Below are 55,819 nucleotides of genomic sequence, written 5' to 3' on the forward strand. Positions count from 1 at the left end.
GGGAGCGGGCCCGCGAGCTCATCGACGTGTTCGACCTGTCCGAGGCGGGCGACCGACCGGTGAAGGGGTTCTCCGGTGGCATGCGTCGGCGGATCGACCTCGCCGGGGCACTCGTGATGAACCCGCGCGTGCTGTTCCTCGACGAGCCCACGACGGGCCTCGACCCCCGCAGCCGACTGGCGCTGTGGGGCATCATCGAGGGGCTCGTCGACGCGGGCACCACCGTGCTGCTCACCACCCAGTACCTCGAGGAAGCGGACCAGCTGGCCGACGACATCGCGGTGATCGACGGCGGCACGGTCATCGCCGAGGGCACCTCCGACGAGCTCAAGGCGCAGGTCGGTGGGCACCGGGTCGTCGTGACCCTGGTCGACCAGGCCGACGGTGACGCCGCCACGACGGTGCTGCGGCGGCACGGGGTCGGCGAGGTCGAGACCTCGGGGGACGGGCGCACGCGGTCCGTCGCGGTCGAGGCCGGGCCGGCGGCACTGCAGCGCGTGCTCGCCGACCTCGGCGAGGCGGGCATCGCACTGCACGACGCGGGGATGCGGCGGCCGACGCTGGACGACGTGTTCCTGCGGTTGACCGGGCACGCGGCGTCGGCGGACGAGGACGACAGCGCGGCCGGTGCCGGTGGGTCCGGCGCGTCCGGTGGCCCTCGCGGCGCGTCGGGCGGAGCCGGCACCGAGGCTCGGCACGAGGAGGTGTCGTCGCGATGACCACCACCACGCCGACCGCTGCCGGCTCGGCGCTCGGCCGGGAACTGCCCGTCGTCGTCACCTCGCCGCTCGCGGTCTGGTTCGAGGACGGCTGGACGGTCACCAAGCGCAACCTCACGAAGATCAAGCGGTCACCCGACATGCTCGTGTTCGCGGTCCTGCAGCCGATCATGTTCGTCCTGCTGTTCAGCCAGGTGTACGGCGGCGCGATCCAGGTGCGCGGGACCGACTACACGCAGTTCCTGATGGCCGGGATCTTCGCGCAGACGGTCGTGTTCGGCGCGACCTTCTCCGGGTCGGCCATGGCGCAGGACCTGAAGGAGGGACTCATCGACCGGTTCCGCACGCTGCCGATGTCGGCGTCCGCGGTGCTCATCGGCCGGACGAACTCCGACCTCGTCCTCAACGGGATCTCGATGGCGATCATGATGGGGACGGGGCTCGTCGTCGGCTGGCGGGTGAACGCCTCGCCGCTCGAGTTCCTCGGCGGGGTCGCACTGCTCCTGCTGTTCAGCTACGCGTTCAGCTGGGTGATGGCGCTGCTCGGCATGAGCGTGAAGACACCCGAGGTGATCAACAACGCCTCGTTCATGATCCTGTTCCCGCTGACCTTCGTCTCGAACGCGTTCGTGCCGAGCGACACCCTGCCGCTCGTGCTCCGGGTCTTCGCCGAGTGGAACCCGGTGTCGTCGCTCGTGCAGGCCGCGCGCGAGCTGTTCGGCAACGTCGGGACCGCACCGGTCCCGGACATCTGGACGATGCAGCACCCGGTCGTGACGGTGCTCGTCGGCATCGCCGTGATGCTCGTGGTGTTCGTGCCGTGGGCGGTCCGGAAGTACACCCGGATCAGCGCGGGGTGAACGGGGTGTCCACCGGTCGCCGTGATCGGCGCCGGTGGACACCGGGACCGCTTACCATCGTGTCTCGTGACCGCGACCGATGCCGAGCGCGCCGCCCAGCGCGACGCCACCGAGCGACCCGCCGACCGCAGCACCCGCCTGCGCCGGTGGATGCTCGAGGGCAGCGACCAGGGCGCCAACCACCAGGGACCGCACCAGGTCGAGGTGGAGAAGACGCACCCGTGGTGGCGGGTCATGTGCCTGACGGGCGTCGACTACTTCTCGACCCTCGGCTACCAGCCCGCCATCGCCGCGCTGGCCGCCGGGCTGCTCTCGCCGATCGCCACCATCGTCCTCGTGCTCGTCACGCTGTTCGGTGCGCTCCCGGTGTACCGGCGCGTGGCGCAGGACAGCTTCAAGGGCGCCGGGTCGATCATGATGCTCGAGAAGCTCCTGCCGTGGTGGGCCGGCAAGCTCTTCGTGCTCGTGCTGCTCGGCTTCGCGGTGACCGACTTCATGATCACGATGACGCTCTCGGCGGCGGACGCCACGGCGCACATCGCCGAGAACCCGTTCACGCCGCACTGGTTCACCGAGATCCCCGTGCCGCTGACCCTGGCGCTGCTGCTCCTGCTCGGCATCGTCTTCCTGCGCGGCTTCAAGGAGGCGATCGGCATCGCGGTCGGCCTCGTCGCCGTCTACCTGGTGCTCAACGCGGTCGTCGTCTCGGTCGCGCTCTGGCACGTGTTCGAGCACCCGATGGTCGCGAGCGACTGGTGGAGCGGGCTCACCGCGCAGCACAGCAACCCGCTCGTGATGATCGGCATCGCGCTCGTGGTGTTCCCGAAGCTCGCGCTCGGCCTGTCCGGGTTCGAGACCGGCGTGGCCGTCATGCCGCAGGTGCGTGGTGACGCGTCGGACGCCGGTGCGGCGCGGCCGGAGGGCCGGATCCGCGGGACGAAGCGCCTGTTGACGGTCGCGGCGATCATCATGAGCTCGTTCCTCATCACGTCGTCGATCGTCACCACGTTCCTCATCCCGCAGCGCGAGTTCCAGGCGGGCGGCCAGGCGAACGGTCGTGCGCTCGCCTACCTCGCGCACGAGTACCTCGGCGGCGTGTTCGGGTCGGTGTACGACTTCTCCACCGTCGCGATCCTCTGGTTCGCCGGCGCGAGCGCGATGGCCGGTCTGCTCAACCTCGTGCCGCGCTTCCTGCCCCGGTACGGCATGGCCCCGCAGTGGGCCCGCGCCACCCGGCCGCTCGTCGTCATCTTCACGCTCATCGCCTTCGTGATCACGGTCATCTTCGAGGCGAACGTCGACGCGCAGGGCGGCGCCTACGCCACCGGCGTGCTCGTGCTCATCACGAGCGCCGCCGTCGCCGTGACCCTGTCGGCCCGGCGGAAGCAGCAGAAGAAGCGCACGATCGGCTTCGGCGTGATCGCCGTGGTGTTCGTCTACACGACCGTCGCGAACGTCATCGAGCGGCCGGACGGCGTCCGCATCGCGGCGGTGTTCATCATCGCCATCGTCGTCGTCTCGCTCGTCTCCCGCGTGCGCCGGTCGTTCGAGCTCCGCGCGTCGTCGATCGAGCTGGACGCCGTCGCCCGGCAGTTCGTCGAGGCCGACGCCGACCAGTTCTCGTCGGTGTGCATCATCGCGAACGAGCCCGGCGCCGGCACCGCCGAGGCCTACCGCTCGAAGGGGCGCGAGGAACGCCGCGACTCCGGGATCCCGGCCCGGGTGCCGACGATGTTCCTCGAGGTCCTGCCCGCCGACTCGTCCGACTTCGAGGAGGACCTCGTCGTCGAGGGGCACGTCATCGGTGGGCACCGCGTGCTCAAGGTCCGGTCGGGCAACGTGCCGAACACCATCGCGTCGACGCTCCTCGCCATCCGCGACATCGCCGGCGTCGTGCCGAGCATCTACTTCGAGTGGAACGAGGGGAGCCCGATCCGGAACGCCCTGCGCTTCGTGTTCACCGGCGTCGGCGACGTCGCCCCCGTGACACGCGAGGTCCTGCGCGAGGCCGAGCCGGACGTGGCGCGCCGCCCGACCGTCCACGTGTCGTGACGGACGGGGCGGACGCGGGCCGCGCCTCCCGTCCGCTCGGTGGTGTCGTGGCCGTCGTCCTCGCCGCGGCGCTCTGGGGCACGACGGGCACGGCGACGCACTTCGCACCCGGTGTCCCCGCGTTCGTGTTCGGCGCCGTGACGTTCGGCCTCGGCGGTCTGGTGCTCGCGGTCGTCGCCGGACGGGCGTCGCTGCGAGCGGTCCTCGAACCGCGGACCCGGCCGTGGGTCCTCGTCGGCGCTGGGTCGCTCGTCGTGTACGCCGTCGCGTTCTACGCGGCACTCGACCAGGCCGGGGTCGCACTCGGCACGACGGTCGCCATCGGCTCGTCGCCGCTGTTCGCAGGGCTCGTCGAGCGGGTGGTGGACGGGCGCCGGGTGCCCGGCCGATGGGGCACGGCGGCGGTCGTGAGCGTCGCCGGGATGGTCGCGGTGACCCTGGCGCGGGCGGCGTCGGCCACGCAGCCGGGCACCGCATCGGCGGCGGGGTCCAGAACCGGCGACCTGGTGCTCGTCGCGGGGCTCGGATGGGCGCTGCTCGCGGGGCTGACGTACGCGACGTACTCGTGGGCGGTGGCGAGGGGGCTCGGCGCCGAGCCTCGGGCGATGGTGCCCGGTGCGGGCGCCGCGACCCCGGGCGGCCGGGGTCGGGGCGTCGTCGGCGCGGTGTTCGGGCTCGCCGCGGTGCCCCTCGTGGTGCTCGCGGCCGTCGGCGGTGGCGGAGACCTGGCCGAGGCACGGAACTGGCCGGTGTTCCTCTACCTGGCGCTCGTCCCGACCGTGCTCGGGCACTCGTTGTACGCTGCCGGCCTGCGCAGCGTGCGTGCCTCGGTCGGGACCCTCGTGTCGCTCCTCGAGCCCGTCGTCGCCGCGGTGCTCGCGGTGCTCGTCGTGGGGGAGCACCTCGGCGCACTCGGTTCGGCGGGCGTGCTGCTCGTCGTCGCCGGGCTCGCGGTGCTCGGCGTGCCGGGGCGGCGCGGGCGCTCGTCGCGGGCGCGCTGACACCGTTGCCGGCTTGCCGCCGAGGATCCGGTCCCGCTGACGCCGGGGGCGGCTACCCGCCGAGGATCTGGTCGCGCACCTTCCGCCGCAGCACCTTGCCGATCATCGAGCGCGGCAGGTCCTCGACCACGACCACGCGACGCGGCACCTTGTACGCCGTCAGGTGCTCGCGGGACCAGGCCCGCAGCGCCTCCGGGTCGAACGAGGACGGGTCCTTCGGCACGACCGCGGCGACGACCTGCTCGTTGCCGCCCTGCGTGATGCCGACGACGGCGACCTCGCGCACGCTCGGGTGCTTGAGGAGGGCGTCCTCGACCTCGGAGGGCGAGACGTTGAACCCGCCGGTGATGATGAGCTCCTTGAGCCGGTCGACGATCCGGACGTACCCGTCGGCGTCGATCGCCACGATGTCGCCGGTGCGGAACCAGCCGTCCGGCGTGAACACCTCGTCGGTCGCCTCGGCCTTGCCCCAGTAGCCGCGGAACACCTGCGGGCCGCGCACCTGCAGTTCGCCGGCCTCGCCGGTGCCGAGCACCTTCGTCGGCTCGTCCGGATCGGCCACCCGGGCCTCGGTGGACGACAGCGGTAGGCCGATCGACCCGAGGCGACGCTCGGGCGAGACCGGGTTGGCCATCAGCACGGGGGAGCACTCGGACAGGCCGTAGCCCTCGACGAGGTACCCGCCGGTGCGGGCCTCCCACGGCTCGACGACGTCCTGTGACAGCGGCATCGCACCGGAGATGCCGATCTCGATGCCCTGGAGCGAGACCTTCGCCGAGTCCGCCGCGTGCTGGAGCCGGGCGTAGATCGGCGGCACGGCCGGGAGGAACGTCGGCGGGTGCTTCTTCATCGCCTTGAGGACGAGCGCGGGATCGAACGCCGGGAAGAGCACGAGCCGCGAGGCCATGCTCATCGCGAAGGTCAGGCAGAGCGTCAGGCCGTACGCGTGGAACATCGGCAGGACCGCGTACACGACGTTGTCGCCGCGCCGGATCGTCGGCACCCACGCCCGCGACTGTGCCGCGTTGGCGAGGAGGTTCCGGTGGCTGAGCACGGCGCCCTTCGGCGTCCCCGTCGTGCCGGAGGTGTACTGGATCAGAGCGACGTCGTCGGTGCCCGGGCGCGCGTGCCGCTTCGAGAGCTTCCGGTTCGACACCAGGTCGTCCCACGTCGTCGTGCCGCGCACCGAGGTCGTCAGCTTCGCGCGGGACTCGCGGGCCTTCGCGACCGGCAGCGACAGCGCCAGGCGGGTCGTGCGGGGCATCGCCCGGGTCAGGTCCACCGAGACGATCGCGTCGACGGCGACGTCCGTGGGGAAGTCCTGCAGCGTGGCGACCGACTTGTCCCAGGCGATCGCGACCTTCGCGCCGTGGTCCTCGAACTGGTGCCGGAGCTCCCGCGGCGTGTAGAGCGGGTTGTGCTCCACGACGATCGCCCCGAGCCGGAGCACCGCGTAGAAGGCCACGACGTGCTGCGGGCAGTTCGGCAGCACGATCGCCACGCGGTCGCCCGCCGTCACGCCGAGCTTCCGGAGGCCGTTCGCGGCGCGGAGGACCTGCTCCTCGAGGTCGGCGTACGTCGTCGTCCGGCCGAAGAACTCGAGCGCCACCCGCTTCGGGAAGCGCGCCGCGGACTGCTCCACGAGGTCGTACAGCGAGCCGGTGGGCTCGTCGATGTCGTGCGGGACCCCCGGGGCGTACGAGGCAAGCCAGGGACGAGGCGTGTCGATGCTCACGCGGCCAACCTATCGGCAGGTCGCGGCTCGTTGTCAGGGGCACGACGCACGATGGCCCCATGCCATCCGTCGCCGACGCGTTCCGCTCCCGCCTCAACGACACGTTCACCGGTGGCGCCACCGAGCGCCCCGCGTGGATCGACGAGCTCGAACAGGGCTCCGACGCCGGGTTCTTCGGGCCCGGCTCCGCCACGTGGGCCGTGCACGGCGGCCAGCAGACGGTCCTCGCCGGGGTCCGGGCGCTGCTCGTGCAGGCGCTGCACCCCGGCGCCCTCGCCGGCGTCGCCGACCACTCCCGCTACCGCGAGGACCCGTTCGGCCGACTCGCCGGCACCATCCGCTGGATCTACACGGTCTCGCACGGCGACACCGAGCAGGCCACGCACGCCAGCCAGTGGGTCCGGAAGCTGCACGAGCGCGTCCGCGGCGAGTACGTCGACGGGCACGGCGTCACGCGACCGTACGCCGCGAACGACCCCGACCTCGCCCGGTGGGTGCACCTCGCCTTCACCGACGCCTTCCTGCGGAGCGCGCAGCTCTGGGGCGGTCCGATCCCCGGCGGTCCGGACGCCTACGTGCGCGAGTGGGCGGTTGCCGGGCGGCTCATGGGCGTCGAGGACGCCCCCGAGTCCGACGCCGAGCTCCGCGCGCAGATGAACGGCTACCTGGACCGCGGGGAGCTCAAGGCCGACGCCCGCACGCACGAGGTCGTCCGCTTCATCAAGGACCCGCCGGTCGCCAAGCTGCTGCGCCCGGGCTACCGCGCGCTGTTCGACGGCGCCGTCACGTCGCTCGACCCCCGGCACCGTTCGATGCTCGGGCTGCGGACGCCGTCCGTCGGCCCGGTCACGTTCCCGGTGAAGACGACCGCGGGGCTCGTGCTCGGCGGCATCGGCGCGGTGCTCGGCCACCAGCCGGGGACGGAGCGCGCAGCGCTCGTGCGCATCGCGCGGCTGGAACGTGAGCAGGGGCGGGTGGCGGTCGACGGGCTGGACGCGACCGCCTGAGGGACGGGCGCGCCCCGCTCAGCGGTGACGCGCCAGCGTCACGCGGGGCGCGCCGACCGAGCCTGCGAGGGAGGACGGTGACAGCCGGCACCGCGCCTCCAGACCGTCCGGTGGTGCGTCAGAAACCGGACGGCACCCGGGGTGTGTACGCGGACCCGAGTCGCGCGACCTCGTCGTCCGAGAGCTCGAGCGAGGCGGCCGCGACCGCGTCGTCGATGTGGTGCTCCTTCGTCGCGCCCACGATCGGTGCGGACACCGCGTCCTTGCCCGCGACCCAAGCGAGGGCGATCTGGGCCATGCTGACGCCCCGCTCGGACGCGACCTGCTCGACCGCATCGACGATCGCGTGGTTCGCGTCCTCGTCCTGTCGGTAGAGGGTCTTGCCGAACTCGTCGGTGTCGCCGCGCGAACCGGAGCTCGCGCCGTCCCAGGGGCGGGTGACCTTGCCGCGGGCGAGCGGGCTCCACGGCAGCACACCGACGCCGGTGTGGGCGCAGTACGGGTGCATCTCGCGCTCCTCCTCGCGTTCGAGGAGGTTGTACTGGTCCTGCATGCTGACGAACCGCGTCCAACCGTGCAGGTCGGCGACGTGCTGCATCTCGGCGAACTGCCACGCCCACATGCTGCTCGCCCCGATGTACCGCGCCTTGCCCGCCTTGACGACGTCGTGCAGGGCCTCCATCGTCTCCTCGATCGGCGTGACCGGGTCGAAGCGGTGGATCTGGTACAGGTCGACGTAGTCCGTGCCGAGTCGGGTCAGCGAGGCGTCGATCTCGTGCATGATCGACGCGCGGGACAGGCCGGCACCGTTGCGGCCCGGGCGCATGCGGTTGAAGACCTTCGTGAGGACCTGGACGTCCTCGCGCGGGGCGAGCTCCTTGAGGAGCGTGCCGGTGATCTCCTCGCTGCTGCCCGCGGAGTACACGTTCGCCGTGTCGAAGGTGGTGATGCCCGCCTCGAACGCCCGACGGACGAAGGGCCTGGCGTCGTCGATGCCGACGCTCCAGGCGTGTGCACCGCTGTCCGGGTCGCCGTAGGACATCATCCCGAGGACGACGTCGCTGATCTCGAGTCCGCTGGCGCCGAGGCGCACCGTTCCGATCGTCATACCGCCACCCTGGCATCGCGGCCTGTGATCGCGAGCAGGCGGACCTGGAGCGGGGCATCGTCGCCGACCTCGACCGGGGCGGCGTAGAGGCCGGTGCCCGCGAGGCCCTCGACCTTGGGTTCGAAGTACTCCCACACGGCGCGCACGAGCTCGTCCGGGAGGGTCTCCTCGCTGCCGGTCGCCCGAGCGAGGTCCCACGTGTGGATCGTGATGTCGCTCGTCTGCTCGGTGAGGTACTCGGCAGCGGGGACGACGTCGGTGCTCAGGTGCACGGGCGTGTCAGCGGGCGCACTCCGCCACGCCTCGCTCGCCCGCGTGGCGAACTTCGCCCACTCGGTGACGAGGTCGTCGCCGATCGCCTCGAGGTCCGCCTCGGCCTGGGCGTAGTCGCACCCGGTGAGGAGGAGGGGGATCCAGCGCTGCTCATCGACGACGTGGGCGACGAGGTCGCGCGTGGTCCACTCGGAGTCGGGAGTGGGGGCGTCCCAGTCGGTGACGGCGGCGACGCGGCGGCCGAACTCGGCTGCCGCGAGGGCCTGCAGCGCGATCCAGTCGGTGGCCATGGTGGTGCTCCTGTTCGTGGGCGGGGCGGGTGGGGGTGGGGCGGGTGGTTCTGTGCGGTGGGGGCTGTGCGAGCGGGCGTTTCGTGCGCGGGTGCCTTGCGCGAGCGGGCGTTTCGTGCGCGGATCGCCTGGGTCATGGCGAACCAGGATCACGAGCGGGCGATTCCCGTACACTCGGGCGCTCTCAACCTACGCCCACGAGCGCACCTGTCGGAGGCTGGTGGCTCGGGCGTCACCGTGGATGCCGTGCTCTGGCGTGCACGGGGTTCGCGGGTGCGCGATCGGGCGGATTGCGTCCATCGATGAAGCGATCCCAGGCCGATTCCGCCCGCTCGCATCGCGTCCAGCTCGAGTCCGCGCCCTCGCCCCTGCGCGTTGCCCGCCAGCGAGTTGCGTCCGCTCGGGGTGCTCCGCTCGTGACGCCGGCGCCGTGGGCGAGCGGGCGGGATCGGCACGTAAGGGAGCGACGCCTCTCCCGATTCCGCCCGCTCGAGTCCGCGCCCGGCGTGCCGCGCGCAGGCAGTCCAGTGCTCTCGAGGTCCGGCCGGTCGACGAACGGGCGGAATCGGCACGCCGCCAGCCCTGCAACTTCCCATTCCGCCCGCTCGCGCACAGCCGAGCTGGCCCGCACCCCGCCCGCGGCGGCCCGCCCCGCACCCCTCACGCGCCCCACGCACGACGAACGGCCCGGCTCCGCGTGGGAGCCGGGCCGTTCGCCTCGGGTGGTGCAATGCTTCGTTCGGTGCCCTCAGGCGGCGGAAGCTCCCGCCGTCGTCAGGTCGAAGCCCGTGCGCAGGGGGACTCAGGCCGCCTGGAGCACGAACTGGACGTCGAGGTTGATCGTGACGTCGTTGCCGAGCGTGAAGCCACCGGCCTCGAGCGCGGCGTTCCAGTTCACGCCGAACTCGGTGCGGTCGATCTTCGTCGTCGCCTCGGCACCGAGCTTGACCTGGCCGTAGCCGTCGGTGGTGACGCCACCGAACTCGGTCTTGAGGGTGACGTTCTTGGTCACGCCGCGCAGCGAGAGCTCGCCGTCGATGAGCATGTCGTCGCCGTCCTCACGGATACCGGTCGACTTGAAGGTCATCTGCGGGTGCTCCTCGGTGAGGAAGAAGTCACCGGTGGCGAGGTGCTGGTCGCGCTGCGCCTGCTTGGTGTTGATGCTGGCGACGTCGATCGAGGCCTCGAGCGTCGTGTCGAGCGGGTTCTCGGCGGTGACGAGCGTGGCGTCGAAGCGCTCGAAGGAGCCCTTGACCTTGCTGATCGCGAGGTGGCGGACCGAGAAGGTGACCTCCGAGTGGGTCGGGTCGATCTTCCAGGTGCCGGTCTGGTAGCCGGGAATGGCGGAAGCGGTGAGCGTCATGGTGACTCCTTCGAAGCGTGTGGTCTGCGTTCCCGAGCAGGCGTCCGACGGAACCGAGTTCCATGCGCCTGCATCGAAGCTGATGCTAGCCCATTGTGCACCCGTTTGGTTGAAGCGTCAACCAATGTTCATCTCGGCGCGGTGAGACGACGTTGCAGACGGGGGTCGTGCCTCCCGGTCGTCCCCACCTCGAGCAGGCGACGGACCCGCGCGACGAAGTGTTCCACTGACCGGCCGACGTCATCGGCCGTCGCTCTGATCAGCCACCAGTCGACGTCCTTGAGGTGCTCGCCACGGGACAGGTCCTTCCGGAAGGTCGCTGGGTCTGTGCGGTGGAGGTCGCTCTCGTACTCGATCGCCAGCCGCGCCGCAGGGTAGGCCAGGTCGACGCATGCGACCCACCGCCCGTCGACGACGACGTCGTGGTTCCGCTCCGGCTCGGGGAGGCCTCGGCGAGTGAGTGCGAGCCGCAGACGAGTCTCGCCCGGCGACCGCGAGCCCGGCCGCACCTCGGCGAGCGCAGCTCGGGCCTTCCTGATCCCGCGCGCGCCCCGGTGCCGGCGCATCGCGGCCCGGAGGTCGTCGAGGTCGCACCACCCGAGCCAGCCGACGAGTGCGTCCCCGGCGACGACGAGTTCGTCGAGGGAGAGCATCCGGGCGAGCGCGACGAAGGTGTCCGCGGGTGAGGTCAGCGCCGCCGTGCCCGAGTACACGACACGGAGTCGTCCGGCACGACTGCGATGCCCGACGGTGCCGCGGACCCGGAGTGCCTGATCCGTGCCGATCGTCGTGACGTGGATGCGCCGGTCTTGCTCGAGTCGGCGCGGCAACGGAACCCCGAGCAGCACTGCCGCCGTGGTGTGGCTGAACACCTGGTCACGGCGGAGTCGGGGCAGGACGGCGCGCGCCAGGTCGTCGTGTGTCGCGGGCGCTTTCCAGCAACGGATGCCGTGGAAGGGCTTCAGCAGGGCGCGGGAGCGGAGTGCGCCGGCTGACACGCCTCGGCGCAGTGCTTCCCGCACGCGGAACGGACGGTCGCGCAGTGCGAAGGGGAGTGCCGGTGACGAGGTCATGGAGGGAGTCTCAGGAGGCGCCTCCCGCCGGTGGGGCAGGTCGGCTCCCCTTGTGGACGGGGGCGGGCGTTCGTCGCTTGTGCAGGAGGAGGGGCGGAAGGACTGAGCCGTGGACCCGCGGCGAGCGGGCGGAACCGGTACCGATCGGCAGGCGCGTGGTGCGGGTTCCGCCCGCTCGCGCGCCACACGCGCTCACCGAAGCACCCCCCCCCCCGCCCCACACGCCCGCGGCTGTCCACAGGTACTCGCACACCCCCTCACGAGAGCGCTCACTCCAGTAGCGTCGAGACCATGGAATTCAGGTACCTGGGCAACTCCGGACTCAAGATCTCCGAGATCACCTACGGCAACTGGCTGACGCACGGCTCGCAGGTCGAGAACGACGTCGCCACCCAGTGCGTGCGGGCAGCGCTCGAGGCCGGCATCACCACCTTCGACACTGCAGACACGTACGCCAACACCGCCGCCGAGACCGTCCTCGGCGAGGCGCTCAAGGGCGAGCGGCGGCAGTCGCTCGAGGTCTTCACGAAGGTCTACTGGCCGACCGGGCCGAAGGGGCACAATGACGTCGGCCTCTCCCGCAAGCACATCATGGAGTCGATCAACGGCTCGCTCGAGCGCCTCCAGACCGACTACGTCGACCTCTACCAGGCGCACCGCTACGACTATGAGACCCCCCTCGAGGAGACGATGCAGGCGTTCGCCGACGTCGTCCGTCAGGGCAAGGCGCTCTACATCGGCGTCAGCGAGTGGACCGCCGAGCAGATCCGCGCCGGTGCCGCCCTCGCGAAGGAGCTCGGCTTCCAGCTCATCTCGAACCAGCCGCAGTACTCGATGCTGTGGCGTGTGATCGAGGGCGAGGTCGTCCCTGCCTCGAAGCAGCTCGGGCTCAGCCAGATCGTCTGGTCGCCTATCGCCCAGGGCGTCCTCACGGGCAAGTACAAGCCCGGTCAGCCGCTGCCCGAGGGCTCCCGCGCCACGGACGAGAAGGGCGGCGCCGACATGATCAAGCGGTTCATGCGCGACGAGGTCCTCGAGGCCGTGCAGCGTCTGCAGCCCGTCGCCGACCAGGCCGGTCTCACGCTGGCGCAGTTGGCGATCGCGTGGACGCTCCAGAACGAGAACGTGGCGTCGGCGATCGTCGGTGCCTCGCGGCCCGAGCAGGTCACGGACAACGTGAAGGCCGCCGGCGTGAAGCTCGACTCGGACGCCCTCGCGGCGATCGACGAGGCGCTCGGGGACATTCCCGAGCGTGACGCGTCCAAGAGCGTCTCGCCGACCTCGCGCCCCGCCTGAGGACGGCGCGACGCGACGAGCGGGAAGCGCGACGCGGACGACAAGCAAGCGCGACGCGGACGAGCGCGACCCGGACGACCGGGAAGCGCGACGCACACCACCCGCGGACGTAGCGTGAGCGCTCGAGACGCGACGCCCTGACGGACGGAGGCGCGGTGCCAGCTGGCACCGCGCCTCCCGTCCGTCGTTGTGTCACGATCTGACGTGCCGTCCAGACGGACTGTCGATCCGCCCGCTGATCAGCCGAAATCGTGACCACTCGTCACCTGTGAACAGCAGGTGTCGAGGGCCTGGCAGCCTCCTGGCAACCCCTGTACCCCACCCAAACCACCCCCGAAGTGCCCCCGAAGAGGGGGCATGACCCGAACCAGTACCCCCGTTCTGGTGCCACCCAGCACCAGCCCGGTGCCGACCGTGCCACCCGGCACGTTCGCGCGCCTGCTGACCCTCATGCGGCAGCTCGCAGCCTTCGGCACCATCGGCGCGATCTGCTTCGTCATCGACCTGGCCGTCTACAACCTCCTGCGCGCGACCGTCATGACCGACGGTCCGATCGCCGCGAAGGTCGTGTCCGCCGTCGTCTCCACCGCGGTCGCCTGGCTGGCGAACCGCTCCATCACGTTCCGCGCCGAGCGTCGCTCCGGCCGCCGCGAGACCCTCCGCGAGGGGCTGCTCTTCGCCGCCACGAACGTGATCGGGCTCGGCATCGCCGCGCTCTGCCTCTTCGTCTCGCACTACGTCCTCGGTCTCACGTCCACCCTCGCCGACAACGTCGCCGGCAACGGGGTCGGTCTCGTCCTCGGCACAGCGTTCCGCTTTGCCGCGTACAAGGCCCTCGTCTTCCGTTCCACCGACGCTCACGCGAAGGAGCACGCCGCATGACCATCACCGCCACGCTGCTGACGGCCGCCGGGCCGCTGCTGCAGCCGAACGAGGGGACGGGCCCGGCAGGGACCGTCCCGAACCGCGGGACCACCGACGTCCCGACGGGAGGCTCGGGCCAAGCCCCACAGGTCGCCTGGACGCTGGGCGAGTGGATCGGCTACTCGGCCCTCATCGCCGTGTCCGTGCTGCTCACGGTCATCGCACTGACGACGCTCTGGTGGATGCTGCACGCGTGGCGTTCGCGGGACGCGCTGAAGTCGACGAGCTTCAGCCAGGAGCCCCGTCCGGCCGCGCACCGCTTCACGCTCCTCGTGCCCGGGCGGCACGAGCAGGACGTGATGGGGCAGACGCTCGACATGCTCGCCACGCAGGACCACCCCGACTTCGAGATCATCGCGATCGTCGGCGAGGACGACCCAGAGACGGACGCCGTCGTGCGTGCCGCCGCAGCGCGTCACCCCGAGTTGATCAAGGTGGTCGTCGACGACACGGCGCCGAAGAACAAGCCCAAGGCGATGAACCTCGCGCTGCAGTACGCGACGGGTGACATCGTCGGCGTGTTCGACGCAGAGGACGAGGTCTACCCGCACCTGCTCACCCTCGTCGACTCGCGCTTCCAGGAGACGGACGCCGACGTGGTGCAGGGCGGTGTGCAGCTGATGAACTTCAAGTCGAGCTGGTGGTCGCTCCGGAACGTCCTTGAGTACTACTTCTGGTTCCGCTCGCGCCTGCACTTCCACGCCGGGTCGAAGTTCATCCCGCTCGGCGGCAACACCGTCTTCGTGACGAAGGAACGCCTCGAGTGGTCGAACGGCTGGGACGCGCACTGCCTCGCCGAGGACTGCGAGCTCGGCGTGCGGCTGTCCGCCGACGGCGCGAAGGTCGTCGTGGCGTACAGCCCTGAGGCGGTCACCCGCGAGGAGACCCCGCCGACCTTCGCGTCCTTGCTCAAGCAGCGGACCCGCTGGAACCAGGGCTTCCTGCAGGTGCTCGGCAAGGGGGAGTGGAAGAAGCTGCCCTCGTTCCGCCAGCGCTTCTTCGCCCGCTACATGCTGACCATGCCGTTCATCCAGGCGGCGACCGGTCTGCTCATCCCGCTCAGCGTCCTGATGATCCTGTTCGTGAAGGTGCCGACCGCGATCGCCCTCGTCTCGTTCATCCCGGTGGCGCCCACGCTCATGCTGCTGGCCGTCGAGGTCGTCGGACTCAACGAGTTCGGCCGCATCTACAAGGAGAAGGTCCGCATCCGCGACTACGTGAAGCTCGTCCTCGGCCTCGTGCCGTACCAGGTGTTCCTCGCCGCAGCGGCGGTCCGTGCCGTCGTCCGCCACGTGAAGGGACAGAACGGATGGGAGAAGACCGAGCACACCGGTCAGCACCGCACGGCGCAGCCGGCCGAGGTCGTCGGGTTCGCTTCCGCGGTGAGCGCATCCGCGACCGCATCATCGGGAACCGAGCGTGAGCTCGCCGGCTCGACCGCGGGAGGTGCCCGATGACCGCCAGCATCACCCACACCACCGGTATCCCCGTCCGGGGCGCCGAGTCGCTCTCCGGCGTCCGCGGTTGGTTCCGCGTGCACGCCGCGAGCCTCGGCTGGCTGCTGCCCGTCCTCGCCGTCACCGTCATGGTGCAGGCGTGGAACATGGCGGGCACGCCGCAGCGCATCGACGACGAGGGCACGTACACGGCGCAGGCGTGGGCGATCACCCACCTCGGCGAGATCACCCACTACACGTACTGGTACGACCACCCGCCGCTGGGCTGGGTGCAGATCGCGGCCTACACCGGGCTGACCGGGGCGTTCGGGCGTTACCCGTTCGCCGTCGAGGCCGGCCGTGAGGCGATGGTCTTCTTCGCCGCCGTCTCGAGCATCCTGCTGTTCGTGCTCGCCCGCCGTCTCGGCGCCGGTCGTGCCACCGCAGCAGCGGCCGGTCTCGTGTTCGCCCTGTCGCCGCTGGCGCTGCAGTACCACCGCACCGTCTACATCGACAACGTCGCGACGCCGTGGCTCCTCGCCGCCTTCGTGCTCGTCCTCAGCCGTCGCCAGCAGCTCGCCGGGTTCGCCGGTTCCGCCGCCTGCCTCGGGATCGCCGTGCTCTCGAAGGAGACGTACCTCCTCGCATTGCCGTTCCTCATCTGGATCGCGGTGCGTCGCGCCGACAGGAGCACGCGCCGCTACACCCTGAGCGTCGCCGGGGCCGTCCTGATCGTGATCGGCGGCGGGTACCTGCTGCTCGCCGCGGTGAAGGGCGAGCTCCTGCCCGGAGCCGGCCGGGTCAGCCTGCTGCAGGGCATCACGTACCAGCTCGGGTCGCGTGCGGCCTCCGGCTCGGTGTTCGACGGTGGGAGCCTCGCCAACGAGGCCGCCTCGCAGTGGTGGGCGCTCGACCCGGTGTTCATCGTGCTCGGCTCGGTCGCCGCGGTCGTGGGGCTGTTCCTGCGACGGGTCCGGCCGATCGCCGCGATGCTCGTCTTCCTGCTCGCGATGATGTTCCGCCCGAACGGCTACCTGCCCGTGCCGTACGTCATCATGCTCGTCCCGTTCGCCGCGCTCCTCGTGGCGTACACGGCGGAGCGTGCGGTGCTCGCCCTCACCGGACGGACGCGCTCCCTCGCCCGCACCCGGGTCCGCGGTGCCGCTCGTCGGGGCCTCGGCGTCACCTGGGCCGCCGTCACCGCGGTCGCCCTCGTCGTCGCAGTCCCGCTCTGGGGCACCCAGCTGCGCGGGTTCCTGCTCGGGAACCTCGACCTGCCGATGCAGCAGGCCGAACAGTGGGTCGGCGACAACGTCCCGAAGTCCTCGCGGCTGCTCGTGGACGACGCCATGTGGGTCGACCTCGTGCAGGACGGCTTCGCCCGGAACAACGTCGTCTGGTACTACAAGCTCGACACCGACGCCGCCGTGCAGCGTCAGTCGCCGAACGGCTGGAAGGACTCGGACTTCGTCGTCACGACCGACTCCATGCGGACGGGAGGCAACTCCTCGCCCGACGTCCGCCAGGCGATCGAGAACTCGACGACCGTCGCCGCGTTCGGCACCGGGAACCAGCGGGTCGACGTGCGCCGGATCCACGCCGAGGGCACCACGGCCGCGGACTCCGCGATCACGAAGGCCACCGACCAGCGCAAGACCCTCGGGACCGAGCTCGCCGCGAACCCGGGGCTCCGTGCGGACGACGGCACGAAGTCGCAGTTCCGCGCCGGACAGGTCGACGCGCGGGCGATGCTGTCGCTCGGGCAGGTCCTCGCCGACCAGTCCGTCCGGGTCAGCCGGTTCACGCCGCTGGCCGGGGAGACCGGGCAGCCGTTCCGCCGGGTGGTCCTGCACACGGACACGACGACGGACGCGAAGCAGGTCGTGGCCACCCTCGGGGCGATGTCCTCCGGGTTCCGGGCCGCGTCGGTCGAGCGGGACGGGGAGCGGATCACGGTGACGTACTCCGCCGAGGACCCGACCAGCACGCCCCTGACGTCCTGACCCGGGCGGGCGCGGCGGGCGGGGCGGGCGGGCAACGTCCGCCCCGCCGCGAGCGGGAGCCGTCCGCCCCGGCGCGAGCGGGCGGAACCGGTTCGCCTCCGCCCCGTGGTCGGGCAGGATCCCCCCGCTCGCGTGGACGGATCGGCCCCCGCGGACACCCCACCCGGGAGGCGCGGCGCGAGCGGGCGGAACCGGTCCGCTTCCGCCTCGTGGCCGGGCAGGATCCGCCCGCTCGCGTGGACGGATCGGCCCCCGCGGACACGCCGCCCGGGAGGCGCGGCGCGAGCGGGCGGAACCGGTCCGCCTCCGCCTCGTGGCCGGGCAGGATCCGCCCGCTCGCGCAACCGGGACCGGGACCGGACACCCGCCCCAGCACCCGCCCCAGCACCCGCACCCACCCGCACCCGCACCCGCCCCAGCACGTACCCACCAGCACCAGCAGCACTCGACCCGAAGGAGCTCCACCATGACCGCACCACGTCGCACCCTCGCCGTCGGCGCCATCGCCGCCGCACTCGTCGCCGCGAGCGTCGGGCTCACCGCGCAGACCGCCTCCGCCGCCCCCGCCGACGAGGGCTGGCTCCGCGTCGGCCACCTCTCGCCCGACACGAAGGGCGTCGATGTCGAGCTCTCGAGCCTCGCCGGCGGCAAGAAGGTCTTCGAGCTCGACGACGTCACCTACGGCCAGGTCAGCCCGTACCAGGAGCTCCCGGTCGGCACGTACGTCCTGTCGATGCGCGCCGCCGGCCAGCCGGACTCGACGCCGGTGATCTCCACCGACGTCACGGTCGCCGAGGGCAACGCGAGCACGGTCGTCGCCTACGGCAAGAACAGCGACCTCAAGACCACCGCCTTCCGCGACGACCTCGCCCAGCCCGGTGACGGCAAGGCGAAGCTCCGCCTCGTGCAGGCCGCCACCACCGCGAAGCGCGTCGACGTCAGCACCTCCGAGGGCACCGCCGTCGCCGAGGACGCCGCCTTCGGCACCGCCACGAAGTACGCGACGGTCGCCGCCGGCAAGTGGACGCTCGACGTGTCGGGCAGCGGCCAGCGCGGTACCGCGAAGGTCGACCTGGCCGGCAACACCGTCTCGACGCTGTTCGTCCTGGACGACAGCAAGGGCGACCTCACGGTCGTGCCCGTCACGGACGCCGCAGCCACGGCGGCCACGCCGTCCGGCGGCGTCCAGACCGGCGGCGGCGGCGCCGCCAGCCCGCTGACGCAGGCCACCCACGAGCTCATCGCGGTGCTGCGCTCCGTCCTCCGCTGATCCGACCCCGACTGGAGGCGCGGATCACCGCAGCCGATCCGCTCGCGTGATCCGCGCCTCCAGACCGAACCGACGCTCCCACAGGAAGCAGGCCACCATGACCCGCAGGACCTGGATCCCCCTCACCGCCGTCGCGGCGGTGCTCGTCGCCCTCGTGGTCGCGCTCCTCGCGGTCCGCCCGTGGAACGGCGCCACGCCGCAGGCGGGGAGCCCGTCGACGCCGCGCACCTCGGCGGCTCCGGACGTGGACCGCTCGCCGGAACAGCTCCGCGAGGCCTTCCTCGACCGCTACGTGCGCGACGGCCGGGTGGTGCGGACCGACCAGGGCGGGGACACCGTGAGCGAGGGGCAGGCGTACGGCCTGCTGATCGCGTACGCGCAGGGCGACCAGGAGCGCTTCGGCGACATCTGGTCGTGGACGAAGCGGCACCTGCTCACCGACGACGACCTGCTCGCCTGGCGCTGGACGCCGGACGGGGGCGTCGCCGACGAGCAGTCGGCGAGCGACGCCGACCTCGACGCCGCGCGCGCCCTCGTGCTCGCCGGCAAGGAGTGGGGCGACGAGCGGTACACGGCCGCGGGGAAGCGCATGGCGGCTGCGATCCTCGAGCACGAGACCGCGACGACCGACCTCGGCACGATCCTCCTGCCCGGGCCGTGGGCGGACCGCGAGCCGTACCGGTACGACGCCTCCTACGCCTCGCCGGCCGCCTTCCGGGTGCTGGCGCAGGCGACCGGGGACGAGCGGTGGACGGCGCTCGACCAGGGCTCCCGCGCGGTCACCGCGGCCGTGCTCGAGAAGTCCGACCTGCCGAGCGACTGGTCCCAGGTGCACGCCGACGGATCGGTCGACCCGATGCCGACCTCGGCGAGCGACAGCCGCGTGCTGTACGGCTGGGACGCGATGCGGATGCCGCTCCGGTACGCCGAGGGCTGCTCGGCCGACGACCGCGCCCTGGCCGGCTCGATCGCACCGACGCTCCGGCGGAGCACGCAGCTCGCGGCGCAGCTCGACCTCGGCGGCACGGCCGTGACCGGTGACACGAGCGCCCTGGCCTACACGGCGCGGGCGGCGGCGGAGCAGGCGTCGGGGTCGTCCTCGGCGGCTGCGGCCGACCTGCGACGCGCGGACCGGACAGCGGCCACGACCCCGACCTACTACGGGGACGCGTGGGCGGCGCTCGGCGCGACGATGCTCACCTCCGACGTGCTCGGCGGGTGCGCGACGGCCGGGGGAGGCGCCTCGTGACCGGCGAGCGGGCGCGGCGTGCCGACGGGGCTGGCGGGGACGGCGGGGCCGGCGGGGCTGGTGGGGCTGGCGGCGCCGGCGGGGCCGGCGGGGCCGAGACTCGGGGTGGGCGACATTCCTCGGGATCGGCGCCGCGAGGGACGTCGCCGGGCGCGAGACTCGGGGCCGGCTCGGCGTCCGGCCGTCGCGGTCTCGTGGTCGGGGCCGTCGTCGCGGCGGTCGTGCTCGCCGCCGGGGTGACCGGGGTCGCGGTCGCCACGACCGGCAACGGCGACGCCGGCGGCGACCGGGCGGGATCGGCCGCGAGCCGCACGCCGACCCCCGACACGAGCGCCGGCACCGACGGCTCGGGGACCGCCGGGTTCCAGGACCCCGCGGCGCCCGAGGAAGCGTCCACCGCCACCCCGGTCTCGGTCGCGATCCCGGCGATCGGCGTCTCTTCGGGGCTCGAGGACCTGCACCGCGGCGCCGCCGGGGAGCTGGACCCGCCGAAGGACTGGGACAGCGCCGGCTGGTTCAGCGACGGCATCGTCCCCGGTCAGGTCGGCCCTGCCGTCATCGCTGGTCACGTCGACAGCCCGACGTCGGCCGCGGTGTTCTTCCGGCTCGACGAGCTCGTGTCCGGCGACCAGATCCGCGTCGGGATGTCCGACGGCACCACCCGCACCTTCACGGTGGACCGGTCGGAGCGTGCCGCCAAGTCAGCCTTCCCGACGAGCGACGTCTACGGCAGCGCCCCCACGCCGCAGCTGCGGCTCATCACCTGCGACGGCACGTTCGACACGGCGACCGGCCACTACACGGACAATCTGATCGTGTTCGCAGACCTCTCGTCGGACTGACGCAGCGCCGACCGATATCTTGACGACAAGCGCAAGGAGCACCATGAGCACGACCCTGGTCATCATCCCGACCTACGACGAGGCCGAGAACGTCCGCCCGATCGTCGAGCGGACCCTGGCCGCGACCGACGACACGGTGCACGTGCTCGTCGTCGACGACAACTCCCCGGACGGCACCGGCGACATCGCGGACGCGATCGCACGGGAGACCGACCGGGTCCACGTCATGCACCGCACCGTCAAGGACGGCCTCGGCGGCGCGTACCTCGCGGGCTTCGCCTGGGGTCTCGAGCACGGCTACGACAAGCTCGTGGAGATGGACGCGGACGGCTCGCACCACCCGGAGTACCTCCCGTGGATGCTCGAGCTGGCGGACACGAACGACCTCGTCCTCGGGTCCCGCTGGATCAAGGGCGGCGAGGTGGAGAACTGGCCGTGGTACCGCGAGATGCTCTCCCGCGGCGGCAACCTCTACACGCGCCTGGCCCTCGGCATCGACGTGCGCGACGCGACCGGCGGCTTCCGGGTGTTCACCTCCCGGGCGTTCGAGCGCATCGACCTCGCCGGTGTCGCCTCGAAGGGCTACTGCTTCCAGGTCGACCTGTGCTGGCGTGCCCTCGAGGCCGGGCTCCGGATCGTGGAGACGCCGATCACCTTCACCGAGCGCGAGTTCGGCGTCTCGAAGATGAGCGGCAACATCGTCCGCGAGAGCCTGACCCTCGTCACGAAGTGGGGCATCGACCGCCGCCTGCGCGAGGCCCGCTCCATCGTCAAGGACCACCGCCGGCTGCCCTCGGTGCGGGCGAACGCCCACGCCGTGGCCGACCACACGGCCTGATCCCGCGGGGCGCGTCCCCCACGGCTCGACACGGAAGAACCCCCGGGGGCCCTGCCCGCGGGGGTTCTTCCGTGCGACCGACGGGCTAGCGGACCACGACGAGCCCGCGCCCGCCGAAGCGGACGCCGTCGGTGTCGAACTCGGCGTCACCGAACGCGTAGAGCACCTCGCCGGTCGTCCCCGGCACCGGGACCTCGACCGCGTCGTCGGCGAAGTGGACGACGACGTGCACGGGGGCGGTGTCCGGGCCGAGCAGCCCGCGGGTGAGCACGAGCCAGCGCTCGTCCTCGCTGAAGCGGACGGCGTTCGCCTCGTAGCGCGGGTCGACGAACGCCTCCTCCGTGCGTCGGAGCGCGACGAGCACCCGGTAGGCCCGCAGCACGGCTGCGCCGCGTTCGCTCGTCACGTCGGACCAGTCGAGCTTCGAGTTGGTGAACGTCGTCGGGTCCTGCGGGTCCGGCACGGTCGACTCGTCCCAGCCGTGCTCCGCGAACTCCTTGATGCGGCCCTCGGCGGTGACCTTGCCGAGCTCCGGCTCCGGGTGCGAGGTGAAGAACTGCCACGGCGTGCTGGCCGCGAACTCCTCGCCCATGAACAGCATCGGCGTGAACGGCCCGAGCAGCGTCAGTGCGGCTGCGATGACGAGGCCCTCGTCGTCGAGCGTCGCAGCGAGCCGGTCGCCCGCCGCGCGGTTGCCGATCTGGTCGTGGTTCTGGTTCGCCACCACGAGCGCGGTCGCGGGGGAGGTGCCGCGGTCGATCGGTCGCCCGTGCCGCGCGCCGCGGAAGGACGACCAGGTGCCGTCGTGGAAGAACCCGTGGTCGAGGACCTTCGCGAGCGCCGACAGCGGGGCGAAGTCGGCGTAGTAGCCGTTCGTCTCGCCGGTGAGCGCGACGTGCACCGCGTGGTGGAAGTCGTCCGACCACTGGCCGGCGAGCCCGTATCCAGCGGCCTCGCGCGGGCGGAACATGATCGGGTCGTTGAGGTCCGACTCCGCGATGAGCGACAGCGGACGGCCGGTGAAGGCGCTGTACGCGTCCGTCTCCGATGCCATGTCGGCGAGGACGTGCGGGCGGGAGGTGTCCCGGATGGCGTGCACGGCGTCGAGTCGGAGCCCGTCGACGTGGTGGTCGCGGAACCACATCCGCACGTTGTCGAGCACGTACCGGCGGACCTCGGGGTGCTCCACGTTGACGGAGTCGCCCCAGGTGTTCGCCAGACCCTGCACGAGGTACGGCCCGTACAGCGGCAGGTAGTTGCCGCTGGGACCGAGGTGGTTGTAGACGACGTCCTGGATCACGCCGAGACCGAGCGCGTGCGCGCGGTCGACGAAGCGGTCGTAGGCGTCCGGTCCGCCGTACGGTGCGTGCACCGCGAACCAGCCGACGCCGTCGTAGCCCCAGTTCCACTCGCCGTTCACGGCGTTGACCGGCAGCAGTTCGACGAACTCGACGCCGAGCTCGACCAGGTGGTCCAGCTTGTCGGCGGCCGCGTCGAGGGTGCCCTCGGGCGTGTACGTCCCGACGTGCAGCTCGTAGATCACGGCGCCGCGGGCGGGGCGGCCCGTCCAGGCGTCGTCCGTCCACGAGAACCGCGCGGGGTCGACGACCTCGGACGGGCCGTGCACCCCCTCAGGCTGGAAACGGCTGCGCGGGTCGGGGCGCACCGCGTCGTCGTCGTCGATGCGGAAGCCGTACCGGGCGCCCACGACGGGGACGATCGCGTCGGTCGTCCACCAGTCGTCGTCGCCGCGGGTCAGCGGGTACTCGGTCCCGTCGACGACGAGGCGGACGCGCTCCGGCTCGGGCGCCCAGACGGCGTATCGGTCGGGTGCGGTCATGCGTGGCCCTCCAGGATGTCGATCTCGGCCTGCGCGTCGCTCTCGGACGGCGTGCTCGGTGCGGATGTGGTCGGCGTCGAGCCCGACGGCGTGGCGCCCGCCGGTGTGGAGCCGGTGGCCGACGTCGTGCCGTCCGTCCCGTGGTCCGGTGCTGCCGACAGGTCGGCGGGCACGAGCAGCGCGACCGGCAGGTCGGCGAGCAGTTCGGACACCGCGATGCCCCGGGACGCGGGGAACCGGCGGCCGGTCAGCAGGTCGACGCGGTCGAGCGGGACGGGGTGCACGAGCGTGTCGCCCCAGCCGCCCACGCGCTCGAGACCGATCGGCAGCCGCGTCGCGACCGTGACGGCCCCGCCGCGGTCGAACGCGAGCACGTGGTCCGCGGCGCTCCCGGTGGCCTCGAGCGCCAGGTAGCGGGTGAAGAGCTCCGGGTGGTCGCGGCGCAGACGGAGCGCACGGCTCGTCACGAGGATCTTGACGGCGCCGTCGAGGCCGACGGCGGGCAGGTGCTCGGGGCCGTCGTCGTCCGGGCCGTCGAGCGACGCCAGCACCCGGCGGTGCTCGGCGTAGTCCACAGGGCGACGGTTGTCCGGGTCGACCAGGGAGCGGTCCCACGACTCGGTGCCCTGGTAGACGTCGGGCACGCCGGGCGCGGTGAGCTGTACGAGCTTCTGCCCGAGGCCGTTCGACCAGCCGGCGGCGTCGATGCGCTCGTCGAGGGCGTCGAGCACGGCGACCACCGCCGGGTCGTCGAAGGCGGCGTCGACCAGGGCGTGCATGCGCTCCTCGAAGTCCTCGTCGGGCTCGGTCCACGTCGTGCTGTCGCCGGCCTCGCGCGAGGCCTTCTCGGCGTAGGCGTGCAGACGCTCACGACTCGCGGGCCGTGCGCCGACGATCGCCTGCCAGAGCAGGTCGGCGAGCACGGCGTCCTCGAGCGGCGCGAGGGACTGCAGGCGCTCGAAGATCGACGCCCACTCGGTGCCGAGTTCGGCGAGCACCGCGATCCGGGCCCGGGTGTCTTCGCTGCGCTTCGTGTCGTGGGTCGTGAGGGTCGTCATGGTGTGCGGCCAGCTGCCGAGGCGGTCGCGCTGGGCCCGGTGGAAGTCGGCGACCGACACCGAGAACACGCTCGGGTCGCTGCCGACCTCGCTCAGGGACGACAGGCGGGAGGTCCGGTAGAACGCGGTGTCCTCGACGCCCTTGGCCATCACCATGCCGCTGGTCTGCTGCAGCCGGACGGCCGCTGCGTTGGACGGGTCGACGAGTGCCGGGGCGATGCGGTCGATGACGTCCGCGAGCTCCGGGCGGGCCTCGGCCGAGCCCTCGAGCGCGTCGATGAGGTGGTGCGAGCCCTCGGGCAGGTACGTGCGGTACACGTCGAACGACGCCACGATCTCGGCCACCGCGTCGACGATGCGGTCGTGGGGCACCGGTCCAGCACCGGGCGTCGCGGTGCCGGGACCGAGCAGGCGCGCGAGCCGCTGGACCTCGCTGCCGAGGATCCCGTCGGCGATGCCGCGCCGGGTGTCGTGCGTCAGCTGCGGCCAGTCGGTCGGCTCGGAACCCGAGACCGCGGTCAGGGCCGGCTCGCCGGCGGGGTCGACGAACACCCGGTCGACGACGCCGAGCGCGTCGTACCCGGTCGTGCCGTCCACCGGCCACGAGCTCGGCAGTTCCTCGCCCGGCTCGAGGATCTTCTCGACGAGGGTGTACGCCCCGCCGGTCAGGGCGGCGAGGTCCTCGAGGTAGCCGGCCGGGTCGTAGAGGCCGTCCGGGTGGTCGATGCGGAGTCCGTCCACGAGTCCGTCCTCGAACCACCCGCCGATCGTGGTGTGCGAGGCCGCGAACACCTCGGGCTCCTCGACGCGGATCGCGGCGAGGGTGTTCACGGCGAAGAAGCGCCGGTAGTTGAGGTCGCGGTCGGCGCGCTTCCAGTGCACGAACTCGTAGTGCTGGCGCGCGTGCACGGCCTCGACGGTGTCGCCGTCCTGCACGGTGCCGGGCGCGGTCGGGTACGCGGTCGCACCGACGTACAGCCGGCCGTCGCGGAGTTCGACTGCGTCGAGCAGGCGGTCGTCGAGGACGGGGATGCGGATCCGGCCCGCGCCGGCCTCCCAGTCGACGTCGAAGGCCCACGCCACCGGGGAGCCCTGCCCCTGCTCGAGGAGCGACCACCACCAGGGGTTCACCTCGGGGGTGGCGACGCCGACGTGGTTCGGCACGATGTCGACGAGCACGCCGAGGCCGGCGGCGTGCGCGGTCTCGGTGAGCACGCGGAACGCCTCGTCGCCGCCGCGCTCGGTGTCGACGTGGGTGTGGTCGACCACGTCGTAGCCGTGCTGCGAGCCCGGCTCGGCCTGCAGGACGGGGGAGAGGTAGATCCAGTCGGCGCCGAGGTCGCGGACGTACTCGACGACGTCGGCCGCGGCCGCCAGGTCGAAGTCGGCGGTGAGCTGGAGTCGGTAGGTGGACGCGGGGATCCGTCGCGGGGTCATCGGGGTTCCTCGGAGGTGTCGGGGGTGGTGTCGTCGGGAGCGGTGGTGTCGGAGCCGGTCGCGCCGAGTGCGGCGGGGTCCGGCGCGGTCGTGCCGGACGGGGCGGGTGCGCCGGCCGGGTTCTCCGGGCTCACCTCGGCGGCGACCGGATCGGTCGCGGTGGCGTCGTCGGCTCCGGCCGCGGCACCGGCCGGATCACCGGCAGCGTCACCGGAGGCAGGCGCGGGGGCGGCACCGTCGGACGCGGTGGCACCGTGCGCCGCCGCCGTGGCGCTCGTGGCCGGGACGGCGTCCGTCGTGTCCACCGGCGTCGTCGTGACCTCGTGGTCGGGCTCGGCGCGGAGCACGATCATCGAACGTGCCGCGACGTCGAGCGGCGTCCCGGCGTCGAGGACCTCGTCCCGCGCCCGCGGGTCGGCCGTGTCGACCAGCACGGTCCAGCCGGGGGAGTACTCCTCCGGCGGCAGCGTGAAGGTCACGACGCCGTCGTGCGCGTTGTAGTACGTCAGGAAGGCCACGTCGGTGACGCGCTCGCCACGGTGGTCGCGGCCGCGGATGCCCTCGCCGTTCAGGTACATGCCGACGCTCTTGCCGAAGCCGGAGTCCCAGTCCTCGGGGTCCATCGCCTCGCCGGAGGGGGTGAGCCACACCACGTCGGGCAGTGGTTCGCCCTCGCCTCGTCGGACCGGACGGCCGTTGAAGTAGCGCGTGCGACGGAAGGTGGGGTGGTCGTGCCGCAGCTTGACGACGTCGGCGGTGAACTGGATGAGCTCGTCGTCGGCGTGCTCCCAGTCGATCCAGCTGATCGCCGAGTCCTGTGCGTACACGTTGTTGTTGCCGGACTGGGTGCGGCCGAGTTCGTCGCCGTGCGCGATCATCGGCACGCCCTGGCTGAGCAGGAGCGTCGCCAGGAAGTTCCGGCGCCGCTGGAGCCGCAGCTCGTTGACGGTCGCGTCGTCGGTCGGCCCCTCGACCCCGGAGTTCCACGACCGGTTGTGGCTCTCGCCGTCGTTGTTGTCCTCGCCGTTGGCCTCGTTGTGCTTCTCGTTGTAGGCGACGAGGTCGTACAGCGTGAAGCCGTCGTGCGCGGTGATGAAGTTGATGCTGGCCTTGGGCGTGCGGCCGTCGTGCTCGTACAGGTCGGCGGAGCCGGAGATCCGCGACGCGAACTCGCCGAGCGTCGAGGGCTCGCCGCGCCAGAAGTCGCGCACGGTGTCGCGGTACTTGCCGTTCCACTCGGACCACTGCGGCGGGAAGTTGCCGACCTGGTAGCCGCCGGGGCCGACGTCCCACGGCTCGGCGATGAGCTTCACCTGGGACACGATCGGGTCCTGCTGGACCAGTTCGAAGAACGCCGCGAGCCGGTCGACCTCGTAGAACTCGCGCGCGAGCGCCGCAGCGAGGTCGAAGCGGAAGCCGTCGACGTGCATCTCGGTCACCCAGTACCGCAGCGAGTCCATGATCAGCTGCAGGGAGTGCGGGTGCCCGACGTTCAGCGAGTTGCCGGTGCCGGTGGTGTCCATGTAGTACCGCTTGTCGTCGTCGACCAGGCGGTAGTAGGCCGCGTTGTCGATGCCGCGGAAGGACAGGGTCGGGCCGAGGTGGTTGCCCTCGGCGGTGTGGTTGTACACCACGTCGAGCACGACCTCGATGCCCGCGCGGTGGAGCTCGCGGACCATCGCCTTGAACTCCTGCACCTGCTGCCCGTGGTCGCCCGAGGACGAGTAGTGCGAGTGCGGCGCGAAGAACCCGATGGTGTTGTAGCCCCAGTAGTTCGACAGCCCCTTCTCCTGCAGGGTCGAGTCGTTCACGAACTGGTGCACGGGCATGAGCTCGAGCGTCGTGACGCCGAGGCGCTGCAGGTGCCCGATCACGGCCGGGTGTGCGACGCCGGCGTACGTGCCGCGCTGGTCTTCCGGCACGTCGGGGTGGGTCTGCGTCAGGCCCTTGACGTGCGCCTCGTAGATGACGGTCTCGCCGTAGGGGATCCGCGGTGCGCGGTCGCCCTGCCAGTCGAAGAACGGGTTGATGACGACGCCCTTGACCATGTGCGACGCCGAGTCCTCGTCGTTGGTCGAGTCCGGGTCGCCGAACGTGTACGAGAACAGTGCCTGGTCCCAGTCGATGTCGCCGCTCGTCGCCTTGGCGTACGGGTCGAGCAGGAGCTTGTTCGGGTTCGCGCGCAGCCCCGCTGCCGGGTCGTACTGACCGTGCACGCGGAAGCCGTACTGCTGGCCAGGTCCGATGTTCGGCAGGTACGCGTGCCACACGTAGGCGTCGACCTCGACCAGGTCGACGCACTCCTCGTTCCCGTCCGCGTCGAAGAGGCAGAGCTGGACGCGTTCGGCGACTTCGCTGAAGATGGCGAAGTTCGTGCCGCTTCCGTCGTAGGTCGCCCCGAGCGGGTACGGGTTGCCGGGCCAGGTGTGCAAACGGTCCTCCAGTTGTGGGTGGCGCCAAACTATCGGCGCGGCGCTGCGGCGTCCGCAGACAAGCCCCAGCTGTGGACGTCGCCGATGCGGTAAACGCTGTGGAGGGACAGCCGAGTAGCGTCGCGCGCATGGCCAACATCGTCACGCAGATCGCAGAGAAGGTGCGCCCGGTGGGCGTGTCCACCAACTACGGGGAGCCGGTCGAGGTCGGCGACCAGACCCTCATCCCGGTGTCCGTCGCCTGGTTCGGCTTCGGCGGCGGCGGGGACGACGACGAGAACGGTGGCGGTGGCGGCGGCGGCCTCTCCGCCCCCGTCGGCGCCTACGTGCGTCGACCCGGCAAGGACCTCGAGTTCGAGCCGAACCTCATCTCGCTCATCGTCGTGTCCATCCCGCTGGTCTGGGTGACCGGACGCGTCCTGCGCAAGCTGGTCCGCGCCCTGAAGAAGTAGCGCGCGGTCTGGAGGCGCGTGGCGGCCCCGCCCCGCGCCTCCAGACCGGTGCCACGCGGCCACGGCCGCGGGTAGGATGCAGGCACACACACGGGAGTCCGGGACCGCCGGGCTGAGAGGGAGCGAGTGGCGCTCCGACCGTCGAACCTGATCCGGGTCATGCCGGCGCAGGGAGGAGTCAGCACCATGCCTGCAACCATGCAGTCCGCCGTACCGTCCACCGCGACGAAGCGCTCGCTGCGGTGGCGCGTCGTCGACATCGTCGTGGCGAGCGTCCTCGCCGTCGCGATCGGCGTCGTCTTCAAGCTCTGGGAGTTCGGCTACGAGCCGCTCAGCACCGTCGCCGGCCTCGTGCTCCCCGGCACGCAGTCGCTCTTCGGCGGCGTCTGGCTGCTCGCCGGCCCCGTCGTCGCGATCGTCGTGCGGAAGCCCGGCGCCGCGCTCTACGCCGAGATGGTCGCCGCCAGCGTCGAGGCGCTGCTCGGCACGCAGTGGGGCTGGCTGACGCTCGAGGCCGGGCTCGTCCAGGGTCTCGGCGCCGAGCTCGTGCTCGCCCTCTTCCTCTACCGCGCGTACCGGCTGCCGGTCGTGGTGCTCGCCGGGGCCGCCGCAGGCCTCGCCCTCGGCATCAACGACACGGTGCTCTGGTACCCCGGCTACGACGGGGCGTTCAAGACCGTGTACGTGGTCTGCGCCGTGGTCTCGGGCGCCGTCATCGCCGGCATCGGCTCGTGGCTGCTCGTCCGGGCGCTCGCTGCGACGGGCGTGCTGTCCTCCTTCGCCGCCGGCCGTGAGCACGCTGGGCGCGAGCGTGCCGGCCGTGAGCACGCGAGCCGTGAGCACGCGAGCCGCTCCGACGGCGAGCACGACGAGCGCGGACCCCGCGTCGACGCGTGACCGGCTCGCCCGCGACGGGTGCCGCCGCGATCACCTTCCGCGACTGGGGCTGGCGTTACGCCGGCCGTGACGCGTGGGCGGTCCGCGGCCTCGACCTCGCGATCGCCCCGGGGGAGCGCGTCGCGGTCGTCGGGCCGTCCGGCGCGGGCAAGTCGACGCTCCTCCGGGCCGTCGCCGCCGTGCTGGCCGACGAGCCCGACCCCGACGACGACACCGCGGCCGCGGTGCAGGGCTCGGTCCTCGTCGACGGAGCCGACCCCCGCGCGGTCCGCGGGCGCGTCGGCCTCGTCATGCAGGACCCCGAGGCCCACACCGTGATGTCGCGCATCGGCGACGACGTCGCCTTCGGCTGCGAGAACGCGGGTGTGCCACGGGCCGAGACCTGGGAACGCGTGCGCGCCGCCCTCGAGGTCGTCGGCCTCGACCTGCCGCTCGACCGCTCCACGAGCCGGCTCTCCGGCGGCCAACGGCAGCGCCTCGCGCTCGCCGGCGTGCTCGCGATGCGGCCCGGGGCGCTCGTGCTCGACGAGCCGTGCGCGAACCTCGACCCGGACGGCGTCCGGCAGGTGCACGACGCCGTCCGGGCGCTCCTGGAGGAGACCGGTGCGACGCTGCTCGTCGTCGAGCACCGGATCGGCACGTGGCTCGACCTCGTCGACCGGCTGGTGCTGCTCGAACCCGCGGGCGGCGTGGTCGCCGACGGCCCGCCCGAGCGTGTGCTCGCCGAGCACGGCCCCGCACTCACCGCCGCCGGCGTCTGGGTGCCGGGTGCGGAACCAGCGCGCGGATCCTCCCGCCGCCGCCCTGCGCACGACCGAGCGGGCGGAACCCGCACTGGAGGCACGGTGCACGTCGACGGGATCCGCCCGCTCGACGGCGTGGCGGCCCCTGATCCCGCCCCCGCCGCGCCGACGGACGCGCTGCTGTCCGCGCGTGGTCTGGCGACCACGCGCGTCGGGCGCCTCCGACGCCGCGCCGCCGGTCGCGTCGACGCCCGGGTCGGCACGGGGATCGACCTCGACGTCCGACCCGGTCGGGTCCTCGCCGTGACCGGACCGAACGGCGTCGGCAAGTCGACGCTCGGCCTGACGCTCGCCGGCCTCCTCCGACCGGCCGATGGCGTCCTCCGCGCGGGCGCCGAGCTCGGCGGTGACGCGGGACCGACACCCTCCGACTGGACGAGTCGGCAGCTCGCGGCCCGGATCGGCACCGTGTTCCAGGACCCGGAGCACCAGTTCGTGGCCCGCTCCGTCCGCGAGGAGCTCGCCGTCGGTCCGCGCGCCCTCGGCCTGTCCGACGTCGACGCCCGTGTGGACGACCTGCTCGACGCCTTCGCGCTCCGGCACCTGGCCGACGCGAACCCCTTCACGCTGTCCGGTGGGGAGCAGCGACGGCTGGCGATCGGGACGGTCGTGGCCTCGACGCCGCCGGTGGTCGTGCTCGACGAACCGACCTCGGGGCAGGACCGGGCGACGTGGCAGGCGGTGGTCGACCGGCTCGGCGCTCTGGCCGACGCGGGGTGCGCCGTCGTCGCGGTCACGCACGACCAGGACCTCGTCCGGGCGCTCGACGCCGACGAGGTCGTGCTCGGCGTGGACGGCGCGCGACCCGTCCCGCGCGGTGACGACGCCCGCGACGCGCTCGGCGCGGACGGCCCACCCCGCGAGCCGGGCGCGACCGGGGTGACCGGTGAGCCCGGCGCGACCGGCGTCGTGTCCCCGACCGCGGCGGTGCGACGGTGACCGCGCCGACGGCCGCAGCCGACACGGCCGGGCGATCCGCGCCTCCCGTCCGGCCTGCTCGCGGGATCGCCGGCGTGCAGCCGGTGGCCGCGATGCTCGGGGTGCTCGCGCTCGGCCTGTGCCTCGTGCTGAGCCTCGACGTCGTCTCCGCGGCGGTCGCCCTCGCGCTCGAGGTCCTGCTCCTGCCGCTGCTGCGCCTGCCCGTCCGGACGCTGCTGCTGCGGACCGCGCCCGTGCTGGTCGCCGTGCCGCTGACGGCGCTGAGCATCGCGCTGTACGGCCGACCGTCGGGCCGGGAGTGGTTCGACCTCGGCTTCGCGCACGTCACCGACGGGTCACTGGCGCTCGCGCTCGCGACCGCCCTCCGCGTGCTCGCCGTCGGGGTGCCCGCCGTGGTGCTGTTCGTCGGTGCCGACCCGACGGACCTCGCGGACGGCCTCGCCCAGCTCCTGCGGCTGCCGGCGCGGTTCGTGCTCGGGGCGCTCGCGGCGGTGCGGATGACGACGCTCCTCGGCGAGGACTGGCGGCAGCTGGCGATGGCGCGGCGCGCTCGGGGCATCGCGGACTCCGGACGGCTGCGGCGCGGAGCATCGATGGCGTTCGCCCTGCTCGTGCTCGCGCTGCGGCGTGCGACGACGCTCGCGGTGGCGATGGAGTCGCGCGGCTTCGGCGCTCCGGGGAAGCGGACGTGGGCGCGGCCTGCGCGCTTCGCCGGGCCGGAGTGGGCGATGGTCGGGGTGCTCGTGGGGATCGGGCTCGTGGCGATCGCGGTGGCCGTGACGGCGGGGACCTGGCGTGCCTGACGACGGCGCCGCTCCGGTGCTCGCGCGTCGTCTCGCGGCGGCAGCACGGGCGGCGGCAGCACGGGCTGCGGCGGCCGCTCCGGGAGCGCCGCAGCGTCTCGTCGTGCTCGTCGACGGACGGTCGGGCACCGGCAAGACCACGCTCGGCACGGCCCTCGCCGCGGAGCTCGGCGCCGCCGTCGTGCACCTCGACGACCTCTACCCCGGCTGGGACGGCCTCCGGGCAGCGGCGGACGCCGTCGTGTCCGACGTCCTCGGGGCCCCGTCGGGCTACCGGCGCTGGGACTGGACGGCGTCGGGACCCGCGGGGTGGCAGCCGATCGACCCCGCGGCGGCGCTCGTGGTCGAGGGGTGCGGTGCGCTGTCGCGTGCCTCCGCGCCGCTGGCGACGCTCCGGGTGTGGCTCGAGGCGGACGACTCCGTGCGGTGGGACCGGGCGATCGGCCGCGACGGGGAGGTCTTCGCGCGGGAGTGGGCGCGCTGGGCCGCCCAGGAAGCGGCCTTCATCGCTGCCGAGGGCCCGGCGGCGCTCGCGGACGTGGTCATCCGGACGTAGACGGAGCTCGGTCCTGTGTGGCCGGGGCGACTTCACGCGCGCGACTTCACGCGCTGAGCGACACTTCACGCCCGCCCGCGGCCGTGAAGTGTCGCTCAGCGCGAAGAGTCGGTCAGCTCACCGCGCCCGCCGCGCGGCCGCGACCGGGTCCACCGCGAACACCGCCGCCACGATCGAGAGCACCGCGTACACCCCGAGGTACGCGCACAGGATCCACGGCGAGCCCCCGCCCACCTGCACGAACACGGCCGCGAGCAACGGTGTCAGCCCCACCGAGAAGATCGACCCGATCTGGTACCCGAGGCTCATCCCCGAGTACCGCCGACCGGTCGGGAACTGCTCCGCGAACCACGCCGCCTGCGGCCCGTAGATGCTGTCGTGGAAGACGCACATCCCGACGAGCGCGACGAGGGGCAGCAGCACGAGGGGCCCGGCGTCGAGGAACGCGAAGAACGGCCAGATGAGCACCCCGATGCCGATCGCCGACCCGATGGCGAGCGGACGTCGCCCGACCCGGTCGGACAGCCAGCCCCAGAACGGCGTCGACACGAGCGACACCGCCGAGATGACGAGCACGGCCTGCAAGCCCGCCGCCGACCCCTCCTCGCCGCGCTTCGCGAGCAGGTACGTCAGCGAGCAGGTCGTCAGGATCGAGTAGAGCGCCGGCTGCACGAGCCGCAGCCCGGCCGTCACGAGGATCGCCCGCGGGTGCCGGCGGACCGCCTGCCACACCGGGTACCGCTCCACCTGGCCCGACGCGCGCAGCTCCTGGAACACCGGCGCGTCCTGCACGCCGAGCCGGATCACGAGCCCGACGGCCACGATCACCGCCGAGAACAGGAACGGCAGGCGCCAACCCCATGCGAGGAACGCCTCGTCGCCGAGCAGGGTCCGCACCAGCGTGAACACCCCGGTCGCGAGGAGCATCCCGCCCGCCGACCCCATCTGCGTGAACGCCCCGAACAGCCCGCGGTGCCGCTCGGGCGCGTGCTCGACGGACAGCAGCGCCGACCCGCCCCACTCCGCCCCGGCGGCGATGCCCTGCAGCAGGCGCAGCACCACGAGCGCGACCACCGCCCCGACTCCGATCGTCGACGCCGACGGCACCACGCCGATGAGCGTCGAGGCGATCCCCATCAGCACGAGCGACGCGACGAGCAGCTTCTTCCGCCCGATCCGGTCGCCGAGGTGTCCCGCCACGATCCCACCGAGCGGACGGGCCACGAACCCGACGCCGTACGTCGCGAACGACGCGATCACGCCGACCGCCGGCGTCACGGACGGGAAGAACGTCGGCGCGAACACCAGGGCCGAGGCCGTCGCGTAGAGGTAGAAGTCGTAGTACTCGACGGTCGTCCCGACGAAGGACGCGAGGGCGACCCGACGACGGGTCGCGTTCGTCGACGGTGCGACGGGACGGACGGGAGGCGCGGCTGCGGCGGTCGGGGTCGACATGCCTCAGGAGCATGGTCGCCTCCAGGGCCGCGCGGAACACCGCCCGTAACGCGAGGTCACGTCATGAGCGCGGGAGCGCGGTCCACGGGGACCATGGACGGCATGAGCGATGCACCGACCCGTCCGCTGCGCTTCGCGGCCTTCGTCATGAACACGACGTCGCACATCCAGCACGGCCTCTGGCGGCACCCCGACGCCCGGCAGGCGGACTTCGACGACGTCACGCTGTGGACCGACCTCGCGAAGACCCTCGAACGCGGGAAGTTCGACGCGATGTTCTTCGCGGACGTCGTCGGCACGTACGGCCCCGCCCGCGGCGACTACGCGACGAACCTCCGCGAGGGCCTGCAGATCCCCTCGAACGACCCGTCCGTGCTGCTCTCCGCGCTCGCCGTGTCCACCGAGCACCTCGGCCTCGCGTTCACGTCGAGCGTCATCCAGGCGCACCCGTTCGACTTCGCCCGCAAGGTCTCGACGCTGGACCACATCACCCGGGGGCGCATCGGCTGGAACGTCGTCACGAGCGCGTTGGACAGCGCCGCGCGGAACTTCGGCGCGGACCGCCTCGAGGAGCACGACGAGCGCTACGCCTGGGCGGAGGAGTACCTCGAGGTCTGCGCGAAGCTCTGGGAGGGGTCGTGGGAGGACGGCGCCGTCCTGAAGGACCCGGTGCGCGGCTACGCCGACCCGGAGAAGGTGCACCGTATCGACCACCACGGGAAGCGGTACGACGTGCAGGGGCCGCACCTGTCCGCGCCGTCGCCGCAGCGGACGCCGGTGCTGTTCCAGGCCGGGTCCTCGCCGGCCGGCCGGGCCTTCGCCGCGCGGAACGCCGAGGCGCAGTTCATCCTCACGTCGAACCGCGACGCCACCGAGCAGCTCATCCGCGAGACCCGTGACCTCGCTGCCGCAGCCGGCCGACGTCGTGAGGACCTCGCGTTCTTCCTCGGCCTGACCTTCGTCACCGGCTCCACCGAGGCCGAGGCGAAGGCGAAGGAAGCGGAGATCGACGAGTACCTCGCGGCCGACGGCTTCCTCGTGCACTCGAACCTCGGCTTCGACCCGGACACCGGCGAACCGCTCGACCCCGCGACGCCGCTGTCCGAGGTCCGGACGCACGCCGGGCAGTCGCACCTGCAGTGGCTCCGCGAGGCCGCCGGCGACCGCGAGCCGACCATCGCCGACCTCGCCCGGTTGTCCGCGAAGCTCCGCGCCCGGGTCGTCGGCACGCCCGAGCAGATCGCCGACGAACTCGCCGCGTGGCAGCGGGTCGGGGTCGACGGGGTGAACGTCATCAACTGGACGCTGCCCGGGTCGTACGAGGAGTTCGTCGACGACATCGCGCCGACCCTGCAGGAGCGCGGGCTCATGCAGTCCGAGTACCGGGAGGGCACCCTCCGCGAGAAGCTCTTCGGACACGCGCAGCTGCCCGACTCGCACCCGGCACGGCGGTGGCGCGGCGCGTTCTCCGGCGGCGCGAGCGGCGCAGCTGCCAGCGGTACCGACGCGACCGGCGCGGGTCAGGCGCGCGACGCCGTCGGGGTGACCGCATGACGGAGGCGACCGTGACCGCCGGGGGTGCACCGCGCCTCCAGGCCGACGCACCGGCCGACCGTCTGACGACACTGCGGGAGCACTTCGCGCCGGTGTTCGACCGCATCCGCGAGGGTGCCGTCGCGCGCGAGCTCGCGTCCGGCGCGCCGGGCGAGCGGGAGCTGCCGCACGCCGAGGTGCGCGCGCTCGCGGAGGCGGGCTTCGGTCGGCTGCGCGTCCCCGAGGAGCGTGGCGGCTGGGGCGTGACGCTGGTCGAGCTGGCGCACCTCGTGACGGACCTCGCCGCAGCGGACTCGAACGTCGCGCACCTCTGGCGGGGGCACTTCGGGTACACCGAACTCGTGCTGCTCCGGCCGGACTCGCCCGCTCGCGACGAGTGGCTCGAGCGCATCGTCCGCGGGGCGATCGTGGGGAACGCGACCTCGGAGCGCACCGGGACGACCCTCGCCGACATCTCGACGACCGTCGCTCCCGACGCTGACGGTGTGTGGCGGCTCGACGGGCGGAAGTTCTACTCGACCGGCACGCTCTACGCCGACTGGATCTACCTGGGGGCCGACCGTGACGGCGAGCGCGTGACGTTCGCCGTGCCCACCGACGCGCCGGGCGTCACCGGGATCGACGACTGGGACGGCTTCGGGCAGCGACTGACCGCCTCCGGCACGACCGTGTTCGACCGCGTGCCCGTCGACCCGTCGGTCATCTCGGCCTACCGGGACGCCCCGCTGTCGCACATCCAGGCCTTCTACCAGCTGTACCTGCTGGCAGTGCTCGCCGGGATCGGACAGGCCGTCGTCGACGACGCCGTGGCGTTCGTCCGGCCGCGCACGCGCACGTACATCCACGCGAACGCCGCGACCCCGGGGGAGGATCCGCAGGTGCTGGCCGTGCTCGGACGGCTGTCGGCCGGAGCGTTCACGGCGCGGTCGCTCGTCGTCGCTGCGGCCGGGTTGCTGGACGGGGTCGTGGCGACGAACGAGCCCGGGGTCGGCGTCGACCACGCGCTGCTCGACGCCGCCGAGAACGCCGTGTACCAGGCGCAGGTCGAGATCGGGCCGCGGGTGCTGCGGTCGGCCTCGGAGCTGTTCGAGGTCGGGGGCGCCTCGGCGGCGGACCGGACACGGGCGCTCGACCGGCACTGGCGGAACGCCCGGGTGGTGGCGTCGCACAACCCCGCCGTCTACAAGGAGCGGCTCGTGGGGGAGTACGTGCTGCACGGGCGTGGGCCGGTGGACGCGTGGGAGCGGTACCACGAGGTGGGGCCGACGCGGTTCTGAGGGGGTGGCCTCGGGGCCCCGTCGCGTGCGCGCGTCTGGGATGCCCCCGTTGCGTGCGCGCGTCTCGGCTGCCCGAGTCTCGCGCGTCGCGACAGTTCACGCACTCGCGCGCCCGTGGAGTGTCGCTCGGCGCGAGACTCGCCCCGGGCCGCCTGCCGCTGCCGTGCCGCGTGCCGCGTGCGGCCTGCCGCTGCGGCCTGACGCCTGCGGCTGCCGTGCCGCGTGCCTACGCCCAGCCGAGCTCGTGCAGCCGCTCGTCGTCGATCCCGTAGAAGTGACCGATCTCGTGCACGAGCGTCGTGTGCACCTCGTCCCGGAGCTCCTCGACCGTGTCGCACTCCTCGAGGTGCTGCTTCCGGAACACCACGATCCGGTCCGGGAGCTCGCCGAACCCGTACTGCCCACGCTCCGTCGCCGCGACTCCGTCGTAGTAGCCGAACAGGTCGGAGCCGTCCTCTGGTTCGTCCTCCACGACGAACACCACGTTGTCGAGCCCGTCCACCATCTCGTCGGGCAGCCGGTCGAGCTCGTCGGTCACGAGCTGCTCGAACGCGTCGGCGGACATCTCCATCACGCTCCGATCGTGGCACATCTGCATCGGAGACGACGAAGGCCCCGTCCTCTCGGACGGGGCCTTCACGAACTGGGGTGAGTAACGGGTCTCGAACCCGCGACCTCCTAGACCACAACCAGGCGCTCTACCAACTGAGCTATACCCACCATGTGCACACCGGCGGACCAGCGCGACCACTCAATAGTAGTACATGCCGCGCGCCCCGCCGACCACTCCTAGGCGGTCGGTGCGGCGGACTCGCTCTCGGCGACCGCGTCGGTCGAGGGCTGCGCGAGTCGCGGCGCCCACTGCTCGACGACCTCGGCCGCCACGGCGCGGACGTCCTCCGTCGTCGGGCCGGGCTCCGCGACGAAGCCGGCGCGCCGGTAGTACTCGAGCTCGCGGATCGACTCGAGGATGTCGGCGAGCGCCCGGTGCCCGCCGTGCTTCTCCGGAGCGTTGAAGTACACGCGCGGGAACCAGCGCCGGCAGAGCTCCTTGATGCTCGACACGTCCACGCTGCGGTAGTGGAGGTGGCCGTCGACCCGCGGCATGTACTTCGCCAGGAACGACCGGTCCGTCCCGATCGTGTTGCCCGCGAGCGGCGCCGCACCCTCGGCGGGCACGTGCTGGAGGATGTACTCGAGCACCTGGAACTCCGCGTCCGCGAGGCTCACCCCGTGCGGGATCTCGTCGATGAGACCGGACGTCGTGTGCATGTTCGTGACGAACTCGTTCATGTTGTCGAGCGCCGACTGGTCCGGCTTGATGACGATGTCGAACCCGGGGTGCACGGGCACGAGGTCGAAGTCGGTGATGACGACGGCCACCTCGACGAGTTCGTCCACCTCGATGTCGAGGCCGGTCATCTCGCAGTCGATCCAGACGAGGCGGTCGTTCGCAGTTGCCATGCCCCGATCCTATTCCGCAGCCCCGACGTCCCCGGTGCCGGCCGTGGCGGCAGGTGAGGGACGCGCGCGCCGGTCCCGCGCACCGGCCCGCGCGACTCGCGCCGGTTCCGCACGCTGCTCCTGCGCGAGCGGGCGGATTGCGTGCAGCTGGATTGCTGCACCCTGCAGATTCCGCCCGCCCGCGCCGCCACCCGCCCTGGAGGCGCGGCTCACCACGGGCGGCGACGTCGCGATGCGAGGTGGTCACCCCCACGCCCCACACGAGCGGGCGGAAAACGCTCGGCCCCGCCTCGTGGCACTGCACCTTCCGCCCGCTCGCGGAGCGCAGGGCGCCGGCCCCCGACGAGCGGGCGGAATCGCAGGAGCCCTGCCGCGCGCGGGATGGACTCCGCCCGCTCGCGCTGCCGGATCCGCCCCCGCAGTCGAGCGGGCGGATCCGGCAGCGCCGAGCCTGCTGCACGTGCACGATCCGCCCACTCGCACAGAGCAACCCGCCGGCCCTCGTCACCACCATCGCGAACGGGCGGTTCCGGCAGCGCCGGGCCTGCTGCACGCGCACGATCCGCCCGCTCGCACAGAGCAACCCGCCGGCCCTCGTCTTCGCCATCGCGAGCGGGCGGATCCGGCAGCGCCGGGCCTGCTGCACCCGCACGATCCGCCCGCTCGCGGAACGCCCCGCGCCGGCCCTCGTCACCGCCATCGTGAAGGGGCGGATCCGGCAGCGTCGCGCCTGCTGCACGTGCACGATCCGCCCGCTCGCGCAGCGCTCCCGCACCAGGCGCCCCGGCAACGCCGAACGGGCGGGACCTGCACGCAGCAGATCCCGCCCGTTCGCAGACCGGAAGCCCGGTTGTCCGGAACGCCCCCCCGAGCCCCCTCCCGACCCCTCAGGCCATCTCGCCCGCCGAGATCGCCTCCGCCTCGACGCGCTCGGACTCCGGCACCGCCCCCTCGTCCACCCGCCGCAGCACCTTCGTCGTCAGCACCACGACCACGAACGCGACCGCGACCGACACCCCCGCGAAGACGTACGCGGCAGACGGAGCGAACTCGTCCGCGAGCAGCGTGGCCACCGGCGGGGCGATCGCGCCACCGATGAACCGCACCGCGGAGTAGGCGCTCGACGCGACGGACCGGGGGAGGTCGGTGGCCTCCATGACGCACTCGGTCAGCACGGTGTTCAGGACGCCGAGCACGAGGCCCCCGACGATGACGCAGATGATCAGACCGACCTGCGAGCGGACGACGACCGCGGCGGCGAACAGGTCGAGCGCCAGCAGCGGGAGCGCGATCTTGAGCACCGAGGTCCGGCGCATCCGAGCGGTGAGCATGGGAGCCACCCAGACCGACGTGATCGCCAGGCCGAGCCCCCAGCCGAAGAACGTGAAGCCGATGCCGAGCGCGCCGAAGCCGAGCGGGAAGGGCGTGTAGGCGAGCAGCACGAAGAACCCGATGTTGTAGAAGAGCGCGGTCACGGCGAGGGCCGCGAGCGCCGGGCGTCCGAGCGCACGGAACGGTGCGGAGAGCTTCGTCGGCGTCGGCTTCTCGAGGCTGTTCGACTTCAGGAGCGTGACGATGGCGATGAACGCGACCGCCATGAGCGTGGTGACGCCGAAGAACGGGCCGCGCCAGCTCACCGACCCGAGCAGCCCGCCGACGAGCGGGCCGACGGCGATGCCGAGCCCGAGCGCGGCCTCGTACAGGATGATCGCCGAGGCGGTGCCGCCGGACGCCGCGCCGACGATCGTCGCGAGCGCGGTGGAGATGAAGAGGGCGTTGCCGAGGCCCCAGCCTGCGCGGAAGTCGATGATGCTCCACACGCTGTTCGACGTGGCGGCGAGGACGGAGAACACCACGATGAGCGCGAGGCCGATGAGCAGGGTGTTCTTCGGCCCGATGCGGCTCGACACCCAGCTCGTGAAGAACATGGCGACGCCCGTGACGGCGAGGTAGCTCGTGAAGAGCAGCTCGGTCTGCGCCGCGGTCGCTCGCAGGGACGAGGCGATCGCCGGCAGGATGGGGTCGACGAGGCCGATGCCCATGAACGCGACGACGCAGGCGAACGCGATCGCCCACACCGCCGAGGACTGCTTGAGGATGCTGCCGGACGCAGCTGGTGCGTGGGTGTTCACGCGAGGGTCTCCGTTCTGGTGGTGGCACTGCGCGACGCGATGATCGCGGCGGCGTCGTGCAGGACGTCCCACTCGTCGTCGTCGAGGTCGGCGAAGAGCGGGCCGACCGTGCTGGTGAGGGTGTTCCGCCAGTCGGCGAGTCGAGCCCGCCCGGCGTCGGTGATCTGGATGAGCTGCCCGCGGGAGTCGTCGGGGTCGACCGATCGGCTGATGAGCCCGTCGGCCGTCATGCTCGTGACGAGACGGGTCATGGTCGGCTGGGCGACGCGGGAGGCGGTGGCGAGTTCGCCGAGTCGGAGCGGCTGGTCGGTCTCGAGGATCCCGAGGGTCCGCCAGACCGCTGCCGTCGTCGTGTTGCCCGTCGCCTGCACCGCGGTGCGGATCAGGCGGTTCACGGACACGAGGAGCGTCTCGATCGTCTGCTCGTGCGTCATTTCCACAGTGAAACTATATAGCCTGGCTATGAATCGGTCAACAGCTCGTTCCTGGTAGAAGGGACGCATGAGCGACATCACCATCCACGAAGGCGACGAGTACACCGCGATCTTCCACGGCGGCCCCTTCGACGGCACGACCGACACCCGCACGGCGACGACCGACGCGGTGGACGACGAGGTCACGGTGTACGCGGACGTCGAGGGCCTGCAGACGGCCTTCGTCTACAAGGCCACGAAGACCCGCCAGGTCCTCGACCAGACCTCGGTCGAGTACGCGTACGACGCCGCCGACTCCGACCCGGTCGACGACCTGCAGGAGCGCGGCGACCGCAGCGGCGAGTTCGACCGGGAGTAGAACCCTCCGCGGCCGCGTTGCAGCCCCACATGCAGCTCGATCTCTGGACGTCAGCGTTCTGCGCGCCGTGTGCCGCCGCCCGCCGGGTGACGGCCGAGGCGTCGGTGCTCGTCCCCGGGCTCGCGGTGCAGGAGCGTGACGTGGCCGCGTACCCCGACCTCGCGGAAGACCTCGGCATCCGGTCGACACCCACGATCATCGTGCGGCGCGACGACGGTGTCGAGGTCTTCCGCTCCCCGGGCGTCCCCACCCGCGACCAGCTCCTCTCGGCGGTCGCGCGGGCCCTCTGACGGCCTGGAGGCGCGGCGCACCGCCGTCCCGCCGGTGACCGCGCGCAGGCGGCGCCGGTTCAGGGCGTCGGGGCCGTCCCGAAGTCGGCTGCAGTCCGCTGCTGCTCCCGCTGCGACCGGGGCGCCCCGAGCACCGGCACCGGACGCACGAGTCGCCGGACCCGCCGCGCGGCCCGCTTGGCCGTCCGCACCGGCGTGCCGAGCAGCAGCGCGACGAGACCCAGCACGGAACGGTCCGCCGAGCCGAGCGCGTTCCGCCGTTCCCACGCACGCCGCAGCACGCCGCCGCGACTCCGACGGGCCGTCGGCCGGTCCACCAGGAGCCCGGCGTCCCGCTGCGCCATGAGCGCCTCGGCCCGGACGGCCCAGTCGTCGTCCGACTCGGTGTGGAAGTGGTTGTCGCGCATCCACGCCGGGTCCACAGTCCCGAAGCGTCCCTCGACGAGGTCGCGCGCGTCGCCCTCGAGGCCGCTCCCCACGAACACCTCGTTGATGAGCGGTCGACCGATGCCGAAGTCCGTCAGGGTGAGCGCGGGGACGCCGCGGGCTGCCGCTTCGAGCACGGCCGTCGAGCTCACGGTCACGAGCCCGACCGCCCGGTCCAGGTGCTCCGCCATCGACCCGCCCTCGACGACGAGGTTCGGCGGCGCGTCGTGCGGCACGAGGTCCGGGTACGGGTCCTGCTCCCGGTGGGTCTGCTGCTCGCCCGCGGCCGCCCGGACCTTCACGACGACGCGCCACTCCGGATGACGGCGTGCCGTCTCCACGAGCCACCCGACGATGCGCTCCCGGTCCGCCCGCTCTGCCGGGACGCTCGGCTGCGCCGCGAAGACGACGCTGTCGCGCTGCCGGACCGGGGCACCCGACCGGCCAGGCGGACGTCGGGCGAAGGGGAGGGTCGCCAGGGCGAAGTGCGGCTCGATGCCGCCCTCGGTCGCGAGTTGTTCGTAGGCGCGGACCTCCCGGTGGCTGTGCAGGACGAACAGGTCCGCGCGGGCGCGGAAGAACACGCCCTTCCACTTCGCCGGGTACGAGATCCCGGGCAACCCGGTCAGCAGCACGGGGCGACGGCGGACACGACGGTGCACCTCGCCGACGATGAGTTCGGCGACGGGCCCGATGCACGCCACGAGCAACGCATCGGGCGGGTCGTCCTGCAGCCGGGCGACGATCCTGTCGACGTCGAGCGGTGCAGGCGGGTCGTCCGCCAGGTGTACGAGTCGCTCGTCCAGACCGCGGAACGCAGCGCGGAGCTGCTGGCGGCTCGCCGACTGCGGCGTCCGGACCGTCAGCAGCTCCAGCTGCCAGTTGGGCGGCGCCGCGGCGAGCAGATGCGAGCCCCACTTCGCGAAGGAGTCGGTGTCGACCAGCCCGACCACGCGACGGGCGCGGGACGGCGGGGCGGACGGGAGGCGCGCCTCCAGACCGGCCGCCGGCCCGCGATCCTGCGGGGCGGACAGGAGGTGCGGCTCCAGACCGGCCGTCGACTCGCGGCGGTCCGTGCTCACGCGCCGACGCGACGCAGCTTCGCCAGCGGTGCCAGTTCGCCCGGGAAGATGCGCTTGACGCCGTCGCCGAGTGCGGTCTCGATGATCCGCACGTCGCGCGCGAGCGTCTGCAGGCCGTGCGGCTCGAGCGAGGCGGCGTGGTCCGAACCCCACATCGTCCGGTCGAGCGTGATGTGTCGCTCGACGGCCGTCGCCCCGAGTGCGACGGCGGCGATCGAGATCTGCAGCCCGGGCTCGTGCCCGGAGTAGCCGACCGGCACGCCCGCGTAGCGGTGGGCGAGGGTGTCGATCATGCGGAGGTTGGCCTCCTCGGCGGGCAACGGGTAGGTCGACGTCGCGTGCATGAGGACGAGTCGCTCGGTGCCGAGCGTCTCGACGGCGCGGTCGATCTGCTCGAGCGTCGACATGCCGGTCGACAGGATCACGGGCTTGCGCGTCGCCGCGACCGCCGTGAGCAGACCGAGGTCCGTCACCGACGCCGAGGCGACCTTGTACGCGACGACGTTCAGGTCCTCGAGGAAGTCGACGCTCGGTTCGTCCCACGGCGACGCGAACCAGTCGAGGCCGCGGAGCGTCGCGTGGTCGCCGATCTCGATGTACTGCTCGCGGTCGAACTCGACCCGGTAGCGGTACTCGAGGTAGGTCATCTCGCCCCACGGGGTGCTCCGAGGGGTCTGCTTCATGTGCTCGGGCGTGGAGATCGCCGGAGTGCGCTTCTGGAACTTGACCGCCTGCAGGCCGGCGTCGGCCGCGACGTCGATGAGCTGCTTCGCGATGTCGACGTCGCCGTTGTGGTTCAGGCCGATCTCGCCGATGAGGTACGCCGGGTGGCCGGCGCCGATGGTGGACGTGCCGATGGTGACGCTCATGGTGCTCCGTTCGATGCGGTGGTGATGGTGTCGCGGGCTTCGCGGGCTTCGCGGGCTTCGCGGTCCTCGTGGTGCTCGGCGACGTGCTCGGCGAGTGCCAGGTCTGCCGGGTCGTCGACGTCGATCGCGGTCCTCGGGTCGACGACGACCAGCTCGACGCGGCCGTGGAAGCGGTGCCGGTGCTCCCGGAACCCGGCCGCGCGGAAGACGTAGAACGCGCCCGTCTCGCGGAACTCCGGTTCGCGGTCCTGCCGGCGGGGCCGGACGGCGGCGTCGTGGTTCACCGCGCGGGCGGTGCCGTCCTCGTCGATGCGCCAGAGGAAGGCGTGCGAGGGTGCGGCCGCGAAGACGCTGTCCGCGTGGCCGGCACGGACCCGTCCGACGGCAACGTCGAGGTCGGCGGGGTCGATGAACGGCGAGGTGGCCTGGAGGAACACGACGACGTCGGGGGGCTCGACGGCGTGCTCGTGCGTGTCTGCGCCGTCGTGCTCGCCTGCGGGGTCGTGCTCGCCTGCGTCCGCGCGGTCGGCCAGGGCGTCGAGCACGTGCAGCAGCGCGGACTCCGACGAGGCCTCGTCTCCGGACAGGTCGGCGGGGCGACGGACGACCCGGGCTCCGGCTGCGAGCGCCTCGGTCGCGATGGCGTCCCCGTCCGTCGACACCACGACCGCGTCGATCGTCGTCGCCGCGAGGGCCGACTCCACGGCACGGCGCAGCAGGGAGCGCCCGGCGACCGCGCGGAGGTTCTTCCCGGGGATGCCCTTCGACCCGGCGCGGGCCGGGATGATCGCGAGGACGGAGCCGGGGGAGTGCATGCTCGGGACGCTAGGGAGCGGCGGTGTCCCGGAGGCGAACGCGGGGGAGACACCCGGTCAACCGTGGTCGAACCGCGCAGGTGCCCGGAGCGTGCCCGGTCGGTATCGTCGTCGCGTGCTGACCGTCGACGACCTCCTCGACCCCGCGCCCCGTCGCGTCCTCGTCGCCGGGACCGCGGGCGTCGGCAAGACGGCCACCGCGAGCCGCATCGGCCGCGCGATCGACGCGCCGCACACCGAGATCGACTCGCTGTACCACGGCCCGGGCTGGGTCCCCCGGGAGTCCTTCGTCGCCGACGTCGACGCGGTGACCCGTGCGGAGGGGTGGGTCGTGGAGTGGCAGTACAGCGCGACGCGTCCGATGCTGGCCGAGCGTGCGGACACCCTGGTCTGGATCGACCTGCCGATCGCGCAGGGGCTGTGGCGGCTCGTGCGTCGGACCGTCCGCCGACGTCTCCGCCGTACCGAGCTCTGGAACGGCAACGTCGAGCCGTCGCTGTGGACGTTCTTCACCGACCGCGGGCACATCCTGCGGTGGGGGATCCGGGTCCGTCACGAGATGCGCGCGCAGGTCCCGGCCCTCGCGTCGAGCGCGCCGCACCTGCGGATCGTCCGACTCCGGTCGCAGCGCGAGGTCGACCGGTTCGTGCAGCGCCTGGCACGGCCTCGCGGGTGAGACGGCCTCGCGGGTAAGATCGTCGCCGTCCGCCTCCGTAGCTCAGTGGATAGAGCAGGTGGTTTCTACCCACCGTGCCGCGGGTTCGATTCCTGCCGGGGGCACGCACGACGAAGGCCGCCGTCCGGGTCGGACGGCGGCCTTCGTCATGGCTGCTGGTGGGGCGGCGGGTCAGTCGTCGTCGGCGGCGCGACGGCGCAGCTCGCTCGCGCTGATCGGCTGCGTGTAGGGCGCCTCCGACGTCTCGTCGGCATCGGCGGGCTCGGCCGGGGTGCCGGCGATCCGGGCTGGGACCGACGTGGTGCCTGCAGGGCGGTCCTGGCGGTCGCCGTCGGGGCGTCCGTCCGTGCGGTTGACGTGGGCGTCGGCCGGTCGGGCGGTCGAGCCGCGCAGCGCCGCGTCGTCGTCCACCGCGGCGTCGTCGTCCTGGTCGACGGCGCTGCCCGGACGTCGAGCAGGCGACGACGGCGAGCCGAGGGACGGCGAGCCGAGGGACGGGCGGACCGGCGAGGTCTCGTCGCCGTACGCCCGTGTGCGGCCGTCGTCGTTGTCGTGACCGGGGGTGCTGGTCGCTCCTGCGTCTCCGATCGGGGTCGTCGCACCCGTCGCGCCGAAGGGGGTGGTCGCGTTCGGGTCCGACCGGTTGCCGCGGCTCACCGAGAAGGCCGGCGCTCGACCTGCCGCGGGGGCCGCAGGCGTGCCGTCGTCGGAGCGGCCGTCGGCGGACGACGGGCGCCGGAGTGCGGGGCGCAGCGAGGTCGTGGTCGGCGTGTCGCCTGCCGGAGCGGCGCCCGCCGGGGTGCTGGACGACGGACCACCGGCGGTACCCGGAACTGCGGAGCCGACGCCGGACGAGGCCGCGGCACTGCTGGCAGCCGCGGGGGCCTGTTGTACGCCGGAGCCGTCCGAGGCCGATCGGTCCGAGGCGCCAGCGCGGTTCGACCCGGTCTGGTCGGCGTTCCACTCCTGCTGCCGGGCGATGAGCTCGGCGTCCGGGTCCGGCGAGTCGAACTTCCAGCGCTCGAGGTCGCTCTTGAAGAGCTTGCGCGCGCGGTTCGGCCGAGCCTGCCACTCGAGCATGCGGTCGCGGAACTCGGCGAGCGACTGGTCGGCCTGGAAGCTGAAGGTCGAGGAGTTCTTCTTGATGTCGGCGATCTCGTGCTGCGCCCAGTTCGCCGCGAGCGGGGCGCCGGAGACCGGGAGCAGCCGCAGCCGGATGTCGGCGTCCTCGGCGAGGTGGTCGGCGTAGCCGCGTTCGTCGTGCCCGAGCGAACCCCAGTTGGCAGCCTTGCGCGCCGCGGAGACGACGCCGGCGACGGCGGCGTTGCGCGCCTCGCGCTCCTGCATCGCGACCACCCGCTTGGTCGCGCCGCGGCCGATCAACGCCGCGACGATGCCGGCGACGACGATCGCGACGAACGGGATGATCGCGCCCGAGAGCACGCGCCACCCCTCGTCGGAGGAGATCCAGTCGGTCAGGTCGTTCCACCAGTCCATGCGCGAACCCTAACCACGGAACGGACGGGCACCCGGGAGGCGGCCCGGCGTTCCGCACATCGGCGCGGGCACGGGAGTCAGCCCCAGCGGAGGCAGTCGACGGCGTCGTCCGCCGACCAGACGTTCGGCAGTTCGACGAACCGACGTTCCGTCGCCACGTAGCGCCGCGCTCGGTAGGCGGTGCCCCCGGCGACGTCGAGGCGGTCGACGTAGCCGACGACCTCGCCGTTGGCCCGGGTGACCCGCGCGAGGTCGTCGCGCACGTCGAGGATGCGGAGGTCGCCGCGGGTGCGGGCGACGCCAGCGGTGCGGATCCGCAGTGCGGGTTCGAGCGTCTGCATCAGGTGCCTCCTGCCGGTCGGGGTGTGCTCCGACGTTACGACCGACCACCGACACGCCGAGTCCCGACGGCGGTGCTGGGGAACACGGCGACGACGGTTCGAGTTGTGCAGGACGTACGCCCCGATCGCGGCTCTCCCGGAGCCCAGGAAGGTAGGTTGCCCCCATGACCACGTTCGTGCTCGCAGGTGGATGTTTCTGGTGTCTCGACGCCGTGTACCGGACGCTGCAGGGCGTGCAGGACGTCGTGTCCGGCTACGTCGGCGGCCAGGTGAACGACCCCTCGTACGAGCTCGTCACCACCGGCACCACGGGTCACGCCGAGGCCGTCGCGGTGACCTTCGACGAGACGGTGATCCCGGCCGACGTGGTCCTCGACGTCTTCTTCACGCTGCACGACCCGCGGCAGCTGAACCGCCAGGGCGCCGACGTCGGCACCCAGTACCGCTCGGCGATGTTCCCGGCGGACGACGGGCAGCGCGTGCTGTTCGAACGGGCGATCGAGCGCGCCGCGGACATCTGGGACGGCGGCATCGTGACCACGGTGGAGCCGCTCGGCACGTTCTGGCGCGCTGAGGAGTACCACCAGGACTTCTTCGCGAAGAACCCCGGTCAGGGCTACTGCCTCGCGGTCGCGCTGCCCAAGGTGAACAAGGTCCGCAAGGCCTACAGTCAGTACATCCTGGCGTCCTGAACCCCAGCGACGTCGGGGCCACGAGGAGGTGGTCGAACGATGACGAACAACACCGGGACCTGGGTCGCGGTCGGACCGGCCGGGGCGGTGGGCAGCATCCACCGCGCCGAGGGCGGCTTCCGCGTCGAGCTGTACGGACGCGGCGGGGCCGGCGGCACGTACCCGTCGCTGGCGTCGGCGAAGGGCGCGGTCCACGCCGCGCTCGGTCCGCTGGCCGACCGTCCGGAGTTCCGCGCGCACTGACGGACGGGAGGCGCGGGGGACTCGTCCTGCACAGGTCGCCTGATCCGATCCACCGGTCACACGAGGAGCCCCGAGGCGCTGTCGCGCCCCGGGGCTCCTCGACGATCGAGGCATGAACGACACCATCACCGTCTGCGGCATCATCGCCACCGAACCCCGTCACCTCGTCACCGAGACCGGCATCGCCATCACGAGCATGCGACTCGCCTCCCCGTCCCGCCGCTGGGACCGGGCCACCGCGACGTGGACCAACGGCGCGACGAACTGGTTCACGATCACCGCCTTCCGGTCACTCGCGGCCAACGTCCACAAGTCCGTCAAGAAGGGCGACCGCGTCGTCGTCACCGGGCGGGTCCGCATCCGGACGTGGGAGCGCGACGGCCGCGGCGGGACCTCGGTCGAGATCGACGCCGAGGGCATCGGCCACGACCTTGCGTGGGGCATCAGCAACTGGATCCGCGTGCCGCGCCAGGTGGGGGAGTCGAACGCCGGGCCGAGTGTCCCGGCGGGCGTGCCGACGGTCGACCCGCACACCGGCGAGGTGACCGGCACGGTGCCCGAGGAGGTCCCGACCGGGGCGCTCCCCGTCGACGACGAGCCCGCCGTGCCCACCGCGACGGCGTCGGGTGACGTGATGTTCCACGACGAGGACCACGACGACCGGGTGCCCGGTGCAACGACGGAGGACGACGACCCGGTGGTCGCCGTCCTCCGTGGGACGGACCCGGACCAGGACCCCCGTGCGGTGGCCTGACCGGTTCCGAGCGGGAGCGCGCGCGGCGCTCCCGCTGCTACCAGCGCTGCGCGATCATCGCGATGCCGGCGACCTCGGTCGTGTCCCAGTTCCCGCCGCGCGGAAGACCGGTCACCTTGCCGTCGATCGCGAAGTTCGCGCCCCACACGGCCGGCGCGTTCGTCTGCTTCGCCTTCAGGCCGTGGAACGAGAAGCTCGTGTTCCAGTTTCCCACCAGGCCGGTGTTCTTCGCGGTGTCCCCGACGGTGATCTTCACGTCGGTGACCTGCGAGTGCACCACGTCCCCGTTGAGGCGGGCGTTGGCCTCGGCGTTGAAGAACAGTCGGCCGGACAGCTTCAGGTCGATGGTGCCCACCGTCTTGCCGTGCAGCATGACCGCGGCGACGTTGTTCTTGTACCAGCGGAAGCCGACGGCGGTCTTGGCGTGCGAGGCGGCGCTCATGTAGCCGTAGGTGAACTTGCCGTTCTGCACGCGCTCCCAGATGAAGCGCGGCTGGCCCTTGCTCTGCGGCGCGGCGGTGTCCGACTGGATGCCGAGCGAGAACGCGTTGTTGTTGGCGTCGTGCACGTTGATGTACGACGAGTAGCCCGTGCCGGACCCACGCTCCGTGAGGTAGGCGGTGTACACGGCGTAGGGCTTGCCGTGCGGCACCGGCGAGGCGGCCGACGCTGCGGTGGCGGGCGCGACGACCGCGACGCTGACGGCGGCGATCGCGATGAGCGGCAGCGTCAGGCGACGGAGGCGTTCCTTGAACATGGTGAGATCCTCTCCGACGGTCAGGTGACCGGGCCCGTGGTGGGTGGGCGGAGCAACGGTACGTCGGAGTTCGCCGATGCAACACCCCCCGGACTGGACGTGGCGCACTGCGGACACCCGTGGTGGTCGGTAGACTCGTCCCGATATGGCTGAGTACATCTACCAGATGGTCCGCGCCCGCAAGGCGGTCGGCGACAAGCTGATCCTCGACGACGTCACGATGTCGTTCATCCCCGGCGCCAAGATCGGCGTCGTCGGGCCGAACGGTGCCGGCAAGTCGACGATCCTGAAGATCATGGCGGGACTCGACCAGCCGTCCAACGGCGAGGCGAAGCTCACGCCCGGCTTCAGCGTCGGCATCCTCATGCAGGAGCCCGAGCTCGACGAGTCGAAGACCGTGCTCGAGAACGTGCAGGAGGGCGTCGGCGAGATCCACGCCAAGATCACGCGCTTCAACGAGATCTCCGCCCTCATGGCCGAGCCCGACGCCGACTTCGACGCGCTGCTCGCCGAGATGGGCACCCTGCAGGAGGAGATCGACGCCGCCGACGCGTGGGACCTCGACTCCCAGCTCGAGCAGGCGATGGCCGCGCTGCAGTGCCCCCCGGGCGACGAGCTCGTCACGCACCTCTCCGGCGGTGAGAAGCGCCGCGTCGCGCTGTGCAAGCTCCTGCTCCAGAAGCCCGACCTGCTCCTCCTCGACGAGCCCACCAACCACCTCGACGCCGAGAGCGTGCTGTGGCTCGAGCAGCACCTGCAGCAGTACCACGGTGCCGTGCTCGCCGTGACCCACGACCGCTACTTCCTCGACCACGTCGCCCAGTGGATCGCCGAGGTCGACCGCGGCCGTCTCTACCCGTACGAGGGCAACTACTCGACCTACCTCGAGAAGAAGCGCGCCCGCCTCGAGGTCCAGGGCAAGAAGGACGCCAAGCTCGCCAAGCGCCTGTCCTCCGAGCTCGACTGGGTCCGCAGCAACACGAAGGGCCGCCAGGCGAAGTCGAAGGCGCGCCTCGCCCGCTACGAGGAGATGGTCACCGAGGCCGAGCGCACGCGGAAGCTCGACTTCGAGGAGATCGTGATCCCCGTCGGGCCGCGGCTCGGCTCGCAGGTCATCGACGCCGAGAAGCTGCACAAGCAGTTCGGCGAGCGGGTCATCATCGACGACCTCTCGTTCACGCTGCCCCGCAACGGCATCGTCGGCGTCATCGGTCCGAACGGTGTCGGCAAGACCACGCTCTTCAAGACGATCGTCGGGCTCGAGCCCCTCGATGGCGGCACGCTGAAGATCGGCGAGACGGTCGACATCTCGTACGTCGACCAGAGCCGCGGCGGCATCGACCCGAACAAGAACCTGTGGGAGGTCGTGTCCGACGGGCTCGACTACATCCAGGTCGGCAAGACCGAGATCCCCTCGCGGGCGTACGTCTCGCAGTTCGGGTTCAAGGGCCCGGACCAGCAGAAGAAGGCCGGCGTGCTCTCGGGTGGTGAGCGCAACCGTCTCAACCTCGCGCTCACGCTCAAGCAGGGCGGCAACCTCCTGCTCCTCGACGAGCCGACCAACGACCTCGACGTCGAGACCCTCGGCAGCCTCGAGAACGCCCTGCTCGAGTACCCGGGCTGCGCCGTCGTGATCACCCACGACCGGTGGTTCCTGGACCGCATCGCGACGCACATCCTCGCGTGGGAGGGCCTCAACGAGGACGGCACGCCGAACTGGTACTGGTTCGAGGGCAACTTCGAGGCGTACGAGGAGAACAAGATCGAGCGCCTCGGTGCCGACGCCGCCAAGCCGGGTCGCGCCACCTACCGCAAGCTCACCCGCGACTGACCGTGGCGCGGTTGCACGCTCCGATCCGCATGCGGTGGAGCGACATCGACGCCTACGGTCACGTCAACAACTCCGCGATGCTGCGCCTCCTCGAGGAGGCGCGCATCGTGGGGTTCTGGGGTGCGGACCCTGACGAACAGGTCGCCGACGCGGAACTGCCGGCTCCGATCATCGACGGGCGTCCGGGTTCGGGCACGATGACGGTGATCGCGGGGCAGCGGCTCGAGTACCTCGCGTCCATCCCGTACCTCCGCCAGCCGCTCGACATCCAGATGTGGATCGGGCGGATCGGCGGTGCCAGCATCGACGTCTCGTACGAGGTCTGGTCGCCCGTCGGACAGGTCCCCGCGACGATGTACACGCGGGCGACGACGGCACTCGTGATGGTCGACGCCGCGACGAACCGCCCGCGCCGGCTGACCGAGGCCGAGCGGGCCGCGTGCGACGCCTACCTCGAGCCGCCGGTGCAGTTCTCCCGACCCTGAGCGGCGAACGTCACCGCGGGACGCGCATCATCCCCTCCTGCGCGACCGATGCCAGCAGTCGTCCGTCGGCCGCGAACATCCGGCCGAACGCGAGTCCCCGACCGCCCTGTGCGCTCGGGGACTCCTGCGTGTAGAGCACCCACTCGTCGGCGCGCCCGTCCCGGTGCCACCACATCGCGTGGTCGAGGCTGGCACTCTTCACCCCGGGCGTTCCCCACGCGACCCCGTGCCGACGCATGATCGGCTCGAGGATCGACAGGTCGCTCGCGTACCCGAGCACGGCACGGTGCAGCGCCGGGTCCTCCGGCAGCTCGCCGTCCACCCGGAACCAGACGGCCTGGTGCGGGACGTGCTCGCCCTGCACGTCGACGAACACCGGCCCCTCGACGTGGCGGAGGTCGATGGAGCGCTCGGCCCAGGCCTGCGCCACCGGGTGGTCGATCGCACCGAGGATCGACGCCGCGGACGGCAGGGCCTCGGGCGCGGGCACGTCGACGGGGAAGGGGTCCTGGTGCTCGACGCCGTCGTCCGGGCGCTGGAACGAGGCGATCATCGAGAAGATCGGGACGCCGCGCTGGTACGCCTGCACGCGCCGGGTGGCGAACGAGCGCCCGTCGTGGATGCGCTCGACCCCGAAGGTGATCGGCACGTCGATGTCGCCGGGGCGCAGGAAGTACCCGTGCATCGAGTGGATCACGCGGTCCTCGATGGTGGCCTGCGCGGCGACGACGCACTGCGCCAGGACCTGACCGCCGAAGACGCGGCCGCCGGGAGACCAGTGGCTCGCGCCGGTGAGGATCGTCTCGCCCGTGCTGGCACCGGTGTCGGAGAGCCGGAGGGTGTGCAGGAAGTCGGGTTCACCGTTCACACCGGCAGTCTACGAACCGGTGTCCCGGTAGGATCCGAGGTGACATGGGCACCACGTTCACGCTTCCCGACGCCGCGTCCCTCAGGGACCTCCGCACCTACCTCGGACGGGCCGCCCGCATCGAGGACGGCTCCGTGCGCCTCGTCGCCGACTCGGGCGTGCTCGCGGTGTACACGGCGATCCTCTACCCGCTCGGTCTGCTCGACGAGCTGCCGACCGTGCTCGGTCTCCGCACGTTCTCGCTCGTCGAGCCGGCCACGATCGACGTCGTGGTGCCGCTCGCGTCGCTGCAGGAGCGCCTCCGGCTCCTCGCGGAGCAGATGGACGCCGAGCACGCGGACGGCGCGGATCCGACCCGACCGACGCCGGTCGAGGTCGAGCTGCCGCACGAGGTGCACACCGTGACCTGGGCGGCGATCTCCCCGCCGCGCGGTGGCTGGGTACCGCTGCCCGACGTCTCGCCGGAGCTGCTCCGCCGGGCTGCGCGAGACGGCATCGCCGAGGTCGCCGACGCCGTGCCGTCGAACGCGGGCGAAGCGATCGTGCGCCGCATCCGGTCCGAGGTGTGGGGCCGACCCGTGCCGGGCATCGAGCACCTGCCTGCGGGAGCCGGGTTCGCGGGCGAGAGCCTCGGGTTCCTCGGGCACGACCCGGTGCGGCTGTTCGAGACGGGTCCGTGGAGCCGCCTCACCACCTCGCGCGGGCACGTCCTGGTGAAGCGTCGCGCCTGGACCCTCAACTCCTGACGAGCGACGACGCGAGCGGCGACACCGGCGACACCACCGGCCGCACCAGCGGGCGTCGAGCCGCACGGTGGTTTGCTGGCGGCATGCACGTCTTCCTCACCGGCGCGTCCGGCTACATCGGCTCCTCGGTCCTCCGCGCGCTCGTCGCGCACGAACACGAGGTCACCGCACTCGTCCGCAGCGACCAGAAGGCCCAACACGTCCGCGACGCAGGCGGCCACGCGATCGTCGGCGACGTCACCGACACCGACGTCGTCCGACGGCTGGTGCACGAGGCCGACGCCGTGGTGCACACCGCTTCCGCACAGGACGTCGACCCGGACTTCACCGACACCGTCCTCGAGGCCCTGACCGGCACCCCGAAGCCGTTCGTGCACACCGGCGGCGTCTTCACCTTCGGCGACTCGACGGACATCTCCGAGCAGTCGCCCGTGTCGCCCCCGCGCCTGACCGCCTGGCGCGGACCGAACGAGGCGAAGGTCCGCGCGAGCGACGTCCGCACGACCATCGTGGCGCCGGGCATCGTCTACGGCCGGGGAGCGGGGATCCCGGCGATGTTCGTCGGCGACGGTGAGCACGAGGTCCGGCTGGTCGGCGACGGCTCGCAGCGTTGGACGACGGTGCACATCGACGACCTCGGCGAGCTGTACGTGCTCGCGCTGCACCACGGTGAGCAGGACGGGTACGTGCTCGCGGCGTCGGGGGAGAACCCGACGGTGCGCGAGATCGCCGAGGCGGGCGCACACGGCTCGCCGGTGGTGCCGGAGAGCGTCGACGAGAGTCGTGCGCGGCTGGGTGCGGACTACGCCGACGCGCTGCTGCTGCACCAGGAGGCGTCCGGCGCGCACGCGCGCAGCGCGTACGGCTGGCGGCCGACCCGGCCGTCGCTGGTCGAGGACCTGGCGGACGGCTCGTACGTGCGGTGACGGCGACCACCCCACGGACCGGAGGCGCGGTGTCAGCTGGCACCGCGCCTCCAGTCCGTGGACAGTGCCGGTCCGTGGACGGTGACGGCGTCAGTCGAAGGTGTTGGTCATCGCGTGTGCGGCACGGTCGAGGTACGCCCACAGCTCGGCCTCGTCGAGCGGAGCCAGCTCGAGGGACTCGACGGCGTCGTGCATGTGCTGCAGCCAGCGCTCACGGGCCTCGGAGGTGATCCGGAACGGCATGTGCCGCATCCGCAACCGCGGGTGACCGCGTTCCTCGCTGTAGGTGCCCGGACCGCCCCAGTACTGCTGCAGGAACGCGGAGAGGCGCCAGATCGCGCCGTCGAGGTCGTCGGCCGGGTACATCGGCCAGATGACGTCGTCCTGCTGGACGCCCTCGTAGAAGCGGCGCACGAGTCGGTCGAAGGTCGGGGCGCCGCCGATCCGCTCGTACAGCGACCCGGTCGCCGAGGCGCCGTGCTCGCCGACCCGCAGCGTGATCGGCTGCGCCGGCACCTTCGGTTCGGGGGTGAGGTCGGTCACTGCTGGTCGCTCCCGGTGTCGTGGTCGTCGGTCCGGATGGGTCGGCCGAGCAGGTTCTTGCGCCCCCGCCGGGACTTGGTCGGAGCCGGTGTCGGCTGGGTCCGGACCGTGCGCAGCCCGTTGATCGAGGTGGCGTTCTCCCACCCGGCCGGCATGATCATCGCCATGGCCGGCAGCGTCACGCCGAGGTCGTCGACCGCGCGCTTGAGGCGGACCCGGAGCTCGCGGCCGACGGCGTCGAGCTCGGAGGCGCGGGTCTTCACCACGAGGCGGAACACCATGCCCGCGTCGGTGATCGACTGCAGGCCCCAGATCTCCGGCTTCTCGACGATGCGCTGGCGCCAGCGGGGCTCCTGCGACATGCTGACGGCGCCGCGGAGCAGGGCGTCCTGCACGGCGTCGATGTCGGTGTCGTAGGGGACGGTGATGTCGACGAGCACGCGCGACCAGCCCTGCGACAGGTTGCCGACGCGCAGGATCTGCCCGTTCGGCACGAACCACAGGATGCCGTTGACGTCGCGGATCTGCATGACCCGGAGTCCGACGTTCTCGACGACGCCGGTGGCCTGCCCGGTGTCGACGACGTCACCGACGCCGGCCTGGTCCTCGAGGATCATGAACACCCCGGAGAGCAGGTCGCGCACGATGCTCTGCGCGCCGACCGCCAGGCCCGCGGCGACGAGCGACGCACCCCCGACGATGCCGACGGCGGCGTTCGGGATGACGAGCGGGATGATGACGACGAGCG

At 72.2% G+C, this 55,819-nt stretch carries 52 protein-coding genes, 2 tRNA genes and 1 riboswitch (2 of these 55 running past the window's edge); of the genes, 31 read left to right on the top strand and 23 right to left on the bottom strand.

The genetic code is table 11. The features are described from left to right. The 4 genes from ACY3FI_RS04580 to ACY3FI_RS04595 all read left to right on the top strand — a co-directional run. Window positions 1-719, top strand: the 3' portion of a protein-coding gene (locus ACY3FI_RS04580; protein ID WP_462549571.1) for an ATP-binding cassette domain-containing protein. The gene continues 346 nt to the left of window position 1, outside the view; 719 of the gene's 1,065 nt are visible here — the last part of the coding sequence; its start codon lies beyond the left edge, outside the window; its stop codon occupies window positions 717-719. Further along, complete coding sequence (locus ACY3FI_RS04585) at window positions 716-1,579, top strand: ABC transporter permease (RefSeq protein ID WP_462549572.1); 864 nt, start codon at window positions 716-718, stop codon at window positions 1,577-1,579. Before ACY3FI_RS04580 ends, ACY3FI_RS04585 begins: the two co-directional genes overlap by 4 nt. A 66-nt stretch (window positions 1,580-1,645) precedes the next feature. Next, on the top strand, window positions 1,646-3,631 hold the full coding sequence (locus ACY3FI_RS04590; RefSeq protein ID WP_462549573.1) for an APC family permease: 1,986 nt from the start codon (window positions 1,646-1,648) through the stop codon (window positions 3,629-3,631). Further along, a complete protein-coding gene (locus ACY3FI_RS04595) occupies window positions 3,628-4,632 on the top strand; it encodes a DMT family transporter (RefSeq protein WP_462549574.1) in 1,005 nt (334 codons plus the stop codon). The genes ACY3FI_RS04590 and ACY3FI_RS04595 overlap by 4 nt, the downstream gene beginning before the upstream one ends. Window positions 4,633-4,684: 52 nt before the next feature. Here the strand turns inward: ACY3FI_RS04595 and ACY3FI_RS04600 are convergent, their stop codons facing one another. Next, entirely contained in the window at window positions 4,685-6,367 is a 1,683-nt protein-coding gene (locus ACY3FI_RS04600; protein ID WP_462549575.1) for a long-chain-fatty-acid--CoA ligase, read from the bottom strand. A gap of 59 nt (window positions 6,368-6,426) precedes the next feature. On the opposite strand from ACY3FI_RS04600, the gene ACY3FI_RS04605 reads away from it, so the two are divergent. Next, window positions 6,427-7,374 (top strand): oxygenase MpaB family protein, encoded by a 948-nt coding sequence (locus ACY3FI_RS04605; RefSeq protein ID WP_462549576.1) that lies wholly within the window; start codon window positions 6,427-6,429, stop codon window positions 7,372-7,374. A 118-nt stretch (window positions 7,375-7,492) separates the two neighbouring features. Here ACY3FI_RS04605 and ACY3FI_RS04610 read toward each other — a convergent pair whose 3' ends face one another. The 4 genes from ACY3FI_RS04610 to ACY3FI_RS04625 form a co-directional block, all read right to left on the bottom strand. Further along, the gene (locus ACY3FI_RS04610) at window positions 7,493-8,476 is read right to left on the bottom strand and encodes an aldo/keto reductase (RefSeq protein WP_462550308.1); all 984 of its coding nucleotides are present in this window, start codon (window positions 8,474-8,476) and stop codon (window positions 7,493-7,495) included. Window positions 8,477-8,478: 2 nt separating this feature from the next. After that, the gene (locus ACY3FI_RS04615; protein WP_462549577.1) at window positions 8,479-9,045 is read right to left on the bottom strand and encodes a TIGR03086 family metal-binding protein; all 567 of its coding nucleotides are present in this window, start codon (window positions 9,043-9,045) and stop codon (window positions 8,479-8,481) included. Window positions 9,046-9,847: 802 nt separating this feature from the next. After that, the gene (locus ACY3FI_RS04620) at window positions 9,848-10,408 is read right to left on the bottom strand and encodes a YceI family protein (RefSeq protein WP_462549578.1); all 561 of its coding nucleotides are present in this window, start codon (window positions 10,406-10,408) and stop codon (window positions 9,848-9,850) included. Between the two features lie 128 nt (window positions 10,409-10,536). Continuing rightward, a complete protein-coding gene (locus ACY3FI_RS04625) occupies window positions 10,537-11,481 on the bottom strand; it encodes a hypothetical protein (protein WP_462549579.1) in 945 nt (314 codons plus the stop codon). A gap of 291 nt (window positions 11,482-11,772) precedes the next feature. On the opposite strand from ACY3FI_RS04625, the gene ACY3FI_RS04630 reads away from it, so the two are divergent. From ACY3FI_RS04630 to ACY3FI_RS04665, 8 genes are all read left to right on the top strand, one after another. Continuing rightward, complete coding sequence (locus tag ACY3FI_RS04630) at window positions 11,773-12,777, top strand: aldo/keto reductase family protein (RefSeq protein ID WP_462549580.1); 1,005 nt, start codon at window positions 11,773-11,775, stop codon at window positions 12,775-12,777. Window positions 12,778-13,161: 384 nt separating this feature from the next. Further along, entirely contained in the window at window positions 13,162-13,659 is a 498-nt protein-coding gene (locus ACY3FI_RS04635; RefSeq protein ID WP_462549581.1) for a GtrA family protein, read from the top strand. Then, entirely contained in the window at window positions 13,656-15,158 is a 1,503-nt protein-coding gene (locus ACY3FI_RS04640) for a glycosyltransferase (protein WP_462549582.1), read from the top strand. The genes ACY3FI_RS04635 and ACY3FI_RS04640 overlap by 4 nt, the downstream gene beginning before the upstream one ends. Then, window positions 15,155-17,140, top strand: coding sequence for an ArnT family glycosyltransferase (locus ACY3FI_RS04645; protein WP_462549583.1), 1,986 nt, complete (start codon window positions 15,155-15,157; stop codon window positions 17,138-17,140). The genes ACY3FI_RS04640 and ACY3FI_RS04645 overlap by 4 nt, the downstream gene beginning before the upstream one ends. Before the next feature lie 466 nt (window positions 17,141-17,606). After that, window positions 17,607-18,410: a DUF4397 domain-containing protein gene (locus ACY3FI_RS04650; RefSeq protein WP_462549584.1), complete on the top strand. Its 804-nt coding sequence runs from the start codon at window positions 17,607-17,609 to the stop codon at window positions 18,408-18,410. A gap of 97 nt (window positions 18,411-18,507) precedes the next feature. Further along, a complete protein-coding gene (locus ACY3FI_RS04655; protein ID WP_462549585.1) occupies window positions 18,508-19,659 on the top strand; it encodes a family 8 glycosyl hydrolase in 1,152 nt (383 codons plus the stop codon). Window positions 19,660-19,853: 194 nt separating this feature from the next. Then, complete coding sequence (locus ACY3FI_RS04660) at window positions 19,854-20,501, top strand: class F sortase (RefSeq protein ID WP_462549587.1); 648 nt, start codon at window positions 19,854-19,856, stop codon at window positions 20,499-20,501. A 43-nt stretch (window positions 20,502-20,544) separates the two neighbouring features. Beyond that, window positions 20,545-21,339, top strand: coding sequence for a polyprenol monophosphomannose synthase (locus tag ACY3FI_RS04665; protein ID WP_462549588.1), 795 nt, complete (start codon window positions 20,545-20,547; stop codon window positions 21,337-21,339). 85 nt (window positions 21,340-21,424) lie between these two features. On the opposite strand, the gene treZ is transcribed toward ACY3FI_RS04665, so the two are convergent. From treZ to glgX, 3 genes are read right to left on the bottom strand one after another with little or no spacing between them, the layout of a single operon-like run. Next, window positions 21,425-23,179 (bottom strand): malto-oligosyltrehalose trehalohydrolase, encoded by a 1,755-nt coding sequence (treZ, locus tag ACY3FI_RS04670; protein ID WP_462549589.1) that lies wholly within the window; start codon window positions 23,177-23,179, stop codon window positions 21,425-21,427. Beyond that, window positions 23,176-25,674, bottom strand: a complete 2,499-nt coding sequence (gene treY, locus ACY3FI_RS04675; RefSeq protein WP_462549590.1) for a malto-oligosyltrehalose synthase — start codon at window positions 25,672-25,674, stop codon at window positions 23,176-23,178. Before treY ends, treZ begins: the two co-directional genes overlap by 4 nt. Further along, window positions 25,671-28,106, bottom strand: a complete 2,436-nt coding sequence (glgX, locus tag ACY3FI_RS04680; RefSeq protein WP_462549591.1) for a glycogen debranching protein GlgX — start codon at window positions 28,104-28,106, stop codon at window positions 25,671-25,673. The genes treY and glgX overlap by 4 nt, the downstream gene beginning before the upstream one ends. Before the next feature lie 128 nt (window positions 28,107-28,234). Here glgX and ACY3FI_RS04685 point away from each other — a divergent pair, with 128 nt between their 5' ends. The 5 genes from ACY3FI_RS04685 to ACY3FI_RS04705 all read left to right on the top strand — a co-directional run bounded on the left by ACY3FI_RS04685 (window position 28,235) and on the right by ACY3FI_RS04705 (window position 32,556). Continuing rightward, window positions 28,235-28,558, top strand: a complete 324-nt coding sequence (locus ACY3FI_RS04685) for a hypothetical protein (protein ID WP_462549592.1) — start codon at window positions 28,235-28,237, stop codon at window positions 28,556-28,558. Window positions 28,559-28,638: 80 nt separating this feature from the next. After that, a riboswitch (TPP riboswitch) is annotated at window positions 28,639-28,750 on the top strand. Then, entirely contained in the window at window positions 28,745-29,455 is a 711-nt protein-coding gene (locus ACY3FI_RS04690; protein ID WP_462549593.1) for an ECF transporter S component, read from the top strand. It overlaps the preceding riboswitch by 6 nt. After that, complete coding sequence (locus tag ACY3FI_RS04695; protein ID WP_462549594.1) at window positions 29,452-31,197, top strand: ABC transporter ATP-binding protein; 1,746 nt, start codon at window positions 29,452-29,454, stop codon at window positions 31,195-31,197. Before ACY3FI_RS04690 ends, ACY3FI_RS04695 begins: the two co-directional genes overlap by 4 nt. After that, entirely contained in the window at window positions 31,194-32,000 is an 807-nt protein-coding gene (locus ACY3FI_RS04700; RefSeq protein WP_462549595.1) for an energy-coupling factor transporter transmembrane component T family protein, read from the top strand. Before ACY3FI_RS04695 ends, ACY3FI_RS04700 begins: the two co-directional genes overlap by 4 nt. Further along, on the top strand, window positions 31,993-32,556 hold the full coding sequence (locus ACY3FI_RS04705) for a nucleoside/nucleotide kinase family protein (RefSeq protein WP_462549596.1): 564 nt from the start codon (window positions 31,993-31,995) through the stop codon (window positions 32,554-32,556). The genes ACY3FI_RS04700 and ACY3FI_RS04705 overlap by 8 nt, the downstream gene beginning before the upstream one ends. A 117-nt stretch (window positions 32,557-32,673) precedes the next feature. Here the strand turns inward: ACY3FI_RS04705 and ACY3FI_RS04710 are convergent, their stop codons facing one another. Next, window positions 32,674-34,011 carry an MFS transporter gene (locus ACY3FI_RS04710; RefSeq protein ID WP_462549597.1) on the bottom strand — a complete coding sequence of 446 codons (1,338 nt, stop codon included), beginning with the start codon at window positions 34,009-34,011 and terminating at the stop codon, window positions 32,674-32,676. Between the two features lie 102 nt (window positions 34,012-34,113). Between ACY3FI_RS04710 and ACY3FI_RS04715 the strand changes: the two genes are divergently transcribed. Next, window positions 34,114-35,565 (top strand): LLM class flavin-dependent oxidoreductase, encoded by a 1,452-nt coding sequence (locus ACY3FI_RS04715; RefSeq protein ID WP_462549598.1) that lies wholly within the window; start codon window positions 34,114-34,116, stop codon window positions 35,563-35,565. After that, window positions 35,562-36,842, top strand: coding sequence for an acyl-CoA dehydrogenase family protein (locus tag ACY3FI_RS04720; RefSeq protein WP_462549599.1), 1,281 nt, complete (start codon window positions 35,562-35,564; stop codon window positions 36,840-36,842). Before ACY3FI_RS04715 ends, ACY3FI_RS04720 begins: the two co-directional genes overlap by 4 nt. A 226-nt stretch (window positions 36,843-37,068) precedes the next feature. On the opposite strand, the gene ACY3FI_RS04725 is transcribed toward ACY3FI_RS04720, so the two are convergent. The 5 genes from ACY3FI_RS04725 to ACY3FI_RS04745 form a co-directional block, all read right to left on the bottom strand. Next, window positions 37,069-37,413, bottom strand: a complete 345-nt coding sequence (locus ACY3FI_RS04725; protein ID WP_462550309.1) for a metallopeptidase family protein — start codon at window positions 37,411-37,413, stop codon at window positions 37,069-37,071. 73 nt (window positions 37,414-37,486) lie between these two features. After that, a tRNA-His gene (locus ACY3FI_RS04730) sits at window positions 37,487-37,562 on the bottom strand. Window positions 37,563-37,631: 69 nt separating this feature from the next. After that, window positions 37,632-38,306 carry an oligoribonuclease gene (gene orn, locus ACY3FI_RS04735; protein ID WP_462549600.1) on the bottom strand — a complete coding sequence of 225 codons (675 nt, stop codon included), beginning with the start codon at window positions 38,304-38,306 and terminating at the stop codon, window positions 37,632-37,634. 887 nt (window positions 38,307-39,193) lie between these two features. Beyond that, window positions 39,194-40,438, bottom strand: coding sequence for an MFS transporter (locus tag ACY3FI_RS04740; protein ID WP_462549601.1), 1,245 nt, complete (start codon window positions 40,436-40,438; stop codon window positions 39,194-39,196). Next, entirely contained in the window at window positions 40,435-40,872 is a 438-nt protein-coding gene (locus tag ACY3FI_RS04745) for a MarR family winged helix-turn-helix transcriptional regulator (protein ID WP_462549602.1), read from the bottom strand. Before ACY3FI_RS04745 ends, ACY3FI_RS04740 begins: the two co-directional genes overlap by 4 nt. Before the next feature lie 67 nt (window positions 40,873-40,939). On the opposite strand from ACY3FI_RS04745, the gene ACY3FI_RS04750 reads away from it, so the two are divergent. Next, window positions 40,940-41,230, top strand: coding sequence for an oligoribonuclease (locus ACY3FI_RS04750; RefSeq protein WP_462549603.1), 291 nt, complete (start codon window positions 40,940-40,942; stop codon window positions 41,228-41,230). Between the two features lie 29 nt (window positions 41,231-41,259). After that, window positions 41,260-41,520 carry a thioredoxin family protein gene (locus ACY3FI_RS04755; RefSeq protein ID WP_462549604.1) on the top strand — a complete coding sequence of 87 codons (261 nt, stop codon included), beginning with the start codon at window positions 41,260-41,262 and terminating at the stop codon, window positions 41,518-41,520. A 59-nt stretch (window positions 41,521-41,579) separates the two neighbouring features. Here ACY3FI_RS04755 and ACY3FI_RS04760 read toward each other — a convergent pair whose 3' ends face one another. The 3 genes from ACY3FI_RS04760 to ACY3FI_RS04770 are packed head-to-tail and all read right to left on the bottom strand — an operon-like array spanning window position 41,580 to window position 44,712. Further along, complete coding sequence (locus ACY3FI_RS04760) at window positions 41,580-43,028, bottom strand: DUF6716 putative glycosyltransferase (protein ID WP_462549605.1); 1,449 nt, start codon at window positions 43,026-43,028, stop codon at window positions 41,580-41,582. Then, a complete protein-coding gene (locus ACY3FI_RS04765; RefSeq protein ID WP_462549606.1) occupies window positions 43,025-43,897 on the bottom strand; it encodes an N-acetylneuraminate synthase family protein in 873 nt (290 codons plus the stop codon). Before ACY3FI_RS04765 ends, ACY3FI_RS04760 begins: the two co-directional genes overlap by 4 nt. Beyond that, window positions 43,894-44,712 (bottom strand): acylneuraminate cytidylyltransferase family protein, encoded by an 819-nt coding sequence (locus ACY3FI_RS04770; protein ID WP_462549607.1) that lies wholly within the window; start codon window positions 44,710-44,712, stop codon window positions 43,894-43,896. Before ACY3FI_RS04770 ends, ACY3FI_RS04765 begins: the two co-directional genes overlap by 4 nt. A gap of 115 nt (window positions 44,713-44,827) precedes the next feature. Between ACY3FI_RS04770 and ACY3FI_RS04775 the strand changes: the two genes are divergently transcribed. Beyond that, the gene (locus tag ACY3FI_RS04775; protein WP_462549608.1) at window positions 44,828-45,388 is read left to right on the top strand and encodes a P-loop NTPase family protein; all 561 of its coding nucleotides are present in this window, start codon (window positions 44,828-44,830) and stop codon (window positions 45,386-45,388) included. A gap of 31 nt (window positions 45,389-45,419) precedes the next feature. After that, a tRNA-Arg gene (locus ACY3FI_RS04780) sits at window positions 45,420-45,492 on the top strand. A gap of 67 nt (window positions 45,493-45,559) precedes the next feature. Here the strand turns inward: ACY3FI_RS04780 and ACY3FI_RS04785 are convergent. Beyond that, a complete protein-coding gene (locus ACY3FI_RS04785; protein ID WP_462549609.1) occupies window positions 45,560-46,885 on the bottom strand; it encodes a hypothetical protein in 1,326 nt (441 codons plus the stop codon). A gap of 77 nt (window positions 46,886-46,962) precedes the next feature. Beyond that, on the bottom strand, window positions 46,963-47,226 hold the full coding sequence (locus ACY3FI_RS04790; protein WP_462549610.1) for a hypothetical protein: 264 nt from the start codon (window positions 47,224-47,226) through the stop codon (window positions 46,963-46,965). A gap of 164 nt (window positions 47,227-47,390) precedes the next feature. On the opposite strand from ACY3FI_RS04790, the gene msrA reads away from it, so the two are divergent. From msrA to ACY3FI_RS04805, 3 genes are all read left to right on the top strand, one after another. Further along, window positions 47,391-47,918, top strand: coding sequence for a peptide-methionine (S)-S-oxide reductase MsrA (gene msrA, locus ACY3FI_RS04795; RefSeq protein ID WP_462549611.1), 528 nt, complete (start codon window positions 47,391-47,393; stop codon window positions 47,916-47,918). Between the two features lie 39 nt (window positions 47,919-47,957). Then, window positions 47,958-48,161: a methyltransferase gene (locus ACY3FI_RS04800; protein ID WP_462549612.1), complete on the top strand. Its 204-nt coding sequence runs from the start codon at window positions 47,958-47,960 to the stop codon at window positions 48,159-48,161. A 112-nt stretch (window positions 48,162-48,273) separates the two neighbouring features. After that, on the top strand, window positions 48,274-48,915 hold the full coding sequence (locus ACY3FI_RS04805) for a single-stranded DNA-binding protein (protein ID WP_462549613.1): 642 nt from the start codon (window positions 48,274-48,276) through the stop codon (window positions 48,913-48,915). A 37-nt stretch (window positions 48,916-48,952) separates the two neighbouring features. Here the strand turns inward: ACY3FI_RS04805 and ACY3FI_RS04810 are convergent, their stop codons facing one another. Then, entirely contained in the window at window positions 48,953-49,672 is a 720-nt protein-coding gene (locus ACY3FI_RS04810) for a hypothetical protein (RefSeq protein WP_462549614.1), read from the bottom strand. A gap of 145 nt (window positions 49,673-49,817) precedes the next feature. Here ACY3FI_RS04810 and ettA point away from each other — a divergent pair, with 145 nt between their 5' ends. Together ettA and ACY3FI_RS04820 are read left to right on the top strand one after the other, a co-directional pair. Continuing rightward, window positions 49,818-51,503 carry an energy-dependent translational throttle protein EttA gene (gene ettA, locus ACY3FI_RS04815; protein ID WP_462549615.1) on the top strand — a complete coding sequence of 562 codons (1,686 nt, stop codon included), beginning with the start codon at window positions 49,818-49,820 and terminating at the stop codon, window positions 51,501-51,503. 29 nt (window positions 51,504-51,532) lie between these two features. Then, window positions 51,533-51,988 carry an acyl-CoA thioesterase gene (locus tag ACY3FI_RS04820; protein WP_462550310.1) on the top strand — a complete coding sequence of 152 codons (456 nt, stop codon included), beginning with the start codon at window positions 51,533-51,535 and terminating at the stop codon, window positions 51,986-51,988. 10 nt (window positions 51,989-51,998) lie between these two features. On the opposite strand, the gene ACY3FI_RS04825 is transcribed toward ACY3FI_RS04820, so the two are convergent. Then, window positions 51,999-52,856, bottom strand: coding sequence for an acyl-CoA thioesterase (locus ACY3FI_RS04825; protein WP_462549616.1), 858 nt, complete (start codon window positions 52,854-52,856; stop codon window positions 51,999-52,001). A 44-nt stretch (window positions 52,857-52,900) separates the two neighbouring features. On the opposite strand from ACY3FI_RS04825, the gene ACY3FI_RS04830 reads away from it, so the two are divergent. Both ACY3FI_RS04830 and ACY3FI_RS04835 read left to right on the top strand, forming a co-directional pair. Next, window positions 52,901-53,602: a DUF8185 domain-containing protein gene (locus ACY3FI_RS04830; protein WP_462549617.1), complete on the top strand. Its 702-nt coding sequence runs from the start codon at window positions 52,901-52,903 to the stop codon at window positions 53,600-53,602. Window positions 53,603-53,685: 83 nt separating this feature from the next. After that, entirely contained in the window at window positions 53,686-54,528 is an 843-nt protein-coding gene (locus ACY3FI_RS04835; RefSeq protein ID WP_462549618.1) for an NAD-dependent epimerase/dehydratase family protein, read from the top strand. A gap of 90 nt (window positions 54,529-54,618) precedes the next feature. On the opposite strand, the gene ACY3FI_RS04840 is transcribed toward ACY3FI_RS04835, so the two are convergent. Then, window positions 54,619-55,023 carry a globin gene (locus ACY3FI_RS04840; protein ID WP_462550311.1) on the bottom strand — a complete coding sequence of 135 codons (405 nt, stop codon included), beginning with the start codon at window positions 55,021-55,023 and terminating at the stop codon, window positions 54,619-54,621. A 44-nt stretch (window positions 55,024-55,067) separates the two neighbouring features. Next, window positions 55,068-55,819 carry the 3' portion of a mechanosensitive ion channel family protein gene (locus tag ACY3FI_RS04845; RefSeq protein ID WP_462549619.1) on the bottom strand. 325 nt of this gene lie beyond the right edge of the window, so only the last 752 of its 1,077 coding nucleotides appear in the window; its start codon lies off the right edge, out of view — the gene reads right to left on this strand; it ends in the stop codon at window positions 55,068-55,070.

The organism is Curtobacterium sp. RM9 (genome assembly GCF_054956955.1).

Bases quoted from the DNA above. Each gene is read 5' to 3' on its own strand.
- ACY3FI_RS04585 (WP_462549572.1), top strand. From the start codon at position 716: ATGACCACCACCACGCCGACCGCTGCCGGCTCGGCGCTCGGCCGGGAA.
- ACY3FI_RS04605 (WP_462549576.1), top strand. From the start codon at position 6,427: ATGCCATCCGTCGCCGACGCGTTCCGCTCCCGCCTCAACGACACGTTC.
- ACY3FI_RS04615 (WP_462549577.1), bottom strand. From the start codon at position 9,045: ATGGCCACCGACTGGATCGCGCTGCAGGCCCTCGCGGCAGCCGAGTTC.
- ACY3FI_RS04620 (WP_462549578.1), bottom strand. From the start codon at position 10,408: ATGACGCTCACCGCTTCCGCCATTCCCGGCTACCAGACCGGCACCTGG.
- ACY3FI_RS04625 (WP_462549579.1), bottom strand. From the start codon at position 11,481: ATGACCTCGTCACCGGCACTCCCCTTCGCACTGCGCGACCGTCCGTTC.
- ACY3FI_RS04630 (WP_462549580.1), top strand. From the start codon at position 11,773: ATGGAATTCAGGTACCTGGGCAACTCCGGACTCAAGATCTCCGAGATC.
- ACY3FI_RS04640 (WP_462549582.1), top strand. From the start codon at position 13,656: ATGACCATCACCGCCACGCTGCTGACGGCCGCCGGGCCGCTGCTGCAG.
- ACY3FI_RS04645 (WP_462549583.1), top strand. From the start codon at position 15,155: ATGACCGCCAGCATCACCCACACCACCGGTATCCCCGTCCGGGGCGCC.
- ACY3FI_RS04650 (WP_462549584.1), top strand. From the start codon at position 17,607: ATGACCGCACCACGTCGCACCCTCGCCGTCGGCGCCATCGCCGCCGCA.
- ACY3FI_RS04655 (WP_462549585.1), top strand. From the start codon at position 18,508: ATGACCCGCAGGACCTGGATCCCCCTCACCGCCGTCGCGGCGGTGCTC.
- ACY3FI_RS04665 (WP_462549588.1), top strand. From the start codon at position 20,545: ATGAGCACGACCCTGGTCATCATCCCGACCTACGACGAGGCCGAGAAC.
- treZ (WP_462549589.1), bottom strand. From the start codon at position 23,179: ATGACCGCACCCGACCGATACGCCGTCTGGGCGCCCGAGCCGGAGCGC.
- treY (WP_462549590.1), bottom strand. From the start codon at position 25,674: ATGACCCCGCGACGGATCCCCGCGTCCACCTACCGACTCCAGCTCACC.
- ACY3FI_RS04685 (WP_462549592.1), top strand. From the start codon at position 28,235: ATGGCCAACATCGTCACGCAGATCGCAGAGAAGGTGCGCCCGGTGGGC.
- ACY3FI_RS04690 (WP_462549593.1), top strand. From the start codon at position 28,745: ATGCCTGCAACCATGCAGTCCGCCGTACCGTCCACCGCGACGAAGCGC.
- ACY3FI_RS04710 (WP_462549597.1), bottom strand. From the start codon at position 34,011: ATGTCGACCCCGACCGCCGCAGCCGCGCCTCCCGTCCGTCCCGTCGCA.
- ACY3FI_RS04715 (WP_462549598.1), top strand. From the start codon at position 34,114: ATGAGCGATGCACCGACCCGTCCGCTGCGCTTCGCGGCCTTCGTCATG.
- ACY3FI_RS04720 (WP_462549599.1), top strand. From the start codon at position 35,562: ATGACGGAGGCGACCGTGACCGCCGGGGGTGCACCGCGCCTCCAGGCC.
- ACY3FI_RS04725 (WP_462550309.1), bottom strand. From the start codon at position 37,413: ATGGAGATGTCCGCCGACGCGTTCGAGCAGCTCGTGACCGACGAGCTC.
- orn (WP_462549600.1), bottom strand. From the start codon at position 38,306: ATGGCAACTGCGAACGACCGCCTCGTCTGGATCGACTGCGAGATGACC.
- ACY3FI_RS04745 (WP_462549602.1), bottom strand. From the start codon at position 40,872: ATGACGCACGAGCAGACGATCGAGACGCTCCTCGTGTCCGTGAACCGC.
- ACY3FI_RS04750 (WP_462549603.1), top strand. From the start codon at position 40,940: ATGAGCGACATCACCATCCACGAAGGCGACGAGTACACCGCGATCTTC.
- ACY3FI_RS04755 (WP_462549604.1), top strand. From the start codon at position 41,260: ATGCAGCTCGATCTCTGGACGTCAGCGTTCTGCGCGCCGTGTGCCGCC.
- ACY3FI_RS04765 (WP_462549606.1), bottom strand. From the start codon at position 43,897: ATGAGCGTCACCATCGGCACGTCCACCATCGGCGCCGGCCACCCGGCG.
- ACY3FI_RS04770 (WP_462549607.1), bottom strand. From the start codon at position 44,712: ATGCACTCCCCCGGCTCCGTCCTCGCGATCATCCCGGCCCGCGCCGGG.
- ACY3FI_RS04785 (WP_462549609.1), bottom strand. From the start codon at position 46,885: ATGGACTGGTGGAACGACCTGACCGACTGGATCTCCTCCGACGAGGGG.
- ACY3FI_RS04790 (WP_462549610.1), bottom strand. From the start codon at position 47,226: ATGCAGACGCTCGAACCCGCACTGCGGATCCGCACCGCTGGCGTCGCC.
- msrA (WP_462549611.1), top strand. From the start codon at position 47,391: ATGACCACGTTCGTGCTCGCAGGTGGATGTTTCTGGTGTCTCGACGCC.
- ACY3FI_RS04800 (WP_462549612.1), top strand. From the start codon at position 47,958: ATGACGAACAACACCGGGACCTGGGTCGCGGTCGGACCGGCCGGGGCG.
- ACY3FI_RS04805 (WP_462549613.1), top strand. From the start codon at position 48,274: ATGAACGACACCATCACCGTCTGCGGCATCATCGCCACCGAACCCCGT.
- ACY3FI_RS04810 (WP_462549614.1), bottom strand. From the start codon at position 49,672: ATGTTCAAGGAACGCCTCCGTCGCCTGACGCTGCCGCTCATCGCGATC.
- ettA (WP_462549615.1), top strand. From the start codon at position 49,818: ATGGCTGAGTACATCTACCAGATGGTCCGCGCCCGCAAGGCGGTCGGC.
- ACY3FI_RS04820 (WP_462550310.1), top strand. From the start codon at position 51,533: ATGCGGTGGAGCGACATCGACGCCTACGGTCACGTCAACAACTCCGCG.
- ACY3FI_RS04830 (WP_462549617.1), top strand. From the start codon at position 52,901: ATGGGCACCACGTTCACGCTTCCCGACGCCGCGTCCCTCAGGGACCTC.
- ACY3FI_RS04835 (WP_462549618.1), top strand. From the start codon at position 53,686: ATGCACGTCTTCCTCACCGGCGCGTCCGGCTACATCGGCTCCTCGGTC.